General features: G+C 71.7%; 49 protein-coding genes. 33 read left to right on the forward strand and 16 right to left on the reverse strand.

The genetic code is table 11. The features are described from left to right. Positions 1-166: 166 nt before the first annotated feature. Entirely contained in the window at positions 167-508 is a 342-nt protein-coding gene (locus ACIQRW_RS36710; protein ID WP_403769269.1) for a DUF6343 family protein, read from the reverse strand. Positions 509-701: 193 nt separating this feature from the next. Between ACIQRW_RS36710 and ACIQRW_RS36715 the strand changes: the two genes are divergently transcribed. Beyond that, a complete protein-coding gene (locus ACIQRW_RS36715; RefSeq protein WP_403769272.1) occupies positions 702-1,400 on the forward strand; it encodes a class I SAM-dependent methyltransferase in 699 nt (232 codons plus the stop codon). 43 nt (positions 1,401-1,443) lie between these two features. Here ACIQRW_RS36715 and ACIQRW_RS36720 read toward each other — a convergent pair whose 3' ends face one another. Continuing rightward, positions 1,444-1,800: a hypothetical protein gene (locus ACIQRW_RS36720; RefSeq protein ID WP_403769275.1), complete on the reverse strand. Its 357-nt coding sequence runs from the start codon at positions 1,798-1,800 to the stop codon at positions 1,444-1,446. Positions 1,801-2,054: 254 nt separating this feature from the next. Between ACIQRW_RS36720 and ACIQRW_RS36725 the strand changes: the two genes are divergently transcribed. From ACIQRW_RS36725 to ACIQRW_RS36750, 6 genes are all read left to right on the forward strand, one after another. Beyond that, entirely contained in the window at positions 2,055-2,960 is a 906-nt protein-coding gene (locus ACIQRW_RS36725; protein ID WP_403769279.1) for a slipin family protein, read from the forward strand. A gap of 169 nt (positions 2,961-3,129) precedes the next feature. Next, complete coding sequence (locus ACIQRW_RS36730) at positions 3,130-6,153, forward strand: DEAD/DEAH box helicase (RefSeq protein ID WP_403769282.1); 3,024 nt, start codon at positions 3,130-3,132, stop codon at positions 6,151-6,153. Then, positions 6,150-7,502: an SWIM zinc finger family protein gene (locus ACIQRW_RS36735; protein WP_403769285.1), complete on the forward strand. Its 1,353-nt coding sequence runs from the start codon at positions 6,150-6,152 to the stop codon at positions 7,500-7,502. The genes ACIQRW_RS36730 and ACIQRW_RS36735 overlap by 4 nt, the downstream gene beginning before the upstream one ends. A gap of 43 nt (positions 7,503-7,545) precedes the next feature. Continuing rightward, positions 7,546-8,277 (forward strand): hypothetical protein, encoded by a 732-nt coding sequence (locus ACIQRW_RS36740; protein WP_403769288.1) that lies wholly within the window; start codon positions 7,546-7,548, stop codon positions 8,275-8,277. A gap of 457 nt (positions 8,278-8,734) precedes the next feature. Beyond that, a complete protein-coding gene (locus ACIQRW_RS36745; protein WP_403769291.1) occupies positions 8,735-9,961 on the forward strand; it encodes an AAA family ATPase in 1,227 nt (408 codons plus the stop codon). A 233-nt stretch (positions 9,962-10,194) separates the two neighbouring features. Next, positions 10,195-11,592, forward strand: a complete 1,398-nt coding sequence (locus ACIQRW_RS36750; protein WP_403769294.1) for a VWA domain-containing protein — start codon at positions 10,195-10,197, stop codon at positions 11,590-11,592. 71 nt (positions 11,593-11,663) lie between these two features. Here ACIQRW_RS36750 and ACIQRW_RS36755 read toward each other — a convergent pair whose 3' ends face one another. After that, positions 11,664-12,875, reverse strand: a complete 1,212-nt coding sequence (locus ACIQRW_RS36755) for a pyridoxal phosphate-dependent aminotransferase (protein ID WP_371622846.1) — start codon at positions 12,873-12,875, stop codon at positions 11,664-11,666. An 85-nt stretch (positions 12,876-12,960) separates the two neighbouring features. On the opposite strand from ACIQRW_RS36755, the gene ACIQRW_RS36760 reads away from it, so the two are divergent. Then, entirely contained in the window at positions 12,961-13,653 is a 693-nt protein-coding gene (locus ACIQRW_RS36760) for a winged helix-turn-helix transcriptional regulator (RefSeq protein WP_403769297.1), read from the forward strand. Positions 13,654-13,701: 48 nt separating this feature from the next. Next, positions 13,702-14,349: a uridine kinase gene (locus ACIQRW_RS36765; protein WP_403769299.1), complete on the forward strand. Its 648-nt coding sequence runs from the start codon at positions 13,702-13,704 to the stop codon at positions 14,347-14,349. Positions 14,350-14,373: 24 nt separating this feature from the next. Here the strand turns inward: ACIQRW_RS36765 and ACIQRW_RS36770 are convergent, their stop codons facing one another. Further along, positions 14,374-15,285, reverse strand: coding sequence for a carbohydrate kinase family protein (locus tag ACIQRW_RS36770; protein ID WP_403769302.1), 912 nt, complete (start codon positions 15,283-15,285; stop codon positions 14,374-14,376). Further along, positions 15,282-16,253 (reverse strand): pseudouridine-5'-phosphate glycosidase, encoded by a 972-nt coding sequence (locus ACIQRW_RS36775; RefSeq protein WP_403769305.1) that lies wholly within the window; start codon positions 16,251-16,253, stop codon positions 15,282-15,284. The genes ACIQRW_RS36770 and ACIQRW_RS36775 overlap by 4 nt, the downstream gene beginning before the upstream one ends. Positions 16,254-16,357: 104 nt before the next feature. Here ACIQRW_RS36775 and ACIQRW_RS36780 point away from each other — a divergent pair, with 104 nt between their 5' ends. Next, entirely contained in the window at positions 16,358-16,720 is a 363-nt protein-coding gene (locus tag ACIQRW_RS36780) for a cupin domain-containing protein (RefSeq protein ID WP_403769308.1), read from the forward strand. 120 nt (positions 16,721-16,840) lie between these two features. Here ACIQRW_RS36780 and ACIQRW_RS36785 read toward each other — a convergent pair whose 3' ends face one another. The 3 genes from ACIQRW_RS36785 to ACIQRW_RS36795 form a co-directional block, all read right to left on the reverse strand. Beyond that, a complete protein-coding gene (locus ACIQRW_RS36785; protein WP_403769386.1) occupies positions 16,841-18,043 on the reverse strand; it encodes an MFS transporter in 1,203 nt (400 codons plus the stop codon). A 371-nt stretch (positions 18,044-18,414) separates the two neighbouring features. Then, entirely contained in the window at positions 18,415-18,972 is a 558-nt protein-coding gene (locus tag ACIQRW_RS36790) for a methylated-DNA--[protein]-cysteine S-methyltransferase (protein WP_403769311.1), read from the reverse strand. Between the two features lie 76 nt (positions 18,973-19,048). Next, positions 19,049-19,930, reverse strand: a complete 882-nt coding sequence (locus ACIQRW_RS36795) for a glycerophosphodiester phosphodiesterase family protein (protein ID WP_403769314.1) — start codon at positions 19,928-19,930, stop codon at positions 19,049-19,051. Positions 19,931-20,160: 230 nt separating this feature from the next. Here ACIQRW_RS36795 and ACIQRW_RS36800 point away from each other — a divergent pair, with 230 nt between their 5' ends. The 5 genes from ACIQRW_RS36800 to ACIQRW_RS36820 all read left to right on the forward strand — a co-directional run bounded on the left by ACIQRW_RS36800 (position 20,161) and on the right by ACIQRW_RS36820 (position 27,502). Beyond that, on the forward strand, positions 20,161-20,991 hold the full coding sequence (locus ACIQRW_RS36800; protein ID WP_403769317.1) for an MHYT domain-containing protein: 831 nt from the start codon (positions 20,161-20,163) through the stop codon (positions 20,989-20,991). Positions 20,992-21,030: 39 nt separating this feature from the next. Then, on the forward strand, positions 21,031-23,160 hold the full coding sequence (uvrB, locus tag ACIQRW_RS36805; RefSeq protein ID WP_403769319.1) for an excinuclease ABC subunit UvrB: 2,130 nt from the start codon (positions 21,031-21,033) through the stop codon (positions 23,158-23,160). Between the two features lie 245 nt (positions 23,161-23,405). Next, the gene (locus tag ACIQRW_RS36810; RefSeq protein ID WP_215111225.1) at positions 23,406-23,984 is read left to right on the forward strand and encodes a TerD family protein; all 579 of its coding nucleotides are present in this window, start codon (positions 23,406-23,408) and stop codon (positions 23,982-23,984) included. 281 nt (positions 23,985-24,265) lie between these two features. Then, on the forward strand, positions 24,266-26,239 hold the full coding sequence (locus ACIQRW_RS36815) for a TerD family protein (RefSeq protein WP_403769322.1): 1,974 nt from the start codon (positions 24,266-24,268) through the stop codon (positions 26,237-26,239). A 243-nt stretch (positions 26,240-26,482) separates the two neighbouring features. Next, positions 26,483-27,502 (forward strand): TerC family protein, encoded by a 1,020-nt coding sequence (locus tag ACIQRW_RS36820; protein ID WP_403769324.1) that lies wholly within the window; start codon positions 26,483-26,485, stop codon positions 27,500-27,502. A gap of 126 nt (positions 27,503-27,628) precedes the next feature. Here the strand turns inward: ACIQRW_RS36820 and ACIQRW_RS36825 are convergent, their stop codons facing one another. Both ACIQRW_RS36825 and ACIQRW_RS36830 read right to left on the reverse strand, forming a co-directional pair. After that, positions 27,629-28,285, reverse strand: coding sequence for an MBL fold metallo-hydrolase (locus ACIQRW_RS36825; protein ID WP_403769327.1), 657 nt, complete (start codon positions 28,283-28,285; stop codon positions 27,629-27,631). Positions 28,286-28,295: 10 nt separating this feature from the next. Next, positions 28,296-28,985, reverse strand: coding sequence for a maleylpyruvate isomerase family mycothiol-dependent enzyme (locus tag ACIQRW_RS36830; protein ID WP_403769330.1), 690 nt, complete (start codon positions 28,983-28,985; stop codon positions 28,296-28,298). A 175-nt stretch (positions 28,986-29,160) separates the two neighbouring features. Between ACIQRW_RS36830 and uvrA the strand changes: the two genes are divergently transcribed. Together uvrA and ACIQRW_RS36840 are read left to right on the forward strand one after the other, a co-directional pair. After that, on the forward strand, positions 29,161-32,211 hold the full coding sequence (uvrA, locus tag ACIQRW_RS36835; protein ID WP_403769333.1) for an excinuclease ABC subunit UvrA: 3,051 nt from the start codon (positions 29,161-29,163) through the stop codon (positions 32,209-32,211). Between the two features lie 352 nt (positions 32,212-32,563). Then, the gene (locus ACIQRW_RS36840) at positions 32,564-32,992 is read left to right on the forward strand and encodes a Rieske (2Fe-2S) protein (protein ID WP_032790784.1); all 429 of its coding nucleotides are present in this window, start codon (positions 32,564-32,566) and stop codon (positions 32,990-32,992) included. A 119-nt stretch (positions 32,993-33,111) separates the two neighbouring features. Here ACIQRW_RS36840 and ACIQRW_RS36845 read toward each other — a convergent pair whose 3' ends face one another. Next, positions 33,112-34,038, reverse strand: a complete 927-nt coding sequence (locus ACIQRW_RS36845; RefSeq protein WP_403769336.1) for a hypothetical protein — start codon at positions 34,036-34,038, stop codon at positions 33,112-33,114. Positions 34,039-34,265: 227 nt separating this feature from the next. Here ACIQRW_RS36845 and ACIQRW_RS36850 point away from each other — a divergent pair, with 227 nt between their 5' ends. From ACIQRW_RS36850 to ACIQRW_RS36925, 16 genes are all read left to right on the forward strand, one after another. Then, complete coding sequence (locus ACIQRW_RS36850) at positions 34,266-34,880, forward strand: papain-like cysteine protease family protein (RefSeq protein ID WP_403769339.1); 615 nt, start codon at positions 34,266-34,268, stop codon at positions 34,878-34,880. Positions 34,881-34,884: 4 nt separating this feature from the next. Then, complete coding sequence (locus tag ACIQRW_RS36855) at positions 34,885-35,814, forward strand: hypothetical protein (protein WP_403769342.1); 930 nt, start codon at positions 34,885-34,887, stop codon at positions 35,812-35,814. 132 nt (positions 35,815-35,946) lie between these two features. Continuing rightward, a complete protein-coding gene (uvrC, locus tag ACIQRW_RS36860) occupies positions 35,947-38,079 on the forward strand; it encodes an excinuclease ABC subunit UvrC (protein ID WP_403769345.1) in 2,133 nt (710 codons plus the stop codon). Further along, positions 38,076-39,053: an RNase adapter RapZ gene (gene rapZ / locus ACIQRW_RS36865; protein ID WP_403769347.1), complete on the forward strand. Its 978-nt coding sequence runs from the start codon at positions 38,076-38,078 to the stop codon at positions 39,051-39,053. Before uvrC ends, rapZ begins: the two co-directional genes overlap by 4 nt. Beyond that, entirely contained in the window at positions 39,050-40,084 is a 1,035-nt protein-coding gene (yvcK, locus tag ACIQRW_RS36870; RefSeq protein WP_403769350.1) for a uridine diphosphate-N-acetylglucosamine-binding protein YvcK, read from the forward strand. The genes rapZ and yvcK overlap by 4 nt, the downstream gene beginning before the upstream one ends. Continuing rightward, complete coding sequence (gene whiA / locus ACIQRW_RS36875) at positions 40,075-41,064, forward strand: DNA-binding protein WhiA (protein ID WP_003969868.1); 990 nt, start codon at positions 40,075-40,077, stop codon at positions 41,062-41,064. The genes yvcK and whiA overlap by 10 nt, the downstream gene beginning before the upstream one ends. A 216-nt stretch (positions 41,065-41,280) precedes the next feature. Continuing rightward, positions 41,281-42,291, forward strand: a complete 1,011-nt coding sequence (gene gap / locus ACIQRW_RS36880; protein ID WP_403769353.1) for a type I glyceraldehyde-3-phosphate dehydrogenase — start codon at positions 41,281-41,283, stop codon at positions 42,289-42,291. Between the two features lie 115 nt (positions 42,292-42,406). Further along, entirely contained in the window at positions 42,407-43,618 is a 1,212-nt protein-coding gene (locus ACIQRW_RS36885; RefSeq protein ID WP_403769356.1) for a phosphoglycerate kinase, read from the forward strand. Positions 43,619-43,624: 6 nt separating this feature from the next. Next, on the forward strand, positions 43,625-44,401 hold the full coding sequence (gene tpiA / locus ACIQRW_RS36890; protein ID WP_403769359.1) for a triose-phosphate isomerase: 777 nt from the start codon (positions 43,625-43,627) through the stop codon (positions 44,399-44,401). A gap of 116 nt (positions 44,402-44,517) precedes the next feature. Then, complete coding sequence (gene secG / locus ACIQRW_RS36895) at positions 44,518-44,754, forward strand: preprotein translocase subunit SecG (protein ID WP_003969872.1); 237 nt, start codon at positions 44,518-44,520, stop codon at positions 44,752-44,754. A 110-nt stretch (positions 44,755-44,864) separates the two neighbouring features. Further along, positions 44,865-45,200, forward strand: coding sequence for an RNA polymerase-binding protein RbpA (locus ACIQRW_RS36900; protein ID WP_006123681.1), 336 nt, complete (start codon positions 44,865-44,867; stop codon positions 45,198-45,200). A 182-nt stretch (positions 45,201-45,382) separates the two neighbouring features. Further along, positions 45,383-47,050: a glucose-6-phosphate isomerase gene (pgi, locus tag ACIQRW_RS36905; RefSeq protein WP_403769362.1), complete on the forward strand. Its 1,668-nt coding sequence runs from the start codon at positions 45,383-45,385 to the stop codon at positions 47,048-47,050. 4 nt (positions 47,051-47,054) lie between these two features. Beyond that, on the forward strand, positions 47,055-47,561 hold the full coding sequence (locus ACIQRW_RS36910; RefSeq protein WP_403769364.1) for a PH domain-containing protein: 507 nt from the start codon (positions 47,055-47,057) through the stop codon (positions 47,559-47,561). Beyond that, positions 47,558-49,078: a PH domain-containing protein gene (locus tag ACIQRW_RS36915; RefSeq protein ID WP_403769367.1), complete on the forward strand. Its 1,521-nt coding sequence runs from the start codon at positions 47,558-47,560 to the stop codon at positions 49,076-49,078. Before ACIQRW_RS36910 ends, ACIQRW_RS36915 begins: the two co-directional genes overlap by 4 nt. Positions 49,079-49,135: 57 nt before the next feature. After that, entirely contained in the window at positions 49,136-49,975 is an 840-nt protein-coding gene (locus ACIQRW_RS36920; RefSeq protein WP_403769370.1) for a poly-gamma-glutamate hydrolase family protein, read from the forward strand. A gap of 167 nt (positions 49,976-50,142) precedes the next feature. Beyond that, positions 50,143-50,922: a barstar family protein gene (locus ACIQRW_RS36925; RefSeq protein ID WP_403769373.1), complete on the forward strand. Its 780-nt coding sequence runs from the start codon at positions 50,143-50,145 to the stop codon at positions 50,920-50,922. Positions 50,923-51,006: 84 nt separating this feature from the next. On the opposite strand, the gene pgl is transcribed toward ACIQRW_RS36925, so the two are convergent. Genes pgl through tkt form a run of 5 tightly spaced genes read right to left on the reverse strand, consistent with a single transcriptional unit; the run spans position 51,007 to position 57,619 of the window. Then, a complete protein-coding gene (pgl, locus tag ACIQRW_RS36930) occupies positions 51,007-51,789 on the reverse strand; it encodes a 6-phosphogluconolactonase (protein WP_403769376.1) in 783 nt (260 codons plus the stop codon). Continuing rightward, positions 51,786-52,829 carry a glucose-6-phosphate dehydrogenase assembly protein OpcA gene (gene opcA / locus ACIQRW_RS36935; protein ID WP_364872630.1) on the reverse strand — a complete coding sequence of 348 codons (1,044 nt, stop codon included), beginning with the start codon at positions 52,827-52,829 and terminating at the stop codon, positions 51,786-51,788. Before opcA ends, pgl begins: the two co-directional genes overlap by 4 nt. Further along, positions 52,826-54,358 carry a glucose-6-phosphate dehydrogenase gene (zwf, locus tag ACIQRW_RS36940; RefSeq protein ID WP_215109694.1) on the reverse strand — a complete coding sequence of 511 codons (1,533 nt, stop codon included), beginning with the start codon at positions 54,356-54,358 and terminating at the stop codon, positions 52,826-52,828. The genes opcA and zwf overlap by 4 nt, the downstream gene beginning before the upstream one ends. A 5-nt stretch (positions 54,359-54,363) precedes the next feature. Further along, the gene (gene tal / locus ACIQRW_RS36945) at positions 54,364-55,482 is read right to left on the reverse strand and encodes a transaldolase (RefSeq protein ID WP_403769380.1); all 1,119 of its coding nucleotides are present in this window, start codon (positions 55,480-55,482) and stop codon (positions 54,364-54,366) included. Between the two features lie 34 nt (positions 55,483-55,516). Next, positions 55,517-57,619 carry a transketolase gene (gene tkt / locus ACIQRW_RS36950; RefSeq protein ID WP_403769382.1) on the reverse strand — a complete coding sequence of 701 codons (2,103 nt, stop codon included), beginning with the start codon at positions 57,617-57,619 and terminating at the stop codon, positions 55,517-55,519. Between the last annotated feature and the right edge of the window lie 52 nt (positions 57,620-57,671).

Genomic DNA, 57,671 nt, shown 5'->3' on the forward strand with positions numbered 1-57,671 from the left:
AGGACGCGTTCGACCAGGATCCGTCTGCCGTGAACGGTCAGCCGGGCATTACGGTGGGACACGAAGACCTCCGTGTGTGGTGTGGAGCCTAGACACCTCCACCACACCGGAGGTCTTCGCCATGATCAAGCCCGATCGGCGTTAACAACGCTCGTGATCAATACACCTAGGGGCGCCCGGAAGAAGGGCCCGCGGGTCCCCCGTTCCTCCAGCCGCTGTCCGGACCGGTCCCCGGCCGGCGTGGACGGCCGTCGCCGTGGTCCGGCTCGTACGGCGGGACGTCGCGGCTCGGCTGGTAGTGCGGGCCCTGGCGCATGCGGTACGTGATCACGCAGAGGTCCACGATCGCGAGCAGCAGCACCACCGCGCAGGCCGCCGCCCAGCCCGGCCGTCCGGTCAGGGAGAACGCCACCAGACCGAAGAGGGCCCAGAGCATGCCCCACAGGCTCAGCCAGAGCCGCATCCGCAGCGGACTGCGGGCGGTCGCGGGTTCACTGCCAGTACGCATGACGATCACCTCACTCCACCAGCATGGACCCGTCCGGCGGCGTACGGAACAGAACACGGCGCACGGGAGAGAACACGGCGCACGGGAGAGGAACAGGAACGCGGCCCGGAGAGGGCCGCTACGCTGCGGGCTCCGGCGCTGACCCGGCGTGATGGCCGGGGAACCTCGCCCGGCGACGGCTCGTTCGTCCTTCATGAGCGAATCACTGGTACGCGAGGGGTACGAGGGGACCGGTCCCGGAGCCATCACGCCTGACGGGTGCGCGGTGGAGCTGTATCGACGGCTGTCCGTCGGCGACGAGCCGGACGTGATCGCGGGCGTGGCCCCCGCCGGGGCGAGCATCCTCGAACTGGGCTGTGGGGCGGGCCGGGTGACACACCCGTTGGTGCGGCGCGGATTCCGGGTGACGGCGGTGGACGAGTCGCCGGAGATGCTGGAGGAGATCGTCGGGGCGCGCAGGGTGCGCAGCCCCATCGAGTCGCTGGACCTGGGCGGCGAGCGGTTCGACGTGGTGCTGCTCGGCTCGTTCCTGGTCCACGCGGGCGAGCACCGGGTGCGCGAGGGGATGCTGCGCGTCTGCCGCGACCATGTGCGGGACGACGGGATCGTCCTCGTCCAGCGCGAGGGGGCGGCCCACCGCTCGGAGCTGCCGTGGGAGCGGACCGACCCGTCCGGCGGTCTGATCCGGATCGTCTCCGCGGATCCGGTGGGCGACGGTGTGCGCTCGGTGCGCGCGGAGTATCACTTCGACGACGCGCGCTGGACGCAGACCTTCCTGTCGCGGGAGCTGTCCGACGAGGACATCGCCCGGCATCTGGCGACGGCCGGACTCACGGTGGACCGCACCCTCACCGACGACGGCACCTGGCTGCTGGCCCGGCCCGTGCTCTGAGGGGCCGCGGTCGGCCGGCCCCCGTCGCGCCCGCCCCCGTCGCTCAGTGCACGAAGCTGTAGCTGCGCCACGGCCCGCTGCCCTGCGGCGCCACATCGCTGAACCTGGTCGGCACGTACGTCGTCCTGTCGCCCGTGCAGTCCCGTGTGCGGTAGAGGATGACGTCGACCAGCGTCCCGTTCTCCACCTCCCGGGCTCCCGCCGGGGCGATCCGGTGGCAGCCGCGTACGGACGGGCTGTTCACCTGGAGCACCGCTTCGCGCTCCGTCGTGTACGTCACCGGGCCCACGGCGGTGCGGCCGAGTCCCGAGCAACCCGAGACGGCGAGGGCGAGGAGCGAGGCTCCGGCGGCGATCCCGAGGCGGCGTCGGCGGCGGGGAACGGTGGCGGTCACGGACATGGGCGGGTCCTCGTCTGCTCGTCCGGTGCTCGTCCGGCGATTCGGTACGTCGGGAAGACGTGCTGGCGCTGGCCACCCTGCCCGCCCCGGGGCGGGCAGGCATCCGGTGCGCGGCCGATTGGGCGGGCCGCGGTGCGACTGATCAGGGTTCCCCATACGCCCAAATGGGGCATAGATTGATAAAAGGTGCTATGCGTCAAGGGTGTTCCACGGGGCGCGCGGGTGTTCGCTCCCCTTCCTCCCAGGGGGCCGTCATGGTTCAGGAACTGGTGATCGCCTTGGTGGCGGTGGTCTGCGCCGGAGCGCTGTACGTGGCTTCGGCGGCGCGGGTGATCCGGCAGTACGAGCGCGGTGTGGTGCTGCGGCTCGGCCGACTGCGGGACGACGTGCGGCTGCCCGGCTTCACCATGGTCGTGCCGGGGATCGACCGGCTGCGCAAGGTCAACATGCAGATCGTCACCATGCCCGTGCCCGCCCAGGACGGCATCACCCGGGACAACGTCACCGTCTGCGTGGACGCCGTCATCTACTTCAAGGTGGTCGACCCGACGAACGCCGTCATCGCGGTGGAGGACTACCGGTTCGCCGTCTCGCAGATGGCCCAGACCTCGCTCCGGTCGATCATCGGCAAGAGCGACCTGGACGATCTGCTGTCCAACCGCGAGAAGCTGAACCAGGGGCTGGAGGTCATGATCGACAGCCCGGCGGTCAGCTGGGGCGTGCAGATCGACCGGGTGGAGATCAAGGACGTCTCGCTGCCGGAGACCATGAAGCGGTCCATGGCCCGCCAGGCCGAGGCCGACCGGGAGCGGCGCGCCAGGGTGATCAACGCCGACGCGGAGCTCCAGGCCTCGAAGAAGCTGGCGCAGGCGGCCGGCGAGATGTCCGCGCAGCCCGCGGCGCTCCAGCTGAGGCTGTTGCAGACCGTGGTCGCCGTCGCGGCGGAGAAGAACTCCACGCTGGTGCTGCCCTTCCCGGTGGAGCTGCTCCGCTTTCTGGAGCGAGCGCAGCAGCCGGCGGTGGCGGAGACGGGGCACGACGAATCCGCCGTACCCCCCGCCCCGGCCGTACCTGGCGACCTCCTCGCCCCGACCGCACCTCCCGCCGCCCCCGCCCCGACCGCACCGTCGTCATCGGAACAGCCGTTCGCGCATCACTGAGCGTGGCGGCCCACGCGCGGAACGGGGCACCCGCCCGATCGATTCCGTCGCCGCTGACCTGGGGTGATACGGCGGGCGTCCGCGCTGTCAGACCTCCCGCCTAGACTCGCGGAGTCAGCACATTCCGTGGCGACGAAAGACCGCGGATCAGGTGGGAGGGGGGGCGGACATGACGGCACGGACCCGGGAGGGCGAGCCGCGGGACACCATGGACACGTCCCGGACCGCCGACGCCGGACGCCTGCTGCGCTGCGCGGCGGTCTTTCTGCCCGGCCCGGTGCCCAGGGACGGCCGCATCGCCTTCTGGGACCCGCTCGCGAACGCCGATCCGTGGCACGACGACGGCGCACAGGGACGGAGCGGGACGTCCTTCGCGTACGCGGAGACCCCCGGCAGCCCCGACTCCGTCCCGTACACCACCGCCCGGCTCACGGTCGTCCGGGCGGACCCGGCGGCCGGCCCCGGAAGCGTCCGCGCCGTCACGACGCCCGCGGCGCTGCTGTCCGTCGCCGACGCGCTGCCCCTGCTCGTCCGGGCACGTCAGCACGGCTCCGCGCACCCCGCCACCCGCTGCTGGGGCGCGGCCGCGCTGCACGCCCTTCAGCTCGTCGCCCGCGGCAGGCTCCTCCCCGGACTCACGGCGGACGGTCACGACGCCTGGCGGGCGGGCCCGAGGGACGCCGAGGACATCGCGCATCTGCGGGCGGTCGCCGCCGCCCTGCCGCCCGAGGGGCACGCGGCGCCCGTCCACGGCTCCGAGCCGCCCCGGCTCCCCGACCCCGAGGCACTGATCGGGGCGTTCCTGGACGCCGTCGCCGACACCCTGCCGCGCACCCCAGCCGCCGCGTTCGCGATGGGCGCGCCGTTCGCCGCCCGCGAAGCCCAGCAGCTGCCCCATGCCGCGGCCTGGGCCGTGGAGGTCGCCTCGGGCCTGGACGCGGGCGTGCGGGTCTCGCTGCGCCTGGACCTCTCCGCGTACGAGCTGTTCGACACCGCCGACACCTACGCGGTCACGGCCTCCCGCGAGGAGGCGGAGACCGACGGGGGATCCGCGCGGGAGGAGCACCCGGACGACCCGGCGGTCCGGCACGCCGCCGCTGCCATCGTCCAGGTCCACAGCCTCGCCGACCCGACCTACGTGGTGGACGCGGCCGCGCTGTGGAACGGCGCGGCGGGCGAGCCGTTCGGGCCGCGTGCCCGGGTCGACGCGGTGCTCGCGCTGCGCCGCGCCGCCCGCGTCTGGGCCCCGCTGGAACGGCTGCTGGGGCAGCCCGTCCCCGATGTGCTCGCGATCACCGAGGACGAGCTGTACGAGCTGCTGAGCGACGCGGGATCCCGGCTGGCCGCCGCCGGGGTCGAGGTGCACTGGCCGCGCGAGCTGGCCCGTTCCCTCACCGCGACCGCCGTCGTGCGGCCCGCGCCCGGATCGGCCACCGACGGCACGTCCTTCTTCGACGCCGAGCACCTCTTCGCCTTCGACTGGCAGCTGTCCCTGGGGGAGGAGAAGCTGACCGAGGCCGAGATGGACACCCTGGCCGAGGCCCACCGCCCGGTGGTGCGGCTGCGCGACCAGTGGGTGGTCGTCGACCCCGCCCTCGTACGCAAGGCGCGCAAGCGGGAGCTGGGGCTCCTGGATCCGGTGGACGCGCTCGCCGTCGCCCTCACCGGCAGTGCGGAGGTCGACGGCGAGCGGGTGGACGCCGTCCCCGCCGGGGCGCTGGCCGCCCTCCGTACGCGGATCCTCAGCCAGGACACCACGATCGCGCCCCCGCCCGGCCTCGACGCGACGCTGCGCGACTACCAACTGCGCGGTCTGGCCTGGCTGGACCGGATGACCTCGCTCGGTCTTGGCGGCTGCCTCGCCGACGACATGGGCCTCGGCAAGACGATCACCCTCATCGCCCTCCATCTGCACCGGGCGCACCCCTCGCCCACCCTGGTGGTCTGCCCCGCCTCCCTCCTCGGCAACTGGCACCGCGAGATCAACCGCTTCGCCCCCGGCGTCCCCGTGCGCCGCTTCCACGGCACGGACCGCACCCTGAGCGACCCGGACGGCGGCTTCGTCCTCACCACCTACGGCACGATGCGCTCCAGCGCCCCCCAGCTCGCCGAGCAGCGCTGGGGCCTGGTCGTCGCCGACGAGGCGCAGCACGTCAAGAATCCGCACTCCTCCACGGCCAGGGCGCTGCGCACCATCCCCGCCCCGGCCCGGGTCGCCCTCACCGGCACCCCCGTCGAGAACAACCTCTCCGAGCTCTGGGCGCTCCTCGACTGGACCACACCCGGACTGCTCGGCCCGCTCAAGGCGTTCCGGGCCCGGCACGCCCGGATCGTGGAGAACACCGGCACCGCCGCGGGCCTGGGCAACGAGGAGGCGGTGGAGCGGCTGTCCCGGCTGGTGCGGCCCTTCCTCCTGCGGCGCAAGAAGTCCGACCCCGGTATCGCCCCCGAGCTGCCGCCCAAGACGGAGACCGACCACCCCGTCTCCCTCACCCGTGAGCAGGCCACCCTCTACGAGGCGGCCGTCCGCGAGACGATGGCGCAGATCGAGGCGGCGGAGGGCATCGCCCGCCGGGGTCTCGTCATGAAGCTGCTGACCTCGCTCAAGCAGATCTGCAACCACCCCGCCCAGTATCTGAAGGAGGAGCCGACCCGGCTCACGGGCCGCTCCGGCAAGCTCGCCCTTCTCGACGAACTGCTCGACACGATCCTGTCCGAGGACGGCTCGGTCCTGATCTTCACGCAGTACGTGGCGATGGCGAAGCTCCTCTCCGCACACCTCGCCACCCGCGCCATCCCCTCCCAGCTCCTCCACGGCGGTACGCCGGTGGCCGAGCGGGAGCGGATGGTGGACCGCTTCCAGTCCGCCGAGGTCCCCGTCTTCCTGCTCTCCCTCAAGGCGGCCGGCACCGGGCTGAATCTGACCCGCGCCGCCCATGTCGTCCACTTCGACCGCTGGTGGAACCCCGCCGTGGAGGAGCAGGCCACCGACCGGGCGTACCGGATCGGCCAGACCCAGCCCGTGCAGGTCCACCGGATCATCGCGGAGGGCACGGTGGAGGACCGGATCGCCGAGCTGCTGGAGTCCAAGCGGGTCCTGGCCGACGCGGTGCTCGGCAGCGGCGAGAGCGCCCTGACCGAGCTCAGCGACCGTGACCTCGCCGACCTCGTATCGCTGCGGAGGCCGGCATGAGCCCGCGCCCGACCACCGGCCCGGCCGCCCGGAGATCGGCCCCCCGCGTCCGGCCCGGGCCGGACGATCTGCGGCGCACCTTCGAGGCGGTGCCCGCCCGCACCTCCGCCGAGGGCGAGCCCTTCGCGGGCAGTTGGTGGGGCCGGGCCTGGGTGGAAGCCGTGGAGTCGCTGTCGACGGACGAGGCCCGCCCCTACCGCGGCCGTGCGTACGCCGACGACGGCCAGGTCGCCGCGATCACCGTCACTCCCGGGCGGGTCGTCGCCTACGTGCACGGCAGCCGGGCCCGCCCCTACCGCGCCGAACTGCGGCTGCGCACCTTCACCGACCCCGGCTGGGAGACCCTGCTCGACGCGGTCGCCGCCCACCCCGGCCATCTGTCCGCGCTGCTGGCCAAGGAGATGCCGCACTCCCTGGCCCACACCGCCGAGGAGGCCGGTGTCCGGCTGCTGCCCGCCGCCGACGACCTCGATCCCAGCTGCACCTGCCCCGACCACGGGCGGCCCTGCAAGCACGTCGCCGCCCTCTGCTTCCAGACGGCCCTGCTGCTCGACAGCGACCCGTTCGTCCTGCTGCTGATGCGGGGACGGGGCGAGCGCGAGCTGTTGGACGAGCTGGGCCGGCGCAACGCCGAACACTCGGCCCGTGAGCGCCCCGCCGCTCCCGCCGTCCCGTCGGTCGGGGCCCGGGAGGCGTTCGCCGCCCGCTTCCTGCCCCCGCTCCCGGCACCCCTGCCCGTACCGCCGCATCCCGGCCAGCCACCGTCGTATCCCGATCTGCCCGGCGCCCGCGACCCGCTGGGCCTGGACCACCTCGCCACCGACGCCGCCGCCCGCGCCCACGCCCTGCTGACCACCGGCCGTGATCCGCTGGCCGGACTCACCCCGTGGCAGGACGCGGTCCGCCTCGCCGCCGCACGGCCGACCGCCGGGCTCACCGCCACCACCCGCGCGCTCTACCGGGAGCTGGCCTACGCCACCGGCCGCACCACCACCGACCTCGCCCGCGCCGTCGCCGCCTGGCGGCAGGGCGATGCCGAGGGCCTCGCGGTCCTGGAGACGCCCTGGGACCCGCCGGCCGGCCCCTTCGACCGGGCCAGGCCCGCCCTCGCCGCCGCCGACTTCCCGCGCTTCACGCCCTGGCGCAACCACCTCACCCACCCGGACGGTTCGCTCCAGCTCCGCTTCGGCCACGACCACCGGTGGTACGGCTACGAATCCGATCCCGGTGCCGACGACTGGTGGCCGCGCGCCGCCCCGGACCCCGACCCGGTGGCCGCCCTCGACGCCCTGCTGGCCGGCGACTCCGTCCCGGACACCTCCGGGACCGATCCGCTGTACGTACGGTAAAACCTTTGGCCAGGGGAGAGTGGCCCCTGTTAGCGTCCACGACGTGGCGAAACTCAATCAGATCATCGCAGTGGAGAAGGGCGTCAAGTCCAAGGCACACCAGGACCTGACGGCGGCTCATCACGGCCTCCAGAAGACCGGACTGCTGGCCGGGATCTCCCGGACCTACCAGCCCAAGGACGAGGAGGGCGAACAGCTTCCGCCCGAGTCGACGCTCGTCCAGGTCAAGGCCGAGGACGTGCTGCGGGACACCGCGGTCACCCTGACCCGGCTCTTCGATGTGACCGCCACGAAGGACTGGGCGAACTGCTCGGCCAGGGCCGATGTGCTGGTCGACGGCCGGGTGCTGGTGAGCGAGGTGCCGGTGTCGTATCTGCTCTTCCTGGAGAAGCAGCTGACCGACCTCAACACCTTCGTCCGCAAGCTGCCCGTGCTGGACGCCGCCGAGGCCTGGGTGCAGGACCCCTCGACCGACTCCTGGAAGACCGAACCGGTCCGCACGGTCCGCACGAAGAAGGTGCCCCGCAACCACGTGAAGGCGGAGGCCACCGAGAAGCACCCGGCGCAGGTCGAGGTGTACTACGAGGACATCCCGATCGGGTACTGGACGACGGTCAAGTTCTCCGGGGCGCTTCCGGCGCGACGCGTCAACGACATGCTGGACCGGATCGAGAAGCTCCAGCAGGCCGTGAAGTTCGCCCGCGAGGAGGCCAACGGCGCAGAGGTCACCGACCAGCGGGTGGGTGATGCGGTATTCGGTTACCTCTTCGGGTGACCGACCATGGATTCCCCGGCCGCCGTCCTTGGGGGCCGGGGTGCGCGAGGAGCGCAAGCTGAAACTGAGGCTTGTCGTGAAGGCGCGGTTCCAGTGGAGGTTCAACTCCTCCCTCCGGCACGGGCCGGAGTAGCCCAAGCAGGCAGAGGCAGACCGCCGTCAATCTCAGACTATTGCTCCAGACTCAGCATTCGCCGCCGATCGCCGGATCGAACGGGCCCGGGCCCGCGCGCGTCGAAATGCCGGTTCAAGTCCGGCCCGCAGAGCTTCGATCTGCGGTGGTCCAAAGGCAGGACGCGACGACATCAGACTGACCCGGATCCTTAAACGTGCCGGCGTGCCCGATGGGCGGCACACTCAGGGCCCGGAGGCCGGCTACGCCTCCGGGCCCGCTCCCGTTCCCGGGAGCGGCGGAGACCCGGAGCCGACCACCGGGGCGCGGGGCCCGCAGGGCACAATGCAGGACGTGCGAGGTGCAGACGTGCAAGGTGCAGGGGACGCGCAGTCCACAGCCGCCCGGCTGCGGGCGATCTGTGACGAGGTGTCGGACCGCTTCTACGAGCGGGCCGACGTGGTGCGCACGCTCGTGGTGGCGCTGCTGGCCGGGCAGCACTCGCTGGTGCTCGGCCCGCCCGGAACGGCGAAGTCCGAGATCGCCCGGGAGCTCACCGGCAGGGTCGAGGGGGCCGCCTACTGGGAGATCCTCCTGTCGAAGTTCACCGCGCCGACGAGAATGTTCGGTCCCGTCGACGTCGCCGCGCTGGCCCGCGGGGAGTACCGCCAGGTGTACGAGGGCCGCGCCACGACCGCGCACGTCGCGTTCATCGACGAGATCTTCAAGTGCTCCACGGCGGCGCTGAACGAGACCCTGGGCTACCTCAACGAGCGGATCTACCACCCCGAGAGTGGCGGCGAACCGATTCGCTGCCCACTGATCGGCGCCATCACGGCGAGCAACGAACTGCCGACCGGACAGGACACGGCCGCGATCTACGACCGGCTGCTGGTGCGGATCGAGGTCGGATACCTGGAGGACCCGTCGAACTTCGCCGCGCTGGTCCGCTCCGCCGTCAGCCGCCCGGCGGGCCCGGTCCGTACCACCGTGGAACTGGCCGCGTTGCAGCACGCGGTGACCCGATCCGTCCCGGCCGTGGACGTCCCCGACGCCATTGTGGACGCCGTGTGTGCGCTGCGGGCGGCCCTGCGCCGCAAGGAGCTCGTCGCCTCGGACCGCCGCTGGCGGCAGGCGGTGGGGCTCCTCCAGGCGTCCGCGTACCTCGACGGCCGCCCGGCGGTCGCCGAGACCGACCTGTCCGTCCTCACCCACGTGCTGTGGGACTCCCCGGCCCAGCGCCCCACCGTCGAGCGCGAGGTACTGCACCTGGTCAACCCCGACGCCAAGGAGGCGCTCGACCTGGCCGACGCCCTCGACGAGCTGGAGGCCCAGCTCGACGCCATGGCGGGGCAGTCCCGCGAGGCGCTCAGCGACTGGGTCATCAAGAAGGCCCACAACAAGCTCGCCACGGCGGGCAAGCGGCTGGAGAAGCTGCGCGCCGAGGCGGCGGGCGCCGGCCGCTCCACCGCCGCCATCGACCGGGTCACCGGCCGTCAGCGCGCCGTCCGCGCCCGCGTCCTCACCGAGGCGCTCGGCATGGACGCGAGCATGGTCCAGGACCGGCTCTGAACGCCGGGGCGACCAGCGGCACCGGCCTGCCCCCGTCCGCGCTCGACGAACTGGCGGGCCGGGCCCGGACGTGGCTGGGCCACTCCACGGCCGAGCGGTGCACCGGGGCCGTCGTCGCGGACCGGTTCGAACGGTTCACCTGGCGCGACACCTGCGAACAGTCCGAAGGGCTGCGCGAGCTGGCCCAGGCGCTGGGCGAGCGTCACGACCACGCCGCCGACCTCCTGGCCGATGTGTTCCTGGCCGCCTACAAGGCCGGCCCCCGGCTGCGCGAACGTACGGAGATGGACCCCGCGCGGCTGGTCAACCACCAGATCGTGACCGCGCTGGTGGAGTCACCGGACTCTGCCGCACTGCGCCGGGAGACCGTCGGCGACCCCTACGTCGCCGCCATGGCCGTCCTCGCCCAGTCCGGCGCGCTGCGCGGAATGCTGGAGCGCGCCCAGGACGCCCAGGGGCGGGCCGAGCGGGCGGCCAAGGCCGGCCAGGACGCCGACAGTGCGGCGACCGCCGTGGCGGAGGCGCTCCAGCGGGCCGCCGAAGAGGCCGATGCGGACGGCGCCGTACCGGCCCGGGCGGCCGACACCCTCCACCGGGCGATCGAGGCCGCCGAGGCGACCGGAACCGCCGCGCGGCTGGCCGCCTCGGCAGCCGAGCAGGGCGCCGCCGCCGTCCCCGGCCTCCGCTCCGCCGCGCACCACGCGGCGGCGAGGGCCGCCGAGGCGGTGCGGGAAGAAGCCGTGCTGATGCGGGCCTGGGGGGTGGGCTCCGGCGAGCTGGAGCGGATGCCGTACGCGCGGCGCGCCCGGCTCGCCGAGCGGCTGCGCGCCGGTCGTCTCGCCCGGTGGGCCGAACTGATCGGCCGCTTCCGGCAGATGGCCGACGGGGAGCGGGCCCACAAGGTGGAGAGCACCGCCGGGGAGTTGGTCGGCGTCACGCTCGGCGACGACCTCTCCCGCCTGATCCCCTCCGAGCTGGCCAACCTCGGCCTGCCCGAGCTGCGTGCCGTCTTCGCCGCGCGGTACGCCGCCGGGGAGCTGATGCTCTACGACAGCCAGGGCGAGCAGCCGACGGGGCGGGGCGCGGTCATCGCGTGCGTGGACACCTCCCACTCGATGTACGCGGCGGGGCCCGGAGGAGTCACGCGGGAGGCGTGGTCCAAGGCGTGCGCCCTGGCACTGCTGGACCAGGCCCGCCATGCCGGGCGCGACTTCGTCGGCATCCTGTTCTCCGCCGAGGACAGGACCCAGGTCTTCCGCTTCCCGGCCGGCCGGCCCGTCGGCATCGAGCGGGTGCTCGACTTCGCGGAGACCTTCCTCGGCGGCGGCACCAGCTACCAGACGCCCCTGACCACGGCCCGCGAACTACTGGAGGAGGAGTTCGACGACGCCGCCACCACGCGCGGCGACATCGTGATGATCACCGACGACGAGTGCGGTGTCACCGAGGAATGGATGCGTGGCTGGAACGATGCCAGGCGGGTGCTGGGCTTCCGCGTCTTCGGCCTCGCCGTCGGCGCCCCGGGCGCGGCCGAGGCCGGTTCGGTCCTGGACGCGCTGTGCGACAACCTCCGCTCCATCGAGGACCTCACCGACGTCCAGGCCGCCGCGGATCTCTTCCGCCTCATCTGATCCCCGGCCTCATCCGGCCTCATCCGGCCTCATCCGGCCTCATCCGATCCCGGCCGGACCGTGCGGGCGGATCACTGCCGGTATCCGTTCAGGAACCGGCCGATGCGGCTGATCGCCGCGTCGAGGTCGTCGGCGTACGGGAGGGTGAGGATGCGGAAGTGGTCCGGGCGCGGCCAGCTGAAGCCGGTGCCCTGCACCACCTGGATCTTCTCCCGCAGCAGCAGGTCCAGCACGAACTTCTCGTCGTCGACGATGGGGTGCACCTTCGGATCGATGCGCGGGAAGGCGTACAGCGCGCCCTTCGGCTTCACGCACGAGACGCCGGGGATCTCGTTCAGCCGCTCCCAGGCCCGGTCGCGCTGCTCGTGCAGCCTCCCGCCCGGCGCGACCAGCTCCCGGATCGACTGCCGCCCGCCGAGCGCGGCCTGAATGGCGTACTGGGCCGGGGCGTTGGGGCACAGCCGCATGGAGGCCAGCATGGTGAGGCCCTCCAGGTAGTTGCGGGCGTGCTGCCGCGGACCGGACACCACCATCCAGCCGGACCGGAAGCCGGCCACCCGGTACGTCTTCGACAGGCCGCTGAAGGTGAGGCAGACCAGGTCGGGGGCGAGGACCGCCGCGCTGTGGTGCTCGGCCCCGTCGTACAGGATCTGGTCGTAGATCTCGTCGGCGAACACCATCAGCCCGTGCCGCCTGGCCAGATCGAGGATGCCTTCGAGGATCTCGCGCGGATACACCGCGCCGGTGGGGTTGTTCGGGTTGATGATCACGACGGCCCTGGTCCGGTCGGTGATCTTCGCGGCCATGTCGGCGAGATCCGGATTCCAGTCGGACTCCTCGTCGCACACGTAGTGCACGGCCTTGCCGCCCGCGAGCGTGGTCACCGCCGTCCACAGCGGGAAGTCCGGGGCCGGGATCAGCACCTCGTCGCCGTCCTCCAGCAGCGCCTGCACCGCCATGGAGATCAGCTCGGAGACCCCGTTGCCGAGGAACACGTCGTCCACGCCGATCTCGGTCAGGCCCATGGCCTGGTAGCGCTGGACCACCGCCCGCCGGGCCGAGAGGATGCCGCGCGAATCGGTGTAGCCGTGCGCCTGCGGCAGCATCCGGATCATGTCCTGGACGATCTCCTCGGGAGCCTCGAAGCCGAAGAGCGCGGGGTTGCCCGTGTTGAGCCGGAGCACGCTGTGGCCCGCCTCCTCCAGGGCGTTGGCGTGCTCGATGACCGGGCCCCGGATCTCGTAGCAGACCTCGTTGAGCTTGCTGGACTGCCGGAACTCCATGCGCTGCCTCCCGAGCCGAATTGCGATACTTGGTTTTACCAAGCTTCAGCTTGGAAAGTCCAACAACATGTCTAGACTGCGTCGCATGCCACGTCAGCAGCAGCCAGCAGCACGCCCCGTCCGTCGCCGGAGCTACGACCAGTTCGACGCCACCGCCCGCGCCCTCGACTCCGTCGGCGACCGGTGGACGCTGCTGATCGTCCGTGAACTGCTGGGCGGGCCGCGCCGGTACACGGACCTGCACGCCGACCTGCCCGGCGTCAGCACGGATGTGCTGGCCTCCCGGCTCAAGGACATGGAGCAGACCGGACTGGCCCTGCGCCGCAAGCTGCCGCCCCCCTCGGCGGCGTCGGTCTACGAGCTGACCGCCCACGGCCGCGGCCTGCTGCCCGTCCTCGCCGCCCTCGCCGAGTGGGGGGCGCCCGCCCTCACCGAGCGCCGCCCCACGGACGCGGTGCGGGCCCACTGGTTCGCCCTGCCCCTGCTCGGCGCCCTCGCCGGGCTCACCCGGGAGGGCGTCCTCGAAGTCCGGCTGGAGGAGGGCGCGTTCCACCTCCGTGTCGGTGGGGCAGCGGGGACCGCGCTCACGGCCGCCGAGGCGGTCGCCGCGGTGTACGGCTACGGACCCGCCGACCGCCCCGACGCCCGGATCGTCCTCGACGCCGAGGTGTGTCTGGAGCTCGCGCGGGGTGGGGCGACCCTCGCGGAAGCGGTCAAGGACGGCCGCGTCGAGGTGCTCGGCGAAGGCCCGCTCGCCGCCGAACTGCGGGGCGCCTGAACCTCCCGCACGGAAGCGGCCCTCCGCCGGAGCCGCGATGATGGGTCCGTGCGACTCGAAGCGATCACCTGGGAACGGCTGGCCGGCGAGCTGGCCCGGTACGGCGACGGGCTGACCGCCGCCGACGGCGGGCCCTGGCTCGCGCTCGGCATCGACGGCGCGCCGGCCGCCCGCACCGGCGAGAGCGCCGAACGCCTCGCGCAGGAGCTGCGGCTGCTCGGCCGCGCGGTGCTCGTCATCTCCACCGAGGGCTTCCTGCGCCCGGCGAGCCTGCGCTTCGATTACGGGAAGCGGGACCCGGACGCGTACGCCGACAGCTGGTACGACACCGGGGCGCTGTGGCGCGAGGTGTTCGGGCCGCTGGAGGCCGGCGGCTCCGGCCGTGTGCTGCCCGATCTGTGGGACCCCGTGACCGACCGGGCCACCCGTAGCCCGTACCACTCCCTGCCCGAGGGCGGGGTGGTCGTCGTGCACGGCCCGTTTCTGCTGGGGCACTGGTTCCCGTTCGCGCTCAGCGTCCATCTGCGGCTGTCCCCGGGGGCGCTGCGGCGACGCACGGCGGAGCCGGAACGCTGGACCCTGCCCGCCTTCGCCCGGTACGAGGACGAGGTGGCGCCCTCGGACCGCGCGGACGTGGTGGTCCGTGCGGACGACCCGTCGCACCCCGCCTGGTCGGGGCTGCCCGGGAGCGGGTGAACGGCGCCCGCCCCCACACCGCCGTCACCGGACCGGCGGCCGGCCGCCCACCGTGGCCACGGCCACCGCCCCCGCCCGGCACCCCTCGGCCGCCGCGGCCAGGACGTCGGCTCCGGCCAGCAGCGCCGCGAGGAACCCGCCGGTGAACGCGTCGCCCGCCCCCGTCGAGTCGACCGGCTCGCGCACCGGCGGGGCGGGGACGCGGCCGATGACCTCGCCCCCGGCGGCCACCACGGCTCCCCGTGCGCCCAGGGTGACGACGACGAGCGGGAACCACCGGCTCAACTCGGCTGCCGCGGCCTCCGGTCCGGGCAGCCCGGTGAGCAGGCGGGCCTCGTCCGCGTTCGGCAGCAGCAACTCCGCACCCGCCGCGAACTCCAGGAACCGCCGGGGCCCCAGCTCGCCGAGGAACCCGGCCGACGCCGGGTCCACGCTCACCGGAACGCCCCGCTCCACGGCGGTGCGCAGGGCGAGGAGGGCGGCGGCCCGGCTCACCGCGGCGAACAGGAGATAGCCGGAGAGATGCAGCCGCCCGACACCGTCGAGCATCGTGGGCACGAAGTCCTCGACGGTGAGCCGCAGCACCGCCCCGCCGTCGGTCAGGAACGTGCGCTCCGCCGCCGCGTCGACCAGGGCGATGACGGTCGCCGTCGGGAACGCGTCGTCCTCCGCCAGGAACGCCCGCACCCCCGCCCGCTCCAGCTCCTCCCGGTGCCAGGCGGCCGACTCCGCCCCCGCCCTGGCCAGCAGCCGCACGTCCGTGCACCCCGAACGCACGGTCCAGCAGGCGACGTTGGCCCCCGCGCCGCCCGGCAGCGTACGGATCCGGGCCGCCGTGTCCGTACCGTGGGCGAGCGCCGATCCATACCGCGCCACCACGTCCGTGACCACGTCCCCCACCACCAGCAGCCCACCGCCCGCCGCCGGACGGTTCACCGGGCGACCGCCGCCGCGACGGCGATCCGCGCCGCGAGAGTCACGTTCCCGCGGACGGCCGCCAGGTTCGCCTCCAGCGACGCGCCCCCGGTCCGCCGCATCAGCTGGTCCAGCAGGAACGGAGTCACGCCCTGCCCCGAGATGCCCCGCTCCCGGCACGCGTCCAGCGCCTCCGCCAGCACCCGGTCGTGCAGTGCCGGATCCAACTGATCCCGTTCCGCTACGGGGTTGGCGACGATCAGCGCGGCCGCCGGGCCGCCCAGCGCCTCCTTCGCCCGGATCACCTCCACCACCTCCTCGGGGCTGTGCACCGTCCAGTCGACGGGTTCGCCGGAGCTGCGCAGGTAGAAGCCGGGGAAGTGCCCGGAGCCGTAGCCGACGACGGAGACGCCGAGGGTCTCCAGCCGCTGGAGGGTCGCCGGGACGTCGAGGATCGACTTCACCCCCGCGCAGACCACGGTGATCCCGGTGCGGGCGAGCAGCCGCAGATCGGCCGACTCGTCCTGGTCCTCGGCCCACTCCCGGTGTACGCCGCCGAGCCCACCCGTCGCGAAGACGCGGAGGCCCGCCCGCGCCGCGAGGAACGCCGTCGCTGACACCGTCGTCGCCCCGCTCGCCCCGGCGGCGAGCGCCGGGGCGAGATCGCGGTGCCCGAGCTTGCGTACCGCCGGATCCCCGGCGACCCGCTCCAACTGATCCTCGCCCAGGCCGACATGGGCCCGCCCGTCCAGTACGGCGACGGTGGCCGGGACTGCGCCGACGGACCGGACGAGCCCCTCCAGCTCCCGGGCCACGGACAGATTGCGGGGGCGCGGCAGACCGTGCGCGATGATCGTCGACTCCAGCGCCACGACGGGCAGACCGGCGCTCAGAGCGGCCCGCACCTCCGCCGAGAGCACTGGTTCGTAGGCGTTCGTCCCAGGGTTCTCGCGTGGAGCGGGACGCTGGTCCGGTGGGTTCTGAGGCATGCCCCATCCCTGTCGCGGCCGGGAGGGGCGCAAACCACGGACGGACCTCCTGGGGCGGGTCCTGGCCGCGGGGTGGCCGGAAGCGGTCGCTAAGGTGACCGGCCATGACGACACATGACCAGGTCCCCGCCTCCTTCGCCGTGCACATCCCGGACGCCGAACTCGTACCGGAACCTCTCGATCCGGCGCAGATCGTCTCGGGCGATCCCGTGGTGACGGGCAAGGTGCTGTGGGAATCGGCCGACGGCAAGCAGCTCCGGGGGATCTGGCAGATCACCCCCGGCGTGGTCACCGACACCGAGGCGAACGAGCTGTTCGTCGTCGTCAGCGGACGGGCGACGGTCGAGGTCGAGGGCGGGGCGGTACTGGAGATCGGGCCGGGGGACGCCTGCGTCCTGCGCGAGGGCGACCGGACGACCTGGACGGTCCACGAGACGCTCCGCAAGGCGTACCACATCAGCCTCTGAGGGCAGTGGCTGATAACTACGGTCGCACCGACGGCGGTTGTGGTAGTTCTGACGGCTGTGACGGCTGTGACGGCTGTGACGGCTGTGACGGCTGTGGCCGGGGTGCGGTCCGGGAGAGTGTCAGCCGCTGACCGCTTCCGGCCGCCGCAGACTCCGGCGCAGGGCGAGTGCGGCGACCGGCAGCAGCAGCGCGGCGCCGATCGCGTTGAGGGGGCCGTATCCCCACTGGGCGACGATCACCCCGGCCGCCGCCCCGCCGACCGCCGCCGCCGCGTTCATGGTCAGGTCCGACAGCCCCTGCACCGCGGCCTGGGCCGACTGCGGCACCGCGTCGGTGAGCAGCGCCGAACCGGCGATCATCCCCGCCGACCAGCCGAGGCCCAGCAGGAACAGGCCCGCGGCGGTCTGCCCGTGCCGGGGCCCGGCGGTGCCCGCCAGCAGCGCGGCGCAGCTCAGCAGTCCGACGGCCAGGCCGATCACGGCCGGCCGGCCGAACCGGTCGGCCAGCCACCCCATCACCGGGGAGAACGCGTACATGCCCGCGATGTGCCCGCTGATCACGAGCCCGATCAGCTGGAGACCGGCGCCGTGCCGGCCCAGATCGACCGGGGTCATGACCATGATCGACACCATGGCGGTGTGCGACACGGTGACCGTCAGCAGGGCGAGCCGCGCCATCGGCGACTCCCGGACGGCCTCGATCCCGGCGCGCAGCGAGCGCTTCGGCGGCCCGGTCGGGCCCTCCGGAGCCAGGGCACGGGCGGTGAGGAGCGGATCCGGGCGCAGCGCCAGCGCCACGACCGCTCCGGCGAGCAGGAACACGGCGGCCGAGCACAGATACGGCCCTGCGGCCTCGGGCACCGGCGTACCGCGGAACAGCCGGCTCGCCGGGGCCGAGATGTTGGGGCCCACGACCGAGCCGATCGTGGTGGCCCAGACGACGGTGGAGATCGCCCGCCCACGCCGCTCCGGCCCCACCAGGTCGGCAGCCGCGAACCGGGCCTGGAGACCGGCCAGGGACGCCGCGCCGAACGCGGCCATGCCGAGCAGCAGCAGCGGGAAGCTGGGCAGCATCGTGGCGAGGACCACCAGGCCACCGCCCAGCGCACCGATCAAGTAGGCGAGCGCCAGTCCGGACCTGCGGCCCCTGGCGGTCATCAGGGCGGCCAGCGGCAGCGACAGCAGCGCCGTGCCGATGACGGACGCGGTCGGCGCCAGCCCGGACAACGCCTCCGACCCGCTCACCTCGGCGGCCAGCATCGGGGCCAGGGTGATGCCGACGGCCACGCCGAGGCCGCCGAGTATCTGACTGACGACGAGCACGGCCGACGTCCGGCGCCGGAGGGCCGGCAGACCGGCGGCCGTGACCTGGGGGAGGGTGAGGGGTCGAGTCACCGGCGCAGTGTGTCACCGCCCGGCCGCCGCCGTGCACCCGGACGGGTGAATGGACCCTGGCGGTGATCGATCGGACGCTCCCCGTCGGTGTGCGGCCATCCCGTGGAACAGCGGCCTCCGCAGGCTCTCCCGAGCAGCGATTGCCGCAGTCCCCGGAACACTGCGGCGCCACAGTCCCCGGAGCACGACGGCCCCGCAGTCCCCGGAGCACGGCGGCCCCGCAGTCCCCGGAGCACGGCGGCCCCGCAGACTCCGGAACAGTGCTCGTCGCGTGCCGGACGAGATTCTGCGGACACGACCTAGAACAGCGGCTGCGGCAGGACCCCCTCCAGCGCCAGCAGCTGCCGCTTGGTCTCCAGACCGCCGCCGAACCCGCCCAGGCCTCCGTCGCTCTCCACCACCCGGTGACACGGCACCACCACCGGCAGCGGGTTGGCCCCCATGGCCGCGCCCACCGCCTGAGCCCCCTCCGGCCGGCCGACCCGCGCGGCCAGCTCCCCGTACCCGACGACCGTCCCGTAGGGCACCCCGGACGCCAGCTCGCGCAGCACCTCACGGTGGAACCCGGAGGTCAGCGACCAGTCCAGATCGAGGTCAAAATCCTGCTGCTCGCCCGCGAAATACGCCGCGAGCCCGCGTATCGGCCCGGCGAGCCGCGCGGAGCCGGGCGCCTCCACCGGCTCCGCGCCGAACCGGGTCCGCAGCCGGTCGAGGACCGCGTCCCGCACGGCGGGGCGGGCGTGGAAGGACACACTCACCAGACCGGACCCGGTCGCGGCGAGCAGCAGCGGGCCGATGTCGCTGTCCACGAGGGCCCACTCGACGGCCGGATCGGCACCGGTCCCGTAGCTGTTCATGCCGACCACCGTACGGCCCGCCACTGACAGCGGCGGGCCCGACGACCGGAAACCGACGGGCCCGCCCCCCGCCGCGTCAGCTCGTCGCGTCACGCACCACGTCGGGGAAGTTCGTGATGATGCCGTCGACCCCGTAGTCACGGGCCTTCACCGCGTCCGCCGCCTTGTTGACCGTCCACGTGTTCACCCGCAGACGCTTGCCGTGCGGGCCCTTGAGCCGCTGGACGGCCGCCACGTAGTCGGCGCCGATCGTCGCGTACGAGGGGTTGATCTGATCGGTGAACGCCGCGTACGAGGGCAGGTCGGCCACCGCAGGTGTGCCCAGGAAGCCGGTCGTGATGTCGGGGCGCAGGCTGTGCACCTTCTTCACGCTGTCGGCGCCGAAGCTCTGGATGACCAGCCGGCTCCGTACGTGGGAGCGGTCCAGCCACCCCGACCGCCCCAGGACCCGGATGATGTCCCGCTCGATGCCCGGGTAGGTCGCCGGGCTCTTGATCTCCAGCAGCAGCTTCTGCCGGTTGCGCTCCATGCGGTGCAGGAACTGGGTGAGCGTCGGCACCCGGGCCCCGGTGAACTGCGCTCCGAACCAGCTGCCCGCGTCGAGCTTCGCCAGCTCCGCCGCGCTGAAGTCCTTCACCGCCCACGGCGCCCGGTCGGGGAAGACCTGCTCGGCGTCCGTGGTGCGCTTCAGATCGGTGTCGTGCAGCACGACGAGCACGCCGTCGCGGGTGCGGTGGACGTCGTTCTCGACCCATTCGATGCCCAGCGCGTCGGCGGCGTCGACGGCGGCGAGGGTGTTCTCCGGCGCGTAGCCCGACGCCCCCCGGTGGGCCACGACGACCGGGGCGTCCTGCCCCTGCCGCTCCGGAGCCTCGGGCCGGTCGGCGGGCAGCAGCAGGGCGCCGGCGCCGAGCAGGGCGGCGGCCGTGGTGGAGGCGGTGGCGGTGCGGACGAACACGGGGACTCCTCACGTCGGGAGTGTGCGGACACGCAGAGAGTGACAGCGGCCCGCCAACGCCCGGCGGGGCGGCGATGGCCGCGAAATGAACGGAACCTTCGATCCCGGGGCCACCGCCGGTGCTTGCCCCGCGGCCCGTGCCGATAAAATGTGCTTTCTTTGTCTGCCTGCCGGGACTCGCCCCTTGGGGACCCTCCTCGACACCGGGCTTTCTCGAAGGGCGTGCGCGCATGCAAGGAACAGTCGACGGATTCACCTACGGCCTGGTGACTCCGGTCGCGGCTTTCCTCATGGCTGCCCTGGGAGCCGCCCTCGGACTCCGCTGCACCACCCGGTCCTTTCACGCCGCACGCTCCTGGCGGGCCGGCTGGCTGGCGCTGGGTTCGCTGTCCATCGGCTCCGGGATATGGACCATGCACTTCGTCGCGATGACGGGCTTCACCGTCCAGGAGACCCCGATCTCCTACGACAAACCCCTCACCTTCGCAGGCCTGGCCATCGCCGTGGTGATGGTCGGCATCGGCATCTTCATTGTCGGCTACCGGGGCGCGACCCGCATGGCGTTGATCACGGGAGGCACCATCACCGGCCTCGGCATCGCCTCGATGCACTATCTCGGCATGGCGGGCATGCGCATGGACGCGCGGTTCGCGTACGACACGCCCCTCGTCGTCCTCTCGGTGCTGATCGCCGGAATCGCCGCCACGGGCGCCCTGTGGGCCGCCGTCACCCTCCGGGGAGCCCGCTCCGGCCTCGGCGCGAGCATCCTGATGGCCGTCGCGGTGACCGGGATGCACTACACCGGCATGGCCGCGCTCGACGTGCACCTGCACCTGCCGCCCACGCTGCCGTCCGACCTGGCCGACGTCCTGCCCGGCGACCGGCCCGCCGAGATGATCGGCCCGATGCTGGCAGGACCCGGCTGCTTCCTGCTCCTCGCCGCCGTGGTGCTCATGTTCGACCCCAGGGCCATGACGGGGGAACCCGGTCCGGACCCGCGGGCCGGGCAGCGCCCGCGGAGCACCGCCCGCGAGGGGGCGGGAGGGGCCCGGTACCGCTGATCCGGGGCCGTTGTCAGTGGCGGGCCGTACGGTGGATGCATGCGGCCCGTTTCCAAGATCGAACGTTCGGTGGCGCCCTTCGAGGTCGTCAGTCCCTACCAGCCCAGCGGCGACCAGCCGGCGGCCATCGCCGAGCTGGAGCGGCGCATCCGTGCGGACGAGAAGGACGTCGTCCTGCTCGGCGCGACCGGCACCGGCAAGTCGGCGACCACCGCCTGGATGATCGAGAAGCTGCAGCGCCCCACCCTGGTGATGGCGCCGAACAAGACCCTCGCCGCCCAGCTGGCCAACGAGTTCCGTGAGCTCCTCCCGAACAACGCGGTGGAGTATTTCGTCTCGTACTACGACTACTACCAGCCCGAGGCGTACGTCCCGCAGTCGGACACCTACATCGAGAAGGACTCCTCCATCAACGAGGAGGTCGAGCGGCTGCGTCACTCGGCGACGAATTCGCTGCTCACCCGGCGCGACGTCGTCGTGGTCGCCTCCGTCTCCTGCATCTACGGCCTTGGCACGCCCCAGGAGTACGTGGACCGCATGGTCCGGCTGAAGGTCGGCGAGGAGATCGACCGCGACCAGCTGCTGCGGCGCTTCGTCGAGATGCAGTACAGCCGTAACGACCTGGCGTTCACCCGCGGCACCTTCCGCGTCCGGGGCGACACCATCGAGATCTTCCCGGTCTACGAGGAGCTCGCCGTCCGGATCGAGATGTTCGGCGACGAGATCGAGGCCCTGTCCACGCTCCACCCGCTGACCGGCGAGATCATCAGCGAGGACCCCATGGTCCACGTCTTCCCCGCCAGCCACTACGTCGCCGGGCCCGAGCGTCTGCAGAAGGCCGTCGGCGGCATCGAGCAGGAGCTGGAGCAGCGCCTGGCCGAGCTGGAGAAGCAGGGCAAGATGCTGGAGGCCCAGCGACTGCGCATGCGCACCACGTACGACATCGAGATGCTCCACCAGATCGGCACCTGCTCCGGCGTCGAGAACTACTCGATGCACTTCGACGACCGCGCGCCCGGCACCGCCCCCAACACCCTCCTCGACTACTTCCCGGACGACTTCCTGCTCGTCCTGGACGAGTCCCACGTCACGGTCCCGCAGATCGGCGCGATGTACGAGGGGGACGCCTCCCGCAAGCGGACCCTCGTCGACCACGGCTTCCGGCTGCCGTCCGCGATGGACAACCGGCCGCTGAAGTGGGAGGAGTTCCTGAAGCGGATCGACCAGACGGTGTACCTCTCCGCCACCCCGGGGAAGTACGAGCTCTCGCGCGGCGACGGGTTCGTCGAGCAGATCATCCGCCCCACCGGCCTCGTCGACCCCGAGGTCGTGGTCAAGCCCACCGAGGGCCAGATCGACGACCTGGTCCACGAGATCCGCAAGCGCGTCGAGCGCGACGAGCGGGTCCTGGTCACCACGCTCACCAAGAAGATGTCGGAGGACCTCACCGACTACTTCCTGGAGCTCGGCATCCAGGTCCGCTATCTGCACAGCGACGTCGACACGCTGCGCCGCATCGAGCTGCTGCGCGAGCTGCGCTCCGGCGAGTACGACGTGCTCGTCGGCATCAACCTCCTGCGCGAGGGCCTCGACCTTCCCGAGGTGTCCCTCGTGGCCATCCTCGACGCCGACAAGCAGGGCTTCCTGCGCTCCGGCACCTCGCTCATCCAGACCATCGGCCGCGCCGCCCGTAACGTCTCCGGCCAGGTCCACATGTACGCCGACAAGATCACCCCGGCCATGGCGCAGGCGATCGACGAGACGAACCGCCGCCGCGAGAAGCAGGTCGCGTACAACACCGAGCGCGGCCTCGACCCGCAGCCGCTGCGTAAGAAGATCAACGACATCGTCGCGACCATCGCCCGCGAGGAGGTCGACACCGAGCAGCTCCTCGGCACCGGCTACCGGCAGGGCAAGGAGGCCAAGACGCCGGTGCCCGCGCTCGGTTCCAAGGCCGCCAAGGGCGGGGCGAAGGGGAGGGCGGCCTCGCCCGGCGCGGTGCTCAGCGACCGGCCCGCGACCGAACTGGCCGGGATCATCGAGGAGATGACCGAGCGGATGCGGGCCGCCGCCGCGGACCTGCAGTTCGAGGTGGCCGCCCGGCTGCGCGACGAGGTCGGTGAACTGAAGAAGGAACTGCGCCAGATGAAGGAAGCGGGCCTCGCCTGATCCCGGTGACCAGGTGACCAGGCGGGCGCGGGATCGCCGCTGACGTGTGCCGGTCCCGCGCCGGTTCCGGCGCGGTTTCCGGTGCGACTCCGGCGGAGTTCCGATGCGCCGGGCATGCCGCGCCGGGTGTGTTGCAAGACCGACACAAAAACGGGCCGAGCCTGCTGCCGCCCGGGGTGGAATGCGTAGGGTGCGGGGAAACCGCACACGGATGGTTGCGGGGCAATGCCGAGAGGGGACAGCGCGTGACGGTCAATATGACCAAGGGTCAGGCCATCAGCCTGCAGAAGAGCGACGGGGGGACCCTGACCGCGGTACGGATGGGGCTCGGCTGGCAGGCGGCTCCGCGCCGCGGCCTGTTCGGTTCGCGCACCCGCGAGGTCGACCTGGACGCCTCGGCGGTGCTCTTCGCCGACAAGCAGCCGGTCGACGTCGTGTTCTTCCGCCACCTCGTCAGCGATGACGGCTCGGTCAAGCACACCGGTGACAACCTGGTCGGCGGCGCCGGCTCCGGCGGCGACGACGAGGCGATCCTCGTCGACCTCCAGCGCATTCCGGTCCACATCGACCAGATCGTCTTCACGGTGAACTCCTTCACCGGGCAGACGTTCCAGGAGGTCCGACACGCCTTCTGCCGCATCGTCGACGAGACCAACGGCCAGGAGCTCGCCCGGTACACGCTCGACGGCGGCGGCCAGTACACCGCCCAGATCATGGCGAAGGTGCACCGCGCGGGCAGCGGATGGCAGATGACGGCCCTCGGGAACCCGGCCAACGGCCGCACCTTCCAGGACCTGATGCCGTCGATCCTCCCTCACCTGTAGGACCCGCACCGGTCCGGCACGGCCGGCACCGGAACGGCCAGGAGCAGCTCCCGGAGGCACCCACCGCCGGGAGCTGCCCCACACGGCGGCACGCACAGGCAACAGGGCACACCCGCACGTACACGACCGCGCACGCACGTACACGACCGCGCACGGCACACACGTACGTACACGGCCAGACACGGCACACACGAACGCGGCCACGCACGGAACGGCAGAACACGGCACCGCACGGCACCGCGCCCACCGACGCGCGGGCCATCGTCGAGGGGGACAGGGCAATGACGGCCGAACTGGTCCGGGGGCAGAACCACACCTTGCCCCAGACCCGTCTGGAGATCCGGGTATCGGCGGGCACGCCCGTCGTGGCCGGAGCCACCCTCGGCGACGAACGGGGCACGGTGCGCGGCGTCGAGTGGATCGCCCACCCCGGCTCGCCCCAGCTCCCCGGTCTTGAGGTCTCCCAGCAGGCGGCGGCCGATCACCGTCTCGCCGTCGATCTGGAGGCACTGCCCGCCGGCGCCCACCGGGTCACCGTGCTGCTCGCGCTCCCCGTCGGAGCGGGCGGCCCGGCGCGGTTCGGCGCCGTTCCCGCCCCCTTCGTCGCCGTCACCGGGCTCGACGGCGCCGAGATCGCCACCTTCACGCTCACCGGCCTGGACGCCGAGTCCGCGGTCAGCGCCCTGGAGCTCTACCGCCGCCAGGACGCCTGGAAGGTCCGCGCCGTGGGACAGGGGTACGCCGGCGGGCTCGCCGAGATGCTCGCCGACCAGGGCGTGGACGAGGCCACCGGACTGGCCGGATCCATTCAGGAGGCCGTCACCCGGGGCATGGCCCGCTCGGTGGCGCCGCCGCCCCGGACCCAGGAAGGCGACCGCGTACGGCACGCGACGGGCTCCGCTGACCACCGCCCGCCCACGCCACCCACGCCGCCCGCGGCCCCGGAGCGCCCCGAGCCGCTGACCGACCCGGCCACCACCCCCCAGCCGCACACCGCCCCGGGCCCGGCCGCCGCAGGACCCGCCGCCGACGGCCCCATCAACTACGCGCACCCGCGGCGGCAGCACGCCGCGCCCCCTTCGCCCCCGCCCACCGCGCCGCCGGCCCAGCCCGGACAGGCCGCGCAGCCGGTCGCCGGGGACGCCACCGGCTGGTCGATGGACGAGCGCCTCTACAACCAGATCTGGGGCATGTTCGAGGATCTGGCCCGCGCCGTCGCCGCCTACCGCAGCGCCGTGGACTTCGCCGAGTCCCGCATGGACCAGGAGCTCGACCGGGCCCTGTCCGACCCGCGCAACCGTCTCGGGGGCGCGGGCGACCGTGCCCGCGAGGGGGCCCGTACAAAGCGCGACGAGCTGACGTCCCGGGCCAGGGAGGCCCTCGACCGCGATCTGGCCCAGCTGGCCGCAGAGGCGGCCGTCGTCGAGCCCGCGCTCCCGGCCGCGTACGCCGGTTGGGGCAACCCCGTCTGGCACGCCCACCGCGTCCCCATGGAGATACCGATGGCGCTGCGCATCGGCGACCTCCACCTTCCCGAGCGCCCCGACCTGCGCGTCCCGCTGCTCGTCCGGCTGCCGCTGGAGCGTGGGATCTGGGTGGACAGCGGACGGACGGCGTCCGAGGTGGCCGCCCTGATGGACACGGACCGGCTGCGCCGGCTCGCCATGGAGACCGCGGTCGCCCACGCGGCGCGGCTGCTCGCGGTGTATCCCCCCGGTGAGTTCTCGGTGCACGTCATCGACCCGGCGGGCGCCGCGGCCGGCCCGCTCGCGCCGCTGGTCGACGCGGGCGTCCTCGCCGGACCGCCCGCCGCCGGACCCGGGGGAGTGGCCTCGGTCCTCGCCCACCTCACGCGGCGGGTGGACCTGGTGCAGATGGCGGTGCGGGCCGGGGCGGCCGATTCGCTTCCGCCCGATCTGGACACCGGCGAGCAGCTGCTGGTGGTCAACGACTTCCCGCACGGCTTCGACGACCGGGCCGTCACCCAGCTCCGCTATCTCGCCGACGAGGGCCCCGCGGTCGGGGTGCACCTCCTGATGGTCGCGGACCGGGAGGAGGCCAGTGCGTACGGGCCGGTGCTCGACCCGCTGTGGCGTTCGCTATTGCGGATCACCCCGGTAGCCGACAGCCACCTCGCCGATCCGTGGGTCGGGCATGCCTGGACGTACGAGCCGTTGGCGGTCCCGCCGGGCAGCCGCGTCCTGGAACAGGTGCTCGCGGCGGTGGCAGCCGCCCGTCGAGCCGCTGGCCGCTGATGCGGTAGCCAGTCCCTCACCTGCGGTTTTGACGAACTCTTTACCCTTTCCTTTACCTTTACTTGGTGTTGCCTGTACTGTTCGGGGAACGGAGGGGAGTACTCCTTACGCGACGTCCCGTCAATACGGACCGTTATCGGTCCCGGGGCGCCGGTCCAGGCACGCGTAGCGCGTGCAAGGGTGGAAGAGACCTCCGGCAGCGACGACGCTGATAAGTAGCCGTAGCGAACTGCCGGAGGCGCAGTGGACGTTTCATGGACCGTATGGGTCCTGACCATCGTTGGTCTGTCAACCCTGATCGCCGTCGACTTCTTCATCGGGCGCAAGCCCCATGACGTGTCGACCAAGGAAGCCGGTATCTGGACGATCGTCTGGATCGCGCTGGCCGTGCTCTTCGGAGCCGGACTCGCGGTCGTCGGTGAGAGCCAGGCCTCCGGCGAGTTCTTCGCAGGATTCATCACAGAGAAGTCGCTGAGCGTCGACAACCTCTTCGTCTTCGTCCTGATCATGGCGAAGTTCGCGGTGCCCTCTCAGCTTCAGCAGCGCGTGCTGCTCATCGGTGTACTGATCGCCCTGGTGCTCCGGGCGATCTTCATCGCCGCCGGTGCCGCTGTGATCGCGAACTTCTCGTGGGTGTTCTACATCTTCGGCGCGTTCCTGATCTACACCGCCTGGAAGCTCATCCAGGAGGCCCGGGCCGACGAGGAGGAGGACGACTTCGAGGAGAACCGTCTCCTGAAGTCGATCGAGCACCGCTTCGGTGTCGCCGACAAGTACCACGGCACGAAGCTCTTCATCCGGAACAACGGCAAGCGCGTCATGACCCCGCTCATGGTGGTCATGCTCGCCATCGGCATGACCGACGTGCTGTTCGCGGTGGACTCCATCCCGGCGATCTTCGGCCTGACTCAGGATCCGTACATCGTCTTCACCGCCAACGCGTTCGCCTTGATGGGGCTGCGCCAGCTGTACTTCCTCATCGGCGGTCTGCTGAAGAAGCTGGTCCACCTCAGCTACGGCCTGTCGGTGATCCTCGGCTTCATCGGCGTCAAGCTGGTGCTGCACGCCCTGCACGAGAACGGCGTGCACGTGCCCGTCGTCTCCATCCCCTTCTCCCTCGCCGTCATCTGCGGCGTCCTGGTGATCACCACGATCACCAGCCTCATCGCCAGCAAGAAGATGGCCGAGGCCGAGACGGAGGAGGCCCGGAAGGCGGAGACCGCCGGCCCGTCCGAAGAGGACAGCAAGAGCATCAACAGCTGACCCGGGGCCGCCCGGAGCGGCACAGGGACACTCCGGCAGCGGCCGGGGCGGTACGGCGAAGGCCGTCCGCCCCGGCCGCTGCTGTGTACGCGTACGAGGGATACGCGCCGGAGAGAGGCGCGCGGCCTACCAGCCGCGGGCGCGCCACTCGGGCAGCTGGGGCCGCTCGTCGCCGAGCGTCGTGTCGTGCCCGTGGCCCGGGTAGACCCACGTTTCGTCGGGCAGCCGGTCGAACAGCTTCGTCTCGACGTCGTTCAGGAGGCTGGCGAACGCCTTCGGATCCTGGTTCGTGTTCCCGACCCCGCCGGGGAAGAGGCAGTCCCCGGTGAAGAGATGCGGGGCGCCGTGCGGGTCGTCGTAGACCAGGGCGATGGAGCCCGGCGTGTGACCGACCAGATGGCGGGCGGTCAGCCCGACCCGGCCGACGGTGATCGTGTCGCCGTCCTCGACCAGGACGTCGGTCGGGACCGGGATGCCCTCGGCGTCGTAGCGGCCCGCGTACGTCCGGGCGCCGGTGGCCCCGACCACCTGGGCCAGCGCCTGCCAGTGGTCCCCGTGCTGATGTGTGGTGACGACGGAGGCGATCCCGTCGTCACCGACCAGCGCGAGCAGGGTCGCCGGCTCGGCGGCCGCGTCGATCAGCAGCTGCTCGCCGGTCGCCCGGCAGCGCAGCAGATAGGCGTTGTTGTTCATCCCGCCGACGGCGACCTTGGAGATCATCAGATCCGCCAGTTCGTGCACGCTCGCCGGTCCGCCGACCTTCACCGCTCCGCTGTACGTCATACGGCTCAGCCTATAGCGGGGGCAGTGCGGGCAAGGGGCCCCCGGCCACGGTCAGGGCGGCGCCGTCACGGCGCCCGCAGAGCCAGCCCAGCAGCTCGGCGGCGGGCCCCTGCACCGTCACCAGGGCGCTCGGCGGCCCGCCGCCGGTGCTCCAGGTGCGGCCGTCCAGGTCGGTCAGCGCCGTGGCGGGTACCTCCTGGTTGCCCAGGAAGCGCTCGGTCAGGAAGGCGATCTCCCGCGAGACGAACTCCGCGGGCAGGTCCTCCAGCTCGTAGCCGACGTCCAGGTCGACGTGGTGCAGCTCCACCTCGACCCAGCGCCGGAAGGGCACCCGGGCCGCGGAGTCCGTCACCCCGTTGCGCAGGGTGACCGTACGGGACCAGTCGGCGGGTTCGGCGGCGGCCGCCAGGAAGCCGTCCGCGCTCTCCCGCAGATCGGTCAGCTGCTCGGCCGCCGGGCGGGGGGCGCCGTCGGCGATGTCGGCATCCCGGGTTTCGCTGCTCGCGTACATCGGGAGTCCCCGGAGAACATTTCCGATCGCGTCGGCGTTACGTGAGAGGTGGGCCAGAACATGGCCCCGACTCCATCCGGGCAACCGTGACGGCTCGGCGACAGCGGCGTTGTCCAGTTTGCCGACTGCGTCGAGCAGTCGTTCGGTCGCTTCGCGTACAGCTCCCAGGTCGTGCGCATGATCAATCATACGGCCGAGCCTAGCTCTGCCACTCATTCGGGTGAAGGAGTCCGAGGGCGGCCGTAAATCGAATGTGCGTGCTATACGCTCGGAATCGAAAGCTTCTTACACCACTGTGGCGCCCCCCATACCCTGGGAGAGGGGCTCAGTTCCCCCGCTTCTCTCTAGAAAGGTGCGGACCGGCGTGGCCGACCGTCTCATCGTCCGTGGCGCGCGCGAGCACAACCTGAAGAACGTCTCGCTCGACCTGCCCCGCGACTCCCTCATCGTCTTCACCGGGCTCTCCGGGTCGGGCAAGTCGTCCCTCGCGTTCGACACGATCTTCGCCGAGGGGCAGCGCCGCTACGTCGAGTCGCTCTCCTCGTACGCCCGGCAGTTCCTCGGCCAGATGGACAAGCCGGACGTCGACTTCATCGAAGGTCTCTCGCCGGCCGTCTCCATCGACCAGAAGTCGACCTCGCGCAATCCGCGCTCGACGGTCGGCACCATCACCGAGGTCTACGACTACCTCCGGCTGCTCTTCGCCAGGATCGGCAAGCCGCACTGCCCCGAGTGCCATCGCCCCATCTCCCGCCAGTCGCCGCAGGCCATCGTCGACAAGGTCCTCGGCCTGCCGGAGGGCAGCCGCTTCCAGGTCCTCTCGCCGCTGGTGCGCGAGCGCAAGGGCGAGTTCGTCGACCTCTTCGCCGACCTCCAGACCAAGGGCTACAGCCGGGCCAGGGTCGACGGCGCCACCATCCAGCTCGCCGAGCCGCCCACGCTCAAGAAGCAGGAGAAGCACACCATCGAGGTGGTCATCGACCGCCTCACCGTCAAGGACAGCGCCAAGCGCCGGCTGACCGACTCGGTCGAGACCGCGCTCGGTCTCTCCGGCGGCATGGTCGTGCTCGACTTCGTCGACCTCCCCGAGGACGACCCCGAGCGCGAGCGGATGTTCTCCGAGCACCTCTACTGCCCGTACGACGACCTCTCCTTCGAGGAGCTGGAGCCGCGCTCCTTCTCCTTCAACTCACCCTTCGGCGCCTGCCCCGACTGCACCGGCATCGGCACGCGCATGGAGGTCGACCCGGAGCTGATCGTCCCGGACGAGGAGAAGTCCCTCGACGAGGGCGCGATCCACCCCTGGTCCCACGGTCACACCAAGGAGTACTTCGGCCGCCTGATCGGCGCGCTCTCCGAAGCCCTCGGCTTCCGTACGGACATCCCCTGGGCCGGGCTGCCGCAGCGGGCCAAGAAGGCCCTGCTCTTCGGCCACAAGATCCAGACCGAGGTCCGCTACCGCAACCGTTACGGGCGCGAGCGCGCCTACACCACCCCCGCCTTCGAGGGCGCGGTGCAGTTCGTCAAGAGGCGCCACACCGAGGCCGAGAGCGACTCCAGCCGGGAGCGGTTCGAGGGCTACATGCGCGAGGTGCCCTGCCCCACCTGCGAGGGCACCCGGCTGAAGCCGATCGTGCTCGCGGTGACGGTCATGGAGAAGTCCATCGCCGAGGTCGCCGCGATGTCGATCAGCGAGTGCGCCGAGTTCCTCGGCCGCCTCAAGCTGAACGCCCGCGACAAGAAGATCGCCGAGCGGGTGCTCAAGGAGGTCAACGAGCGGCTGAAGTTCCTCGTCGACGTCGGCCTGGACTATCTGTCGCTGAACCGCGCGGCCGGCACCCTGTCCGGCGGCGAGGCCCAGCGCATCCGGCTGGCGACCCAGATCGGCTCCGGCCTGGTCGGCGTGCTGTACGTCCTGGACGAGCCGTCCATCGGCCTGCACCAGCGCGACAACCACCGACTCATCGAGACCCTGGTCCGGCTCCGCGACATGGGCAACACGCTCATCGTCGTCGAGCACGACGAGGACACCATCAAGGTCGCCGACTGGGTCGTCGACATCGGCCCCGGCGCGGGTGAGCACGGCGGCAAGGTCGTCCACTCCGGCTCGCTCAAGGAGCTCCTGGCCAACAAGGAGTCCATCACCGGCCAGTATCTCTCCGGCAAGCGGTCCATCCCGACCCCCGACATCCGTCGCCCGGTCGACCCGGCCCGCCGTCTCACCGTGCACGGCGCCCGGGAGAACAACCTCCACGACATCGACGTCTCCTTCCCGCTCGGCGTCCTCACCGCCGTCACCGGCGTCTCCGGGTCAGGGAAGTCGACCTTGGTCAACGACATCCTCTACACCCACCTGGCCCGCGAGCTGAACGGCGCCAAGTCGGTCCCCGGCCGCCACACCCGGGTCGACGGTGACGACCTCGTCGACAAGGTGGTGCACGTCGACCAGTCGCCGATCGGCCGGACCCCCCGGTCCAACCCGGCGACGTACACCGGAGTCTTCGACCACGTCCGTCGGCTCTTCGCCGAGACGATGGAGGCGAAGGTGCGCGGCTATCTGCCGGGCCGCTTCTCCTTCAACGTCAAGGGCGGCCGCTGCGAGAACTGCTCCGGCGACGGCACGATCAAGATCGAGATGAACTTCCTGCCCGACGTGTACGTCCCGTGCGAGGTCTGCCACGGAGCGCGCTACAACCGGGAGACCCTGGAGGTCCACTACAAGGGCAAGTCCATCGCCGAGGTGCTGGACATGCCCATCGAGGAGGGCCTGGACTTCTTCGAGGCCGTCCCCACGATCGCCCGCCACCTCCGTACGCTCAACGAGGTCGGCCTCGGCTATGTGCGGCTCGGCCAGTCCGCGCCGACCCTCTCCGGCGGTGAGGCGCAGCGCGTCAAGCTGGCGAGCGAGCTCCAGAAGCGCTCCACCGGCCGCACGGTCTACGTCCTGGACGAGCCGACCACCGGTCTGCACTTCGAGGACATCAGCAAGCTGATCACCGTGCTCTCCGGCCTGGTGGACAAGGGCAACACGGTCATCGTCATCGAACACAACCTCGATGTCATCAAGACCGCCGACTGGGTCGTCGACATGGGCCCCGAGGGCGGCAACGGCGGTGGTCTGGTGGTCGCCGAGGGGACACCGGAGCAGGTCGCCTCGGTCCCCGCCAGTCACACCGGTAAGTTCCTCCAGGGCGTCCTGGACGCGGACCGCATCAGCGAGGCCGCGGTGCCCTCCGGGCGGGGAACGGCCCGCAAGACGGCCGCCCGCAAGACCGCCCCGGCGAAGAAGACGGCCGCCGCGGCCAAGAAGGCCGCGGTGACCAAGGCGAACGCCACGGGAGCCAAGGCGGGTACGGCCAAGGCCGCCACCAGGACGGCCGCCGCCAAGAAGACCACCCGCGCCCGCAAGGCCTGAACGGGGCCCGAGCGGTCGCCCGGCCCGGCAGCCGCTCGCCCCTCGGGCCTGTCTGAGAATTCCCGCCTGCCGCGCGGCCGCCCTACGGGCAACGGCGGGAATGGTCAGACAGGCCCTCGCCGACGGCGGCGGCCCCCACAGCACGAAGGGGGCCGCCGTCGCCCGTCCGGGCAGGCGCTCCGGCCCGGTCGCAGGGCTTCCGATCCCCGCCGGTATCGTCGGTTCTGTCACCGGCACGCAGGGCCGCCGTCGCCGCCCCGCCCTGTCCGGCGACGCGGATCCGCCGTGATCCACCCCCCGAACAACCAGCCCCACCGTGATCCACCCCGAACAACAACCCCGTGGAGTCCGCATGCCCGGCCTGCCCGCCGCCCGCCGTACCGTGCTGAAGGGCGCCGCGCTCGCCGGCGCCGCCGGGCTGGGAGCGGCCGCCTGCTCCACCGAGTCCAAGCTCGGCCACGCCAAGAACCCCACCCCCACCGCCCCCGTCGACCTCGGGGCCGCCTCCGAGGTACCCGTCGGCGGGGCCAAGCTCTACCGCGAGCAGCGCGTGGTCGTCGTCTGCCCGGCGAAGGGCGAGTACAAGGCGTTCAGCGCCCAGTGCACCCACGGCGGCTGTGTCCTGGACAAGGTCGAGGGCACCGAGGGCCACTGCCCCTGCCACGGCAGCCGCTTCGACATGACCACCGGCAAGCCGGTGAAGGGCCCGGCCACCGTGCCGCTCCCCGCCGTCCCGGTCACCGCCGAGGGCGGAAAGCTCGTCGCGGGCCCCGACGCCTGACGCGGAACAGACAGCGCCCTGACGCGTCATCGCGGTCCGGCGCCCGATACGTGGCCGAGCCCCGGCGCCCGACACGTAACCGGGCCCCAGCGCCAGAAGGCCGGTCGTCGCGCGAGGCCTCACTCCCAGTCCCAGTCGACCCCGATCAGGCCGGGCCGTACGCTCTCCTCCACCAGGTGCACGGTCCGGTGCCGGCCGGTCAGCGTGAGGTCCTCGCGGGCCCCGCGCGCCGCCCCCGCCGACGCCTGGGCGAACCGGCGGCACCGCACCGGGAGCGCCGCCTCGTCGAAGCCGACCTGGAGCACGTACTGCCCGCCCCCGAAGGTGAAGCCGCGCACGTACTCTCCGCCGATCCCGCCCGTACCGTCCTCGAAGCCGTAGCCGAAGAGGTACGTCTCACCGGCCCGCAACCGGGTGTCGAAGAGCAGCTCCGCCACCAGCACCCCCGCGTCCAGATCCCAGCGGACCCGGCCCGCCCGGCAGTTCTCCAGGGCCCGCACCGCGATCCGCGACGGGTCGCAGCCGGGGTCGCCCCGGTGGACCGCGAGATAGCGGTCGACGCCGTCCCGGTGCGCGCGCACCACGTGCTGCGACGTGCGGCCCGCCAGCTCGCGCCGCGCCCCGATCCGTACCCGCTCCTGGTGCCCCACGGTGTGCAGGCCGCCGTCCACGGGTGACTCCATCGCCGCGAGGAGCCGCTCCACCGAGCCCGACGCCTCCATGAGCGACCGGTACGAACGGGCGGCCGGACGGTCCCCGTCCGCCGGGGCAGCACCGTCGCGCAGCAGTCGCAGCAGCGAGTCGTCCGGCAGCGCGAGCACCTCCTCCAGCGCCCGAACGGCCCGCAACGACTCGGCCCGCCGGGGCCGGCGCACCCCCTGCTGCCAGTAACTGAGGCTGGTCACCCCGAGCTTGACGCCCCGGTGCGCCAGATGGTGCTGCACCCGCTGGAGCGGCAGCCCGCGCACCGACAGAGCGGTGCGCAACGCCAGATGGAACGGTCCGGTCCGCAGTACCTGCGCCAGTTCGGTCTCGGTCTGCCGCATGGCGGGCCTCCGGTGAACGTTCACGTGGGGAGTGGCGACACCGGCCCCCGGGGGATGCGGGGGAGCAGGTGACCGGGACAGAGCCGTTCACACGGGCGCCGTGCCGTTCACACCGTGATGTCACCTCGCATTGAAGCGTGTTGACCTGCTCCGGACAACGCCGGATGCTCATCGTCAGCGTCCGGACGCGCTCCTCCGATCCCCACCCCCGCATTGGGAGGAACGCCATGCGCAACCGAAGAGTCAGGCCCGGAAGGTTCTCGTTCACCGCCCTCCTGGCCGCCGTCCTGCTCGCCGTCCCCGCGGGCACCGCCACCGCCACCGCCGCCCAGTCCCCGGACGGGGCGGGCTCCACCGTCGCCGCCGCCCAGCGGCTCGACATCACCATGCAGGCGCAACAGCAGACCAACTGGTGCTGGGCGGCCGGCGGCAACACCATCGCCGCCTGGTTCGGCCGCAACTACTCCCAGAACCAGTTCTGCAACGCCGCCTTCAACCGCGGCCAGAACTCCCAGTGCCCCAACTCGCAGGCCACCCTCGGCAACGTCCAGACCGGACTGTCCTGGGCCGGGGTCAGGCCCGGAAGCTACGTCACCGGCTGGCTGCGCTACCCGACCGTGCAGGCCGAGATATCCGCCCAGCGCCCCATCGAGACCCGAATCCAGTGGTCGTCCGGCGGCGGCCACATGCATGTCATCTACGGGTACGACGACGCCAACAGCTGGGTCTACTGGGGCGATCCGTGGCCCTCCAGCGACCGTTACAACTGGGCCTCGCACGCCTGGTACGTCAACAACAACGAGTTCTCCTGGACCCACTCGCTCTACCGGATCGGGGCGTGAGGTCATGAACTCCACCACCCGGCGTATCGCCGTCGCCACCGCCCTCACCGGCGCCGCCCTCTTCACCGCCGCCGCTCCCGCCCTCGCCGACGACGGCCGGGCGGCCCCGCCGAAACTGACCGCCGCCACCCTCGAAGCCGCCCACGAGGCCGCCATCGAGCCCGCGACCCTGGACACCCTGTCCCGGTTCTTCGCCCGGGAGGGCGCGGTGAGCAGGGCGGCGAGCGCGCCCAGGATCGAGGGGAGGACCGTCCCCGTCCGCACGCTCTCCGCCGCCTTCGTCGCCGGAAAGCCCGGGGCCGCCCCGAGCACCCTGGACTACCTGGCCAGCACCGCCGTCTCCTCCGACGGCCAGAAGGCCTCCCTGTGGACCGTCCCCGGGGCGGACGGGGACGACCGGTGGCAGGTGGTGAACATCGCCACCGGCGACGACGAGGCCCGCTACACCGCGCAGGGGGCCCGCGCGCTCCCCGGCGGCACCGTGTTCCGCGAACCGCAGATCGACGCCTGGTACGTCCACGACGGCTCCCGGGTACTCCCGCTGGACGAGGACGCGAAGGCCGCCGTGGGCGCCCGCGGCACCGAGCTCAGCGCCTACCGGACCCGGGTCCAGGAGGCGTACGGCGACAAGCTGCCCGGCTCCGGATACGCCCGCTCCGGCAAGGCCGGCGGCTACGGCCCCGACGCGGTCACCGGCACCGGGAGCGCCCCGGCGGCCGCCCCCGGCCCGGTCCGGGGTCCGGCCGCGGACCTGGCCCCGGACACCGCCGGGAGCCCCGCGCTCGCCGGCCCGGCCTCCGGCTCGCCGGACACGGCCCTGACCGCCGTGTCCACGACCGCGGGGGCCGGGGCACTGCTCGCCCTGGCCCTCTGCGGGGCCGCCGCGCTGCGCCGCCGGAACCGTGCCGGGCGATCCCCGGGCACGGACGCCTGAGCGGCGGCTCCACCGGCCCACAGGCCCGCGCTCCGGGGTGCGAACACCGCACGGCACCCCGGAGCGCGGGCACCGCCCCCGGCAACACCGGAGGACGACGCGCTGTCACTGCCCGCAAGTAGGGTGTGAGACATGGCAGACCCCTCCAGCTACCGCCCCAAGCCGGGACAGATCCCCGACTCCCCGGGGGTCTACAAATTCCGCGACGAGCACCGCCGGGTGATCTACGTCGGGAAGGCAAAGAACCTGCGCCAACGCGTGGCCAACTACTTCCAGGACCTGGCGGGCCTCCATCCGCGTACGCGCACGATGGTCACCACCGCCGCCTCCGTCGAGTGGACGGTCGTCTCCACCGAGGTCGAGGCGCTCCAGCTGGAGTATTCCTGGATCAAGGAGTTCGACCCCCGGTTCAACGTCAAGTACCGGGACGACAAGAGCTATCCCTACCTCGCGGTCACGCTCAACGAGGAGTTCCCCCGCGTCCAGGTCATGCGCGGCGCCAAGAAGAAGGGCGTGCGCTACTTCGGTCCGTACGGCCACGCCTGGGCGATCCGCGAGACCGTCGACCTGATGCTCCGCGTCTTCCCCGTCCGCACCTGCTCCGCCGGCGTCTTCAAGAACGCCGCGCGCACCGGCCGCCCCTGCCTGCTGGGCTACATCGGCAAGTGCTCGGCCCCCTGCGTCGGCCGGGTCACCCCCGAGGAACACCGGGAGCTGGCCGAGGACTTCTGCGACTTCATGGCCGGCCGCACGGGCACGTACATCCGCCGCCTGGAGAAGGACATGATGCTGGCGGCCGAGGAGATGGAGTACGAGCGGGCCGCCCGCCTCCGCGACGACGCCGAGGCCCTCAAGCGGGCCATGGAGAAGAGCGCCGTCGTCCTCGCCGACGCCACTGACGCCGACCTGATCGCCGTCGCCGAGGACGAGCTGGAGGCCGCCCTCCAGATCTTCCACGTGCGCGGCGGCCGGGTGCGCGGCCAGCGCGGCTGGGTCACCGACAAGGTCGAGGCGGTCGACACCTCCGGCCTCGTCGAGCACGCCCTCCAGCAGCTGTACGGGGAGGAGCGCGGCGACGCCGTCCCCAAGGAGGTCCTGGTCCCCGCCCTGCCCGAGGACGCCGAAGCGGTCTCCCAGTGGCTCGCCGAGCGCCGGGGCTCCCAGGTCAGCCTGCGCATCCCGCAGCGCGGCGACAAGAAGGACCTCATGGTCACCGTCCAGCGCAACGCCCAGCAGGCGCTCGGGCTGCACAAGACCAAGCGCGCCTCCGACCTGACCACCCGCTCCCGCGCCCTGGAGGAGATCGCCGAGGCGCTGGGCCTGGACACCGCGCCGCTGCGCATCGAGTGCTACGACATCTCCCACCTCCAGGGCGACGACGTGGTGGCCTCCATGGTCGTCTTCGAGGACGGCCTCGCCCGCAAGAGCGAGTACCGCCGCTTCCAGATCAAGGGGTTCGAGGGCCAGGACGACGTCCGCTCGATGCACGAGGTGATCGGCCGACGCTTCAAGCGCTACCTCCAGGACAAGGAACGCACGGGGGAGTGGGAGGAGACGCCGGAGGCCGCCCCCGGCGCCACCGGCCCCGTTCCCGGCGCCACCGGCCCCGTTCCCGGTGTCCCCGGCCCTGCTCCGGTCCCCGCCGCCACCGGCCCCGTCCCCGCCGCCACCGGCCCCGTCCCCGCCCCGGACCTCACCGCCGCCTCCCCGGACGACGAGCCCGAGCCCCGGGAGGACGACGGCCGCCGCAAGCGGTTCGCCTACCCGCCGCAACTCGTCGTCGTCGACGGCGGGCAGCCCCAGGTCGCCGCAGCCAAGCGCGCCCTGGACGAGCTGGGTATCGACGACATCGCGGTCTGCGGCCTCGCCAAGCGCCTGGAAGAGGTCTGGCTCCCCGATGACGACGACCCCGTCGTCCTGCCCCGCTCCAGCGAGGGCCTCTACCTCCTCCAGCGCGTCCGCGACGAGGCCCACCGCTTCGCCATCACCTACCAGCGCGCCAAACGCGCCAAGCGCATCCGCAGCAGCCCCCTCGACGACGTGACCGGCCTCGGCGAGACCCGGAAGCAGGCGCTCATCAAGCATTTCGGCTCGGTGAAGAAGCTCAGGCAGGCGACAATCGACGAGATCTGCGAGGTCCCCGGGATAGGGCGAAGGACGGCGGAATCGGTGGCCGCCGCCCTCGCCTCGACCACTCCCGCGGCACCTGCCGTGAACACGGCAACAGGAGAGATCATTGAAGAGGACGACGGGGGCAGCTCATGACCGAGAACAGCCACGAGACCGCACAGAACACCGCAGACACCGACATCGACACCGACCGAGCAGACGGAGCAGCAGACGTGAGTACGAACACCCCGAACGAGACGGGTGAGGCGGCCATCCCCGAGCTGGTGATCATCTCCGGGATGTCGGGCGCCGGCCGCAGCACCGCCGCCAAGTGTCTGGAGGACCTCGGCTGGTTCGTCGTCGACAACCTGCCGCCCGCGCTGATCCCCACCATGGTGGAGCTCGGCGCCCGCTCGCAGGGCAACGTGGCCCGGATCGCCGTCGTCGTCGACGTACGCGGCCGGCGCTTCTTCGACAACCTCCGCGAATCCCTCGCGGACCTGGAGTCCAAGCACGTCACCCGGCGGATCGTCTTCCTGGAGTCCTCCGACGACGCCCTCGTGCGCCGCTTCGAGTCCGTCCGCCGACCGCACCCCCTCCAGGGCGACGGCCGTATCGTCGACGGCATCGCGGCCGAGCGTGACCTGCTGCGCGAGCTGCGCGGCGACGCCGACCTGGTCATCGACACCTCCAGCCTCAACGTGCACGAGCTGCGGGCCAAGATGGACGCCCAGTTCGCGGGCGAGTCGGAGCCGGAGCTGCGCGCCACGGTGATGTCCTTCGGCTACAAGTACGGCCTGCCCGTCGACGCCGACCTGGTCGTCGACTGCCGCTTCCTGCCCAACCCGCACTGGGTCCCCGAGCTGCGCCCCTTCACCGGCGTCAACGAGGAGGTGTCCGACTACGTCTTCGACCAGCCGGGCGCCAAGGAGTTCCTCAACCAGTACACCGAGCTGCTCCAGCTGATCGCCGCCGGCTACCGCCGCGAGGGCAAGCGGTACGTGACCATCGCCGTCGGCTGCACCGGCGGCAAGCACCGCTCCGTCGCCATGTCGGAGAAGCTCTCGGCCCGCCTTGCCGCCGAAGGCGTCGAGACCGTCCTCGTCCACCGCGACATGGGGCGAGAGTGACCGGACGCAATCTGCGGATGCGACGCCTGAGCCGCGCCACCTCGGCGCTCTCCGGCCGCAAACGCGGTGCTCAGCCCAAGGTCGTCGCGCTCGGCGGCGGCATGGGGCTCTCGGCGTCCCTGGCGGCGCTGCGCCGGATCACCGGCGATCTCACGGCCGTGGTCACCGTCGCCGACGACGGCGGCTCCAGCGGCCGGCTGCGCGAGGAGCTGGGCGTGCTGCCCCCCGGCGACCTCCGCAAGGCGCTCGCCGCGCTGTGCGGCGACGACGACTGGGGCCGCACCTGGTCCCGGGTCATCCAGCACCGCTTCGAGTCCAAGGGCGACCTCCACGAGCACGCGGTCGGCAATCTGCTGATCGTGGCCCTCTGGGAGCAGCTCGGCGACCACGTACAGGCGCTCGACCTGGTCGGCAAGCTGCTCGGCGCGCACGGGCAAGTGCTGCCGATGTCGGCCGTCCCGCTGGAGCTCCAGGCGCTGGTCAAGGGCCACGACCCCGAGCTGCCCGACGCGATCGTCACCGTGCGCGGCCAGGCCACGGTGGCACTCACGCCCGGCGAGGTGCAGTCCGTGCACGTGGTCCCGCCCGACCCGCCGGCCGTCCCGGAAGCCGTGGCAGCGGTCCTGGACGCCGACTGGGTGGTGCTCGGCCCCGGCTCCTGGTTCTCCTCGGTGATCCCGCACCTGCTCGTGCCGGAACTGCTCGACGCGCTGGTCACCACGAAGGCCCGCAAGGTCCTCTCGTTGAACCTCGCACCCCAGCCCGGTGAAACAGAAGGCTTCTCACCGCAGCGTCATTTGGAGGTTTTGGGGCGACACGCCCCTAAACTCGCCTTGGACGTGGTGCTGGCCGATGAGGCCGCCGTGCCCGACCGTGAGTCACTCGCCGATGCCGCACTACGGCTCGGAGCCGCGGTCGAGCTGGCGCCGGTGGCATCGCCCGACGGCGTTCCGGTCCATGATCAGGAGCTGTTGGCCGCCGCGTACGACCGTATTTTTCGGATGCATGGAAGGATCGGCCCATGGCGATGACGCCAGCGGTGAAGAACGAAATCTCTCATCTTCCCGTCACCCGGACCTGCTGCAGGAAAGCAGAGGTCTCGGCGATTCTTCGGTTCGCGGGCGGCCTGCACCTGGTGAGCGGGCGGATTGTGATCGAGGCGGAGCTGGACACCGGCAACGCCGCCCGCCGTCTCAAGCGCGACATCCTGGAGATCTTCGGGCACAGCTCGGAGCTGATCGTGATGGCCCCCGGCGGGCTGCGCCGCGGCTCGCGCTTCGTCGTACGGGTGGTGGCGGGCGGCGACCAGCTGGCCCGCCAGACCGGTCTGGTGGACGGCCGCGGCCGCCCGATCCGCGGGCTGCCCCCGCAGGTGGTCTCGGGGGCCACCTGCGACGCCGAGGCGGCCTGGCGCGGAGCGTTCCTCGCCCACGGCTCGCTCACCGAGCCCGGCCGCTCCTCCTCGCTGGAGGTCACCTGCCCGGGGCCGGAGGCGGCCCTCGCCCTGGTCGGGGCGGCGCGTCGGCTCTCCATCGCGGCCAAGGCCCGTGAGGTGCGCGGCGTGGACCGGGTGGTCGTCCGCGACGGCGACGCGATCGGCGCCCTGCTGACCCGGCTCGGCGCGCACGACGCGGTGCTCGCCTGGGAGGAGCGCCGGATGCGGCGCGAGGTCCGCGCCACGGCCAACCGGCTCGCCAACTTCGACGACGCGAACCTGCGCCGCTCGGCCCGTGCCGCGGTCGCCGCCGGGGCCCGGGTGGGGCGCGCGCTGGAGATCCTCGGCGAGGAGGTCCCCGAGCACCTGGCCGCCGCGGGACGGCTCCGCATGGAGCACAAGCAGGCCTCCCTGGAGGAGCTGGGCGCGCTCGCCGACCCGCCGCTGACCAAGGACGCGGTCGCCGGTCGGATCCGCCGGCTGCTGGCGATGGCCGACAAGCGGGCCCAGGATCTGGGCATCCCGGGGACCGAGTCGACCCTCAGCGAGGAGCTCGCCGACGGCCTGGTCGGCTGACTCGGCGACGGGCAGGGGACGTTGGCCCCGACGGGCGAAACGGAGGTCCGTACTCCTACTGGCGAGTACGGATCTCCGGTCGTAACCGGTGGCGTGCGGTGGCCCTCTCGATGTCACCCCCGGGCCCTCGGAGAGGTAGGGTCGGAAGCGGTCGGGGACATCCCTATACAACTCGCCGGCGTCGAAAACCGGCGTACCTAACGAGGAGATCGGTTCGTGACGATCCGCGTAGGCATCAACGGCTTCGGCCGCATCGGTCGCAACTACTTCCGCGCGCTGCTCGAGCAGGGTGCGGACATCGAGATCGTGGCTGTCAACGACCTGGGTGACACTGCGACCACGGCCCACCTGCTGAAGTACGACACCATTCTGGGTCGTCTCAAGGCAGAGGTCAGCCACACCGCCGACACCATCACCGTCGATGGTCACACCGTCAAGGTGCTCTCCGAGCGCAACCCGGCCGACATCCCCTGGGGTGAGCTGGGCGTCGACATCGTCATCGAGTCGACCGGCATCTTCACCAAGAAGGCCGACGCCGAGAAGCACATCGCGGGCGGCGCCAAGAAGGTCCTCATCTCGGCTCCGGCCAAGGACGAGGACATCACCATCGTGATGGGCGTCAACCAGGACCAGTACGACGCGGCCAACCACAACGTCATCTCCAACGCCAGCTGCACCACCAACTGTGTGGCGCCGATGGCCAAGGTTCTCGACGAGAACTTCGGCATCGTCAAGGGCCTGATGACGACGGTCCACGCGTACACCAACGACCAGCGGATCCTGGACTTCCCGCACTCGGACCTGCGTCGCGCCCGCGCCGCCGCCGAGAACATCATCCCGACCACCACCGGCGCCGCCAAGGCCACCGCCCTGGTCCTCCCGCAGCTCAAGGGCAAGCTCGACGGCATCGCGATGCGCGTCCCGGTCCCGACCGGCTCCGCCACCGACCTGGTCGTCACCCTCCAGCGCGAGGTCACCAAGGACGAGGTCAACGCCGCGTTCAAGAAGGCCTCCGACGACGGCGCCCTCAAGGGCTTCCTGACGTACACCGAGGACCCGATCGTCTCCTCGGACATCGTCGGCGACCCGTCGTCCTGCACCTTCGACTCCTCCCTGACCATGGTCCAGGAGGGCACCACGGTGAAGATCCTCGGCTGGTACGACAACGAGTGGGGCTACTCCAACCGCCTCGTCGACCTCACGGTCTTCGTCGGCGAGCAGCTCTGATCCTCGGGCCGGCAGGCACATCGATGTAAGCGAAGGGGCTCGACCGGCGCAATGGAGCGCAGGTCGAGCCCCTTAGCATGTTCATCCGTCCTTGCAAGGAGTAACGGAAGACCAGATGAAGACGATCGACGAACTTCTCGCCGAAGGGGTCGCGGGCAAGCGGGTATTCGTCCGTGCCGACCTCAACGTGCCGCTGGACGGCACCACGATCACCGACGACGGCCGTATCCGCGCCGTCGTCCCGACGATCGCCAAGCTCGCCGAGGCCGGCGCGCGCGTCGTCGTCGCCTCGCACCTCGGCCGCCCCAAGGGCGCCCCGGACCCGGCCTTCTCGCTGGCGCCCGCCGCCGCACGCGTGGGCGAACTCCTCGGAGCCGAGGCCGCCTTCGCCACCGACACGGTCGGCGAGTCCGCCCGCGCCGCGGTCGCCGGTCTCGCCGACGGCCAGGTCGCGGTCATCGAGAACCTCCGCTTCAACGCCGGCGAGACGTCCAAGGACGACGCCGAGCGCGGCGCCTTCGCCGATCAGCTGGCCGAGCTCGCGGACATCTACGTGGGCGACGGCTTCGGCGCCGTGCACCGCAAGCACGCCTCGGTCTTCGACCTCCCGGCCCGGCTCCCGCACTACGCGGGCTACCTCATCGCCACCGAGGTCGGCGTCCTGAAGAAGCTCACCACCGACGTCAAGCGGCCGTACGCGGTCGTCCTCGGCGGCGCCAAGGTCTCCGACAAGCTCGGCGTGATCGACCACCTGCTGGAGCGGGCCGACCGCATCCTCATCGGCGGCGGCATGGCATACACCTTCCTCAAGGCCCAGGGCCACGAGGTCGGCAGCTCGCTGCTCCAGGAGGACCAGATCCCGGCCGTCCAGGAGTACCTGCGTCGGGCCGAAGAGAAGGGCGTGGAGTTCGTCCTCCCCGTCGACGTCGTGGTCGCCCCGTCCTTCCCGGACCTGAAGACCAAGGCCCCGGCCCACCCCACCACCGTCGCCGCCGACGCCATGCCGGCCGGCCAGATGGGGCTGGACAACGGACCGGAGACCAACAAGCTCTACGCATCGAAGCTCGCCGACGCGGCCACCGTCTTCTGGAACGGCCCGATGGGCGTCTTCGAACACCCCGACTTCGCCGACGGCACCCGCGCGGTCGCCCAGGCGCTCGTCGACTCGTCGGCCTTCAGCGTCGTCGGCGGTGGCGACTCCGCCGCGGCCGTTCGCATCCTGGGCTTCGACGAGAATGCTTTCGGACATATTTCGACCGGTGGCGGCGCGAGTCTCGAATACCTCGAGGGCAAGACGCTTCCCGGCCTCGCCGCACTGGAGGACTGACCTTTCATGACCACCCGCACCCCGCTGATGGCGGGCAACTGGAAGATGAACCTCAACCACCTTGAGGCCATCGCCCACGTCCAGAAGCTCTCCTTCGCCCTGGCCGACAAGGACTACGAGGACGTCGAGGTCGCTGTCCTGGCGCCCTTCACCGACCTGCGCTCCGTGCAGACCCTGGTCGACGGCGACAAGCTGAAGATCAAGTACGGCGCCCAGGACATCTCGGCGCACGACTCCGGCGCGTACACCGGTGAGATCTCCGGCCCCATGCTCGCCAAGCTGCGCTGCACGTACGTGGCCGTCGGCCACAGCGAGCGCCGCCAGTACCACGGCGAGAGCGACGAGATCTGCAACGCCAAGGTGAAGGCCGCCTACAAGCACGGCCTGACGCCGATCCTCTGCGTGGGCGAGGGCCTGGACATCCGCAAGGCCGGTGACCAGGTCTCCTACACGCTCGCTCAGCTCGACGGCGCCCTGAAGGACATTCCGGCCGAGCAGGCCGAGACCATCGTGATCGCCTACGAGCCGGTCTGGGCCATCGGGACCGGCGAGGTCGCCACCCCCGAGGACGCCCAGGAGGTCTGCGGCGCGATCCGTGGTCGGCTGGCCGAGCTGTACTCCCAGGAGCTGGCCGACGCCGTCCGCATCCAGTACGGCGGCTCGGTGAAGTCCGGCAACGTCGCGGCCATCATGGCGCAGCCCGACGTGGACGGCGCCCTCATCGGCGGCGCCGCACTGGACGCCGACGAGTTCGTCAAGATCGTCCGCTTCCGCGACCAGTGAGTATGCGGTAGCGCGGATCCGTCGTACCCTTGCGGGGGCCGGAGGGGCCAGTCGCCCTTCGGCCCCCGGTGTACGTACACGCAGTAGTCAAAAATTCCGGAAAGTAGGGACCAGCCGTGGTTTTGGCGTTCCAGATCGCTCTGATCGTCTTCAGCCTGCTGCTGATGCTGCTGGTGCTCATGCACAAGGGCAAGGGCGGCGGCCTCTCCGACATGTTCGGTGGCGGAATGCAGTCCTCCGTCGGCGGCTCCTCGGTCGCCGAGCGCAACCTCGACCGGATCACCGTCGTGGTCGGTCTGGCCTGGTTCGCGTGTGTCGTGGTACTCGGTCTGCTCGTCAAGCTGGACAGCTGACCCGTCGTCCGCGCATACCGGTGACGGTGTGACTCCTTCCACTGGACGCGCGTCGGGCCTTACGTAGACTGGGGCATCGCTCGAGCACCATCACGCAGGGAGTTACGACCGTGGCAAGTGGCAACGCGATCCGGGGAAGCCGGGTCGGAGCGGGGCCGATGGGGGAGGCCGAGCGTGGCGAGTCCGCGCCCCGCGCCCGCATCTCCTTCTGGTGCTCGAACGGGCACGAGACGCAGCCGAGCTTCGCCCATGACGCGCAGGTGCCGGACACCTGGGACTGCCCGCGCTGCGGCTTCCCGGCCGGCCAGGACAAGGACAGCCCGCCCGACCCGCCCCGCACCGAGCCGTACAAGACGCACCTGGCGTACGTACGCGAGCGGCGGAGCGACGAGGACGGCGAGGCGATCCTCGCCGAGGCGCTGGCCAAACTCCGCGGCGAGATCTGAGGCTCCCTCCAACGCGGCTCCACGGAACCCCAGTCGTTCACCGGCCGGACACCCCACGGGTGTCCGGCCGGAGCGCGTTCCCGCGCCACCGCCCTCCTCCGCGCCGCAGCCCTCCTCGATCAATTAGGTTGGAGGGGCAGCGGGGATGCTGAGTGACGAGAAGAAGTGGGCTGATATCCGGGATGAACGCAGCAAGCCGAACCAAGCTCAACCAGACGCCCGAGTGGACGGCTCTCGCCAAGCACCGTGAGGAGCTCGGCGCACCCCAGCTGCGCGAGCTGTTCGCGCGGCAGCCGGACCGCGGCACCGCCTACACCCTGAGGGTCGGCGACCTCCACCTCGACTACTCCAAGCACCTGGTCACCGACGAGACGCTGCGCCTGCTGCGCGGACTCGCCGCCGCCACCGGGGTCGCGGAGCTGCGGGACGCGATGTTCCGCGGCGAGAGGATCAACACCACCGAGGACCGGGCGGTCCTGCACACCGCGCTCCGCGCCCCGCGCGACGCGGTCATCGAGGTCGACGGCGGGCACGGTGAGAATGTAGTACCGGGCGTGCACGCCGTCCTGGACAAGATGGCCGGCTTCGCCGAGAAGGTCCGGTCGGGGCAGTGGACCGGTCACACCGGCAAGCCCGTCAAGAACATCGTCAACATCGGGATCGGCGGCTCCGACCTCGGCCCCGCCATGGCGTACGAGGTGCTGCGCTCCTTCACGGACCGCGCGCTCACCCTCCGCTTCGTCTCCAACGTCGACGGCGCCGACCTCCACGAGGCGGTCCGCGACCTCGACCCGGCCGAGACGTTGTTCGTCATCGCCTCGAAGACGTTCACGACGATCGAGACCATCACCAACGCCACCTCCGCCCGGGACTGGCTGCTGACCGAGCTGAAGGCCGGTCAGGACGCCGTCGCCCAGCACTTCGTGGCCCTGTCGACCAATGCCGAGAAGGTCGAGGAGTTCGGCATCGACACGGCCAACATGTTCGAGTTCTGGGACTGGGTCGGCGGCCGCTACAGCTACGACTCGGCGATCGGCCTCTCGCTGATGGTCGCCATCGGACCGGACCGCTTCCGCGAGATGCTCGACGGCTTCCACCTCGTCGACGAACACTTCCGCACCGCCCCCGCGGAGGAGAACGCCCCGCTCCTCCTCGGCCTCCTCGGCGTCTGGTACGGCAACTTCTTCGACGCCCAGTCGCACGCGGTACTGCCGTACAGCCACTACCTGTCCAAGTTCACGGCGTACCTCCAGCAGCTCGACATGGAGTCCAACGGCAAGTCCGTCGACCGCGACGGCAACCCCGTGGACTGGCAGACCGGACCGGTCGTCTGGGGCACGCCCGGCACCAACGGGCAGCACGCGTACTACCAGTTGATCCACCAGGGCACCAAGCTGATCCCGGCGGACTTCATCGGCTTCGCCGCCCCGGTCCACGACCTGCTGCCCGGCCTGATCGCCCAGCACGACCTGCTGATGGCCAACTTCTTCGCCCAGACCCAGGCCCTCGCCTTCGGCAAGACGCCCGAAGAGGTCCGGGCGGAAGGGGTGCCCGAGGAGCTGGTCCCGCACAAGACGTTCCGGGGCAACCACCCCACGACGACGATCCTCGCCGACAAGCTGACCCCCTCGGTCCTCGGCCAGCTCATCGCGCTGTACGAGCACAAGGTCTTCGTCCAGGGCGCCATCTGGAACATCGACTCCTTCGACCAGTGGGGCGTGGAGCTCGGCAAGGTCCTCGCCAAGAAGATCGAACCGCTGCTGACCGGTGACGGGGGCGCGGACGCCGGGGAGCTGGACAGCTCCACCGCCGCCCTCGTCGACGCCTACCGCACGCTGCGCGGGCGCTGAGCCGGTGCCACAGGGGGAGGGGGCGGCGGTAGTGCTGCGGCCGCCGCGCGACACGCTGAACCAGCGCGCCGTCGGCTGGTGGCGGGCCCAGTGGCTGCTGCTGACGGCCGTGCCCGTCGTGCCGCTCGCGGTCCTGGGCGCGCTGATCGAGCCGGCCCGCTTCTGGCTGCTGCTGCCCGCCGCGGTCCTGGCCGCGGCGGGCACGGCGGCCGCCGTCCTCTTCCCCCTGTGGTGGTTCCGTACGCACCGCTGGGAGATCACCGAGGACGCGGTGTACGTCCGCACCGGGTTCTTCTGGCAGGAGTGGCGGATCGCCCCGATGTCCCGCATCCAGACCGTCGACACCGTACGGGGCCCGCTGGAGCAGCTCTTCCGGCTCGCCACCGTCACGGTCACCACCGCCTCCTCCAAGGGCGCGGTACGGATCGCGGGCCTGGACCACGAGGTCGCCGCCGACCTCGCCCAGCAGCTCACCCGCATCACCCGCGACACCCCCGGCGACGCCACATGAGCACCGCCGCCCCGCCCGCCGACTGGCGCCGCCTCGACCCCCGTACGGTCCTGGTCACCGCCCTCGTCGTGGCGGGGGTCGTCGCGGGCGCCGCCATCCCCGTCACGCTCGGGCTCACCCGCTGGTTCAGCCTCCCGGCCGCCGTGCTCCAGGTGCTCGCCGGCGCGGTCCTGATCATCGGGGCCGCGGCGGGCGCCGACCGGGTCCGCTGGCACCGCACGCGCTACCGCATCGGTGAGGAGCGCGTCGACCTCCACACCGGCCTCCTGATCGTCAAGCGCCGCTCCCTGGCCCGCAGCCGCATCCGCACGGTCGACCTCACCGCCAACCTGATGCTCCGCCTCCTCGGCCTGGTCACCGTCAGGATCGGCACCGGCGAACAGGGCTCCGAATCCACCCTCGAACTGGACCCGGTCACCCGCGCCGAGGGAGAACGGCTGCGACGCCTCCTGCTGGAGCGCGCCGCCACCGCACCGTCCGGCGGCGTCCACCGCGAAGGGGAACTGGCCGTCCTGGACCCCCGCTGGATCCGCTACGCACCGGTCTCCTTCGTCGCCCCCATGCTCGGCGGGGCGGCCGCCGGGGCCGTGATGCAGGTCAGCGACTGGGTCGGAGCCCAGGGCGACGTCATCGAGTGGATCGGGGACCGTTTCCGCGACACCCCGCTGCTCTGGATGATCGTCATCCTGGTCCTCGCCGCCCTGGTCGCCGGCGTCGTAGGGGCGCTCGGCCTCTGGATCGAGATGTGGTGGAACTACCGCCTGGAGCGCGAGCCGGGCGGCACCCTCAGAGTCCGGCGCGGGCTGTTCACCTCCCGGTCCATCTCCGTCGAGGAGGCCCGGCTGCGCGGCGTCGACCTGGTCGAGCCGCTGGGCGTACGGCTGCTGGGCGCGGCCCGGCTGGACGCCATCACCACTGGCCTGGCCAAGGACAACGAGGCCAAGAACGCCGACCACAACACCCTGCTCCCGGCCGTGCCCCGGACCCGGGCCGACACCGTCGCCGCCGACGTGCTGCGCGAGGCGGTCACGCCGACGGGCGTGGCGCTCACCCCGCACCCGCGCGCCGCCCGGAGCCGCCGACTGCGCTGGTCGCTCGCCGCTGTCCTCGGCCCGGTCCTGATCCTGACCGTCCTCGGGGCGCTGCTCACGCCCGTGCTGCTGTGGATCGCGCTCGGCTGCACGGTGGTTCTCGCACCCGTGGCGGTGGCGCTCGCCCTGGACGCGTACCGGGGGCTCGGGCACGCGCTCTCCGGGCGCTACCTGGTCACCCGCTCCGGCACGGTCCGCCGCTCCACCGCCGCCCTGGAGCGGTCCGGGGTGATCGGCTGGACGGTCAAGCAGTCGGTCTTCCAGCGGCGGGCCGGACTGGTGAGCATCACGGCCACCACCGCCGCCGGCGGGGGTGCCTACACGGTGTACGACGCCGACGCGGCCGAGGGCCTGGGCTTCGCGGCCGAGGCCGTCCCGGGGCTGCTGGAGCCGTTCCTGGAGCGCGCCGGGAACAGCGGGCCGTGACGGACGGCACAGGAGGCCCCCTGTGCGGCCGGGGCCGGGTCGGCGACGATATCGATCATGACTTCCACCAGCCGTCGTACGCTACTCACCGCCCTCGCCACCGCGGCCGTCAGCGGTCCGCTGCTGGGCTCGCTCACCGCGACCGACGCCCACGCCACCGGTGACCTGGACATCTACACCTCCAATACCGACCTCTACAAGAAGCTGGCCGGCCAGGAGGGCGTCGAGTTCGCCCGCCGCTACCGCAGACACGAGTACGTCGACCACTCGGGCCCGCAGAGATTCCCGTACAACCGGACCACCGTCATGGCCCTGCACGGCGGCGGCATCGAGATGGGCACCTCCGAGCTCTGCCTCGCCATAGCCGGCTACCACCCGGCCACGCTCGCCCCGCTGACGGACGGCCACGGGGTGTTCGACTACTGGATGTTCGAGGGGCTGCGCACCTCCGGCAACCGGGACCTGCACGTCACCGCCAAGAACTGCGACGACCACGTCGCCCTCTCCATGGCGGCGAGCAGCCTCAACGTCCTGAGCCTGCACGGCTGTACGGCGGCGCAGGCGGGCACCGCCCCGCAGGCGGTGGTCGTCGGAGGGCTGAACACCCGCTTCAAGACCCTGCTCAAGGCCGAGTTCGACGCGGTCGGCATCGCCTGGCGCGACGGCGACGAGGTGCCCGACCTGGCCGGGGTCAACCCCACCAACCCGGTCAACCGCACCATGCTCGACAAGGGCGGTCAGCTGGAGCTCACCACGGAGCTGCGCGCCGCCATGTTCACCGTCAACACCCGCGCGGGCCGGGCCGGCAGCACGACCCCGGTCTTCGCCCGCTTCGTCGGCGCCTGCCGTGCCGCGATCACCGAGCTGGAGCAGGGCACGGACCAGGTCGTCCTCTGACCCGGGGCCCCCGGGGCCGTCTTCAGCCGCTGTACGTCGGACGCGCCCATCCCCACGGTTCCGCTGTGCACCATGGAACGAGCCTTTCACGCCGCAAGCCGCGCGCGGGCGTCGCGCGGCCTGCGGCATTCCCCGTCGAATCTCCCCGTCGAACGGAATGGTTACGCATGAGCCCCGAACGTGCAGGCATCCACGATGCGCAGGACGTTCTGTATCGACTTGTCGATCAGGAGTCCGGGAAGGTTCTGATCGCTGCCGAAGATCTTCTGAACTACTTCATGGAGGAGGACCGGGAGCCGCCGGAGACCGTCACCTTCGTCCGGGCGCATCAGGTCGGCCGCGCCCGGCGGAAGACCGAGCACGCCGAGCTGCAGGTCGTCGACCGGCAGGGGCGAACGATCGGGGCGTACTACCTCGGCAGGGTGTCCGCCGCGTTCCGGCACGACCTCGTGCCCTCCGGCGCGGACCGCCCCGACCTCGACTACTCCTTCGGGCAGCACACCTGCGAGTACCCCCGGGCCGGGGAGATCTGGCGGAGGTGGGCCGAGAGCCGCCCCGTCGAGCACGGAGAATGGGCCCGCCATCCGTCCGACTGGCAGGAGAGCTGGCTGCACGTCGTGCAGACCGCCTGGTTCGACTCCGGACGGAACGCGACGCGCTACGGGACCGACGGGACAGCGGTCGTCGACGGCTCCGGATTCACCACGAGGGCCGGCTTCTACTGCGCCCTGGGAGAAGCCGTCAACGGACCCGGCGGCTACTTCGGTTCGAACCGCGACGCGGTCTTCGACTGTCTCCGGACCATGCGGCGCGACGGAGCGGCCCCGTTCCGCCTGGTGTGGCGGAACTCCGCGGCCTCCCGCGAAGCGCTGGGCGGCGATTTCACCGACAGCGTCCTCTCGCTGTTCGAGGACTCCGGTGTGGGGACCGAGCTGTCCCCGGGGTGATGGTCCCCGCCGCTCCTTGGGCGGCGAGCCTTTCACGCCGAAGGCCCGGCCCGCTCAGGGCCGGGCCTTCGGGGCGCAAAACGCTCAGGCGGAGGCCTGCGGATACAGCGCGCGCGGCAGTTGCGAGGCCGCCGCGGCGTCCAGCAGCCACAGCGTCCGGCTGCGCCCGTACGCGCCCGCCGCCGGGGCCTGGATCTCCCCTGCCCCGGACAGCGCGATGGCCGCCGCCTCGGCCTTGTCCTCGCCCGCCGCCAGCAGCCACACCTCGCGCGCCGCGCGGATCGCCGGCAGCGTGAGCGAGACGCGTACCGGCGGCGGCTTGGGAGCCCCGTGCACACCGACGACGGTGCGCTCGGTCTCCCGTACCGCGGGCAGCTCCGGGAAGAGCGAGGCCACATGCGTGTCCGGTCCGACGCCCAGCATCAGCACGTCGAACGTGGGCACCGCGCCATGGTCCTCGGGACCCGCGGCGGCGGCCAGTTCGGCGGCGTAACCGGCTGCCGCCGCGTCCGCGTCGTCGCCGTACGGGCCGTCGGACGCGGGCATCGCGTGCACCCGGGCCGGGTCCAGCGGCACCGCGTCGAGCAGCGCCTCGCGGGCCTGGGTGACATTGCGCTCCGGGTCGCCCTCGGGCAGGAACCGCTCGTCGCCCCACCACAGATCCAGGCGCGCCCAGTCGATCGCGTCCCGGGCGGGCGCGGTGGCGAGCGCGGCCAGCAGGCCGTTGCCGTTGCGCCCGCCGGTCAGCACCACCGAGGCGTGACCCCGGGAGGCCTGGGCGTCCACGATCTTCGTGATCAGCCGGGCCGCCGCGGCCTGCGCCATCAGCTCCTTGTCGCGGTGGACGACCAGTTGGGGAGGCGTCACTTGGACGCCGCCTTCTTGGCCGGGGCCTTCTTCGCGGCGGGAGCCTTGGCCTCGGTGGCCCTGGCCGCCGCCTTCTCCTCGGCGCTCTCGACCGGCGCGGCCTTGACCTCGCCGCCCGCGTGCAGCCGGTCGACGCCGAACTTCACCGCGGACGCGTAGGTGTTGTCGGGGTCGAGCCGGCGCAGCTCCTCCGCCAGCAGCTCGGCGGTCTCACGGCGCTTGAGCGCCACCGCGCGGTCCGGCTGGTTCTGCATGGAGAGCGTGGCGAGCGATCCGTCGGCCCGGTCCAGGACGATGACGCCGTTCTTCGTCTCCATCCGGACCGCGGTGAGGCCGGGCCCTCCGGAGAGCGTGCGCTCCACCGGGACGCCGAGCCGGTCCGCGAGCCACATGGCGAGCAGCTCGCAGCTCGGATTGTCGCTCTCGCCCTCGACGGTCGCGCCGATGACCTCGGCCGGCTGCTGGTCCAGCGCGGCGGCCAGCATCGAGCGCCACGGCGTGATCCGGGTCCAGGCCAGGTCCGTGTCGCCCGGGCTGTACGTCGCCGCCCGCACCGCCAGCTCGTCGAGCGGGAGCTCGGCCGAGTAGGTGTCGGTGATCCGACGCTGGGCGAGGGCCCCGAGCGGGTCCTTCGCCGGGTCGGCGGGGGCGCCCTCGGGCCACCACACCACGACCGGGGCGTCCGGCAGCAGCAGCGGAAGGACCACCGACTGGGCGTGGTTGGCCAGTTCGCCGTGCAGCCGCAGGACGACGGTCTCGCCGGTGCCCGCGTCGGAACCGACCCGGACCTCGGCGTCGAGGCGGGCGTCCCGGCGGGCCCGCGGCGAGCGGCTGACCCGCTTGATCACCGCGATGATCCGCGAGGGGTGCTCGCGGGAGGCGTCGCCGGCCGACTTGAGCGCGTCGTACGCGTTCTCCTCGTCCGTGACGACGACCAGCGTGAGCACCATGCCGATGGCGGGGGTGCCGATGGCCCGGCGGGCCGAGACCAGCGCCTGGTTGATCTTGCTGGACGTGGTTTCCGTGAGATCGATCTTCATGGCCGCCTCCAGCTCCGTCCGTCACGTGCGAGCATCTCGTCGGCCTCGGCCGGACCCCAGGTGCCGGCCGCGTACTTCGCGGGCTTCCCGTGCTTGTCCCAGTACTCCTCGATCGGGTCGAGGATGGTCCAGGAGAGTTCGACCTCCTGGTGGCGCGGGAAGAGGTTGGCGTCGCCGAGCAGGACGTCCAGGAGGAGCCGCTCGTACGCCTCCGGGCTGGACTCCGTGAACGACTCGCCGTACGCGAAGTCCATCGTGACGTCCCGGACCTCCATCGAGGTGCCGGGCACCTTGGAGCCGAAGCGCACGGTGACGCCCTCGTCCGGCTGGACCCGGATGACCAGGGCGTTGCCGCCCAGCTCCTCCGTGGCGCCGGACTCGAAGGGCAGGTAGGGCGCGCGCTTGAAGACGACCGCGATCTCCGTGACCCGGCGGCCGAGCCGCTTTCCGGTGCGGAGGTAGAACGGCACGCCCGCCCAGCGGCGGTTGTTGATCGTCAGCTTGATCGCCGCGTAGGTGTCGGTCGTCGACTTGGGGTCGATGCCCTCCTCCTCGCAGTAGCCGAGGACCTCCTGGCCGCCCTGCCAGGCGTGCTCGTACTGGGCGCGCACGGTGTGCTGCCCGAGGTCATCGGGCAGCTCGACGGCGGTGAGCACCTTGAGCTTCTCCGCGACCAGGGCCTTCGGGTGGAAGGAGCCAGGCTCCTCCATCGCGGTCAGCGCCAGCAGCTGGAGCAGGTGGTTCTGGATGACGTCACGGGCGGCGCCGATGCCGTCGTAGTAGCCGGCCCGGCCGCCGATGCCGATGTCCTCGGCCATCGTGATCTGTACGTGGTCGACGTAGGACCGGTTCCAGATCGGCTCCCACATCGTGTTGGCGAACCGCAGCGCCAGGATGTTCTGGACCGTCTCCTTCCCCAGGTAGTGGTCGATCCGGAAGACCTCGTTGGGCGGGAAGACGTCGTGCACGAGCTGGTTGAGCTCCTGCGCGCTGGCCAGGTCGTGGCCGAAGGGCTTCTCGATGACGGCGCGCCGCCAGGAGCCTTCCTTCTGGTCGGCCAGGCCGTGCTTCTTCAGCTGCTGGACGACCTTGGGGAAGAACTTCGGCGGCACGGAGAGGTAGAAGGCGAAGTTGCCGCCCGTCCCCTGCGCCTTGTCGAGCTCCTGGATGGTCGACTTCAGCGTCTCGAACGCCTCGTCGTCGTCGAAGTTGCCCTGGACGAAGCGCATCCCCTGGATGAGCTGCTGCCAGACCTCCTCGCGGAACGGCGTACGGGCGTGCTCCTTGACGGCGTCGTGGACGACCTGGGCGAAGTCCTCGTCCTCCCAGTCGCGGCGCGCGAAGCCGATGAGCGAGAAGCCCGGTGGCAGCAGGCCGCGATTGGCCAGGTCGTAGACGGCGGGCATCAGCTTTTTACGGGACAAATCGCCCGTGACGCCAAAGATGACCAGGCCCGACGGCCCCGCGATACGCGGGAGCCGTCGGTCCTGTGCGTCACGGAGCGGGTTGGCTCCGGGAACAGCAGACAAAGTGGTCAGCCCTCCGAGGGGGCGAGGCGCGAAAGCTCCGCCTCGGTCGACTTGAGCAGGTCGTTCCAGGACGCCTCGAACTTCTCGACGCCCTCGTCCTCCAGCACCTGTACGACCTCGTCGTACGAGACGCCGAGCTTCTTGATCGCGTCGAGGTCGGCGCGCGCCTGGTCGTAGCCGCCGGCGACGGTGTTGCCGGTGATCTCGCCGTGGTCGGCCACGGCCTCCAGCGTCGCCTCCGGCATGGTGTTCACCGTGTTCGGGGCCACCAGGTCGTCGACGTACAGGGTGTCCTTCAGGGACGGGTCCTTGACGCCGGTGGAGGCCCACAGCGGACGCTGCTTGTTGGCCTGCGCCTTGTCCAGGGGGGCCCAGCGGTCGGAGGAGAAGACCTCCTCGTACGCCTCGTAGGCCAGTCGGGCGTTGGCCAGCGCGGACTTGCCCTTGGCCGCCTTCGCCTCGTCCGAGCCGATGGCGTCCAGCCGCTTGTCGATCTCGGTGTCCACCCGGGACACGAAGAACGAGGCCACCGAGTGGATCTTGGAGAGGTCCAGGCCCGCGGCCTTCGCCTTCTCCAGGCCCGCCAGGTAGGCGTCCATGACCGCGCGGTAGCGCTCCAGCGAGAAGATCAGCGTCACGTTGACGCTGATGCCCCGGCCGATCGTCTCGGTGATCGCCGGCAGGCCGGCCTTGGTCGCCGGGATCTTGATGAGCGTGTTCGGCCGGTCGACCAGCCACGCCAGTTGCTTGGCCTCGGCGACGGTGGCCGTGGTGTTGTGCGCCAGGCGCGGGTCGACCTCGATGGAGACCCGGCCGTCCTGGCCGCCGGTGGCGTCGAAGACCGGGCGCAGGATGTCGGCGGCGTCACGGACGTCCGCCGTCGTGATCATGCGGAGGGCTTCCTCGACGGTGACCTTGCGGGCGGCGAGGTCGGTGAGCTGCTGCTCGTAACCGTCGCCCGAGGAGATCGCCTTCTGGAAGATCGACGGGTTGGTGGTGACGCCGACGACATGGCTCTGGTCGATCAGCTCGGCCAGGTTGCCGGACGTGATCCGCTTGCGCGACAGGTCGTCGAGCCAGATCGCCACGCCCTCGTCGGAGAGGCGCTTGAGTGCGTCTGTCATGAGTTGCATCTCCTACTAGTCGTATCTATCGGCGTCAGCGCGTGGCGGCGGCGAGAGATTCCCGCGCGGCGGCGGCCACGTTCTCGGCGGTGAAGCCGAACTCCTGGAACAGCACCTTCGCGTCGGCCGAGGCCCCGAAGTGCTCCAGCGAGATGATGCGGCCCGCGTCGCCCACGTACCGGTACCAGGTCAGGCCGATACCCGCCTCGACGGCGACCCGCGCCTTCACCGACGGCGGCAGCACGCTGTCCTTGTACGCCTGGTCCTGCTCCTCGAACCACTCGACCGACGGCATCGAGACGACCCGGGTCGGCACACCGGCCGCCTGGAGCTGCTCGCGCGCCTCGACGGCGACGTGGACCTCGGAACCGGTCGCGATCAGCAGCACCTGCGGCGCCGTGGTCTCCCCGGAGGGCCCTTCGGCGTCGAACAGGACGTAACCGCCCTTGGCCGCGTTCTCGTTCGCCTCGTACGTCGGCACGCCCTGCCGGGTCAGCGCCAGACCGTGCGGTGCGCCCTTGCCGAACACCTTGGTGTAGCGGCGCAGGATCTCGCGCCAGGCGATGGCGGTCTCGTTGGCGTCCGCCGGGCGCACGATGTTCAGGCCCGGGATGGCGCGCAGCGCGGCCAGGTGCTCGACCGGCTGGTGGGTGGGACCGTCCTCACCGAGGCCGATCGAGTCGTGCGTCCAGACGTACGTCACCGGCAGGTGCATCAGCGCGGAGAGCCGCACCGCGTTGCGCATGTAGTCGGAGAACACCAGGAAGGTGCCGCCGTAGATGCGGGTGTTGCCGTGCAGCGCGATGCCGTTCATGGCGGCGGCCATCGCGTGCTCGCGGATGCCGAAGTGGATCGTACGGCCGTACGGGTCGGCCTCCGGCAGCGGGTTGCCCGCCGGAAGGAACGACGACGTCTTGTCGATCGTGGTGTTGTTCGAGCCCGCGAGGTCGGCGGAGCCGCCCCACAGCTCAGGCACGATCTCGCCGAGCGCCTGGAGCACCTTGCCGGAGGCGGCACGGGTGGCCAGGCCCTTGCCGGGTTCGAAGACGGGGAGCTTCTCCTCCCAGCCCGCGGGCAGCTCGCCCGCGGCGATCCGGTCGAAGGAGGCGGCGCGCTCCGGGTTGGCCGTGCGCCACGCGGCGAACGCCTTGTCCCACTCCGCGCGGGCCTCACGGCCGCGGTCCAGCGCCTCGCGGGTGTGGCCGATGACCTCGCCTGCGACCTCGAAGGTCTGCTCCGGGTCGAAGCCGAGGACCCGCTTGGTCGCCGCGACCTCGTCGTCGCCGAGCGCCGAGCCGTGCGCGGCCTCGGTGTTCTGGGCGTTCGGGGCGGGCCAGGCGATGATCGAGCGGGCCGCGATGAACGAGGGGCGCTCGGTCTCGGCCTTGGCCGCCTGGAGCGCCGCGTACAGACCCGCCGGGTCCAGGTCGCCGCTGGGGAGCTGGTCGACACGCTGGACGTGCCAGCCGTACGCCTCGTACCGCTTCAGGGTGTCCTCGGAGACCGCGGTCTCCGTGTCGCCCTCGATGGAGATGTGGTTGTCGTCCCAGAGCAGGACCAGGTTGCCCAGCTTCTGGTGCCCGGCCAGCGAGGACGCCTCGGCCGAGATGCCCTCCTGGAGGCAGCCGTCACCCGCGACGACCCACACCATGTGGTCGAACGGGGAGGTGCCGGGGGCCGCCTCGGGGTCGAAGAGGCCGCGCTCGTAGCGGGCGGCCATCGCCATGCCCACCGCGTTGGCGACGCCCTGGCCCAGCGGCCCGGTCGTCGTCTCGACACCGGTGGTGTGGCCGTACTCCGGGTGGCCCGGGGTCTTGGAGCCCCAGGTGCGGAAGGCCTTGAGGTCGTCCAGCTCCAGGCCGTACCCGGCCAGGTAGAGCTGGATGTAGAGCGTCAGGCTGGAGTGGCCGGCGGAGAGGACGAACCGGTCGCGACCGGTCCACTCGGCGTCCGCGGGGTCGTGCCGCATCACCTTCTGGAAGAGGGTGTACGCGGCGGGAGCCAGGCTCATCGCCGTGCCCGGGTGGCCGTTTCCGACTTTCTGTACGGCGTCCGCGGCGAGAACGCGGGCGGTGTCCACGGCCCGCTGGTCCAAATCGGTCCACTGAAGGTCTGTGGTGGTCGGCTTGATGCTCACCCTGAGTCAGGGCTCCTCTCCACTGTCGTAGGCCGGTGACTGTTACCGCACC

The sequence above is a fragment of the Streptomyces sp. NPDC091287 genome (assembly GCF_044768525.1).
Lineage (GTDB): Bacteria > Actinomycetota > Actinomycetes > Streptomycetales > Streptomycetaceae > Streptomyces.

Bases quoted from the DNA above. Each gene is read 5' to 3' on its own strand.
- ACIQRW_RS36710 (WP_403769269.1), bottom strand. From the start codon at position 508: ATGCGTACTGGCAGTGAACCCGCGACCGCCCGCAGTCCGCTGCGGATG.
- ACIQRW_RS36715 (WP_403769272.1), top strand. From the start codon at position 702: ATGAGCGAATCACTGGTACGCGAGGGGTACGAGGGGACCGGTCCCGGA.
- ACIQRW_RS36720 (WP_403769275.1), bottom strand. From the start codon at position 1,800: ATGTCCGTGACCGCCACCGTTCCCCGCCGCCGACGCCGCCTCGGGATC.
- ACIQRW_RS36725 (WP_403769279.1), top strand. From the start codon at position 2,055: ATGGTTCAGGAACTGGTGATCGCCTTGGTGGCGGTGGTCTGCGCCGGA.
- ACIQRW_RS36730 (WP_403769282.1), top strand. From the start codon at position 3,130: ATGACGGCACGGACCCGGGAGGGCGAGCCGCGGGACACCATGGACACG.
- ACIQRW_RS36735 (WP_403769285.1), top strand. From the start codon at position 6,150: ATGAGCCCGCGCCCGACCACCGGCCCGGCCGCCCGGAGATCGGCCCCC.
- ACIQRW_RS36745 (WP_403769291.1), top strand. From the start codon at position 8,735: ATGCAGGACGTGCGAGGTGCAGACGTGCAAGGTGCAGGGGACGCGCAG.
- ACIQRW_RS36755 (WP_371622846.1), bottom strand. From the start codon at position 12,875: ATGGAGTTCCGGCAGTCCAGCAAGCTCAACGAGGTCTGCTACGAGATC.
- ACIQRW_RS36760 (WP_403769297.1), top strand. From the start codon at position 12,961: ATGCCACGTCAGCAGCAGCCAGCAGCACGCCCCGTCCGTCGCCGGAGC.
- ACIQRW_RS36775 (WP_403769305.1), bottom strand. From the start codon at position 16,253: ATGCCTCAGAACCCACCGGACCAGCGTCCCGCTCCACGCGAGAACCCT.
- ACIQRW_RS36780 (WP_403769308.1), top strand. From the start codon at position 16,358: ATGACGACACATGACCAGGTCCCCGCCTCCTTCGCCGTGCACATCCCG.
- ACIQRW_RS36790 (WP_403769311.1), bottom strand. From the start codon at position 18,972: ATGAACAGCTACGGGACCGGTGCCGATCCGGCCGTCGAGTGGGCCCTC.
- ACIQRW_RS36800 (WP_403769317.1), top strand. From the start codon at position 20,161: ATGCAAGGAACAGTCGACGGATTCACCTACGGCCTGGTGACTCCGGTC.
- uvrB (WP_403769319.1), top strand. From the start codon at position 21,031: ATGCGGCCCGTTTCCAAGATCGAACGTTCGGTGGCGCCCTTCGAGGTC.
- ACIQRW_RS36815 (WP_403769322.1), top strand. From the start codon at position 24,266: ATGACGGCCGAACTGGTCCGGGGGCAGAACCACACCTTGCCCCAGACC.
- ACIQRW_RS36825 (WP_403769327.1), bottom strand. From the start codon at position 28,285: ATGACGTACAGCGGAGCGGTGAAGGTCGGCGGACCGGCGAGCGTGCAC.
- ACIQRW_RS36830 (WP_403769330.1), bottom strand. From the start codon at position 28,985: ATGATTGATCATGCGCACGACCTGGGAGCTGTACGCGAAGCGACCGAA.
- ACIQRW_RS36840 (WP_032790784.1), top strand. From the start codon at position 32,564: ATGCCCGGCCTGCCCGCCGCCCGCCGTACCGTGCTGAAGGGCGCCGCG.
- ACIQRW_RS36845 (WP_403769336.1), bottom strand. From the start codon at position 34,038: ATGCGGCAGACCGAGACCGAACTGGCGCAGGTACTGCGGACCGGACCG.
- ACIQRW_RS36850 (WP_403769339.1), top strand. From the start codon at position 34,266: ATGCGCAACCGAAGAGTCAGGCCCGGAAGGTTCTCGTTCACCGCCCTC.
- ACIQRW_RS36855 (WP_403769342.1), top strand. From the start codon at position 34,885: ATGAACTCCACCACCCGGCGTATCGCCGTCGCCACCGCCCTCACCGGC.
- uvrC (WP_403769345.1), top strand. From the start codon at position 35,947: ATGGCAGACCCCTCCAGCTACCGCCCCAAGCCGGGACAGATCCCCGAC.
- rapZ (WP_403769347.1), top strand. From the start codon at position 38,076: ATGACCGAGAACAGCCACGAGACCGCACAGAACACCGCAGACACCGAC.
- whiA (WP_003969868.1), top strand. From the start codon at position 40,075: ATGGCGATGACGCCAGCGGTGAAGAACGAAATCTCTCATCTTCCCGTC.
- ACIQRW_RS36885 (WP_403769356.1), top strand. From the start codon at position 42,407: ATGAAGACGATCGACGAACTTCTCGCCGAAGGGGTCGCGGGCAAGCGG.
- tpiA (WP_403769359.1), top strand. From the start codon at position 43,625: ATGACCACCCGCACCCCGCTGATGGCGGGCAACTGGAAGATGAACCTC.
- pgi (WP_403769362.1), top strand. From the start codon at position 45,383: ATGAACGCAGCAAGCCGAACCAAGCTCAACCAGACGCCCGAGTGGACG.
- ACIQRW_RS36915 (WP_403769367.1), top strand. From the start codon at position 47,558: ATGAGCACCGCCGCCCCGCCCGCCGACTGGCGCCGCCTCGACCCCCGT.
- ACIQRW_RS36920 (WP_403769370.1), top strand. From the start codon at position 49,136: ATGACTTCCACCAGCCGTCGTACGCTACTCACCGCCCTCGCCACCGCG.
- ACIQRW_RS36925 (WP_403769373.1), top strand. From the start codon at position 50,143: ATGAGCCCCGAACGTGCAGGCATCCACGATGCGCAGGACGTTCTGTAT.
- opcA (WP_364872630.1), bottom strand. From the start codon at position 52,829: ATGAAGATCGATCTCACGGAAACCACGTCCAGCAAGATCAACCAGGCG.
- tal (WP_403769380.1), bottom strand. From the start codon at position 55,482: ATGACAGACGCACTCAAGCGCCTCTCCGACGAGGGCGTGGCGATCTGG.